We start from the raw sequence: 57,671 nt of genomic DNA on the forward strand, positions 1-57,671 counted from the left end.
TCGGCTCAATGAATACTGACTTCAAAACTGTCCCTTACTTAAAAAGTAAGAAGTAATTTTAAAGCTATTATCGTTCCAACAGAACGATAATGAATTTTGACTGTGTGACAGTAAGCGAGCTTACTACCCTTAGGTCACGTGTTCATTGAAAACCATTTTACTTCCGAAGAAGTTGTTTGTTCCGACTTTGCAGTAGAAGCAAACGTAATGATTATCATCAACAAGTGTCCACACAGATTGATATAGGTTTATATTGTTAAAGAGCATCTCTTCTTGGTGAGCGCTAAGCTTTCCTTTGAAGAGGCGGCTATTCTAGCGAGATAATTGTTAGTGTCAAACACTTTTTTGATTTATTTTTCAATTCTTTCGAAAAAAAATCTTAAACTATCTTTTGGCTAGAAGCCTTACTGATTATTGCCTTGAACCCTTGTGGGCTCTGCCGTGTCAGTGAGGACGCATTATAGAGATCACAAGCTGATTGGCAAGTGTTTTTTATGAAAAGCTTTGATAAAACGAGCGTTTGATAGTTTATTGACCGAAAGCCGCTAAAAGATAACCTTTTAGTGCAAATACCATTCGTTTATAAACGCTCGCTATAGTGAGGTATCTTCAAAATAGTAAGAAATCCGAGCTCTTGGGTTCAAATAATCTCGAATTTTCTCTGGTAACCGATCCGGATGAATAACGGACTCGACCTTAAGGTCTTTACTTTCCAAGGTAATGATCGGCGCTTGTAGTTTAGGAACGCTAGAATCGTACACCAACACATTTGGGTAGAGTAAATTGCCACTGTTAATAGACACCACTAAGCCAATCATCTGATTCGATAACTTTACAATGGTACCCGGAGGGTACACTCCCATATACTTAATTAAGATGCTGAGGTTTTCTTGACTATATTTCTCTTTAGAATGCTTATATAAATAAGAAAGTGCTGTATACGGGATTTTTCTTTCTGTTGATACCTGATGATGGCATAAGTTATCAAAAGCATTAGCGACAGAAACAATTTGTGATATTGCTGATATCTGGTTTCCATGCAGTCCCAATGGGTACCCTGAACCATTGAGTAATTCATGATGCTGCTCTATAACCTCAATGACCTCTTCAGGTAACCCTTGAACACTTCGCGCGATATCGCCGCCATACTTGGTATGTAATTTTAGATAATTCAACTCAGGTTCATTGAGAGGTGACGTTTTACGCAGTATTGCCGAAGGAACTTTTGATTTACCAATGTCATGAAATAACGCGGCTAAAGCCACTACTTTTATGGTCTTAGCATCACACCCCTTTGCTTTCGCTATCAGCATCGACAGTACTGAGACATTAAGGCAATGAAAATAAAGATCTTCAAATTCATTTTTACCCCCCATAAGGTGTAACGTCACGTCATCTTCACCTAGCAGAGAATCAACAATATCTTCAATTAGCAATTCAGATTCTTGGATTGCTAATTCAGGCCGGCTTCTCAGCTTTGCCATAATATTTCTAATTCGAGCAAGTGAACGATCAAATTCTTTTTCGCAACGAGACACTCGGCGTCGATACAAGCTTAGTTTTTCTATCCGCTCTTGCTTTTCTGCCCACAACCTTTCCGCATCAGCATTGTCTTCTTGATTTATCGTGTTTGAAGTCACGGCCGGTGTGGCTTCGATTGGAAGAGGTAATACATCACTGAGTTCAGGTGTGATATAAACATACTTAACGCCAAGTTGTTTAATTACTCGTACCTGTTCGTTGGATTTGATCTTGAACGTATTAAACAGAAAGGGGTGATCGTTCCATTTTACTGGAAGTCGGATATGCAACCCCGGTTGAATCCGACTCACTGATATTTTTGTACTCGCCACAAAGACCACATGCTCAATTTATAACAACGCAAGAGTGTAATAAAGTTGGCCGCGGTCTTCATCTATCCAGTATCAAATACTCAACAATTTGTGCATTTCGTCAAAGATAGTTCATAAAAACAAGCTCTTCTCTTACTAAACACCAAATAATATGGCGATAATTGAATGCGTTAGATTACTGGTTTGTTCTTGAGTAGTGCCTCTATTCTTGGGTCGAGACTTTTCCCATGTGCTTGCTCAAACTCTTCACGCTTGATATCCACCAGATTCTTGACTGAGTGTTGAGCAAGACCTTTTGGTACCTCAGTCACTAACTTACCTTTTTCTTGAAGGCTCATAGCCTCGCGGTAAAACTCTTTAAATCGTTTGATTATCATGGATTGAGGCACTCGTCGAAGCTCATAACCTTTATTTTGAATAATCCAGGTTTCCAATTGATTTTGCGGCGTCTTTGCCACGACTCGGTTCATGGCTTCCATGAGTTCCGATTCAGTGAGCTGACTTTTAAGTAGCGTTAATTCACCCATTATCGGGGGCCACTTTTCACCGGCTTGCAGGCGTTCGCGACAGTGCTGCATGATGCGCATTAGTTCCGCTTCAGTTACGCTATCAGCGAAGTCTAAGAAACGCCCTGTGGGGCGGCGTCCATACGACTTAAGCCAGGTAGACTCATAAATACTCAATAAAGTGCCAAAGATATAGTTACACCAATCACTCGGCACCTTTTCGTGTGTCGTTTCTTCTACTAACGATTTAGGTAACGCACTTCTTTGTTGAGAAATAGCAGGCTTGGGAGGCACCGTATTCGATGCCTGAGAAGGTGCAGGTGCAGGAACCGCAGCCGAAGAAGGCTTCGAGCTAGAGGCTTTCAGGTGATCTAGACTTCCACTGACACCCATTTCTCTGAGTTTTCTTTCCATGGAACCAAAATCCACATTCTTTGGTTTCTTACCATTAGCCATATTCAACACCTACGTTATGATTAAAAAGGGGGGAACAATTTCACTCTAAAAGTCTGGCTTTTTACCCTGCCCTCTTAAAAACTCTCTAAACTCTTCCGATGGACTGACATCGACAGCTTTATTGTTTTGATACGACTGACGTCTTCTTTCTTCAGCTTGTTTACGACGATCTTCCGATTGTTTCTCATTCACAATCCATAGCCGTAGTTTATTCAACATCTGAGTGACTGACGTATACTCATTCGCTCGAGCTTTATAATACACCACAAACTTCTCCCAAAAGAGATTTGGATCTATCTCCAAACGCGAAAATGCGAGCGGTTGTTGCGCCCATTCAGGTACAACAAATTCGTTGAGTTCATGCGTTGAAATATATTGTTGACTATCGCCTTGATTCGGATTTTTTTTAGGGCGACCCGCGGCTTTAGGAAAAGCACTCGCATGTTTAGGTTTTGCTGATTCACCAATAATAGAGCGAAGACTACCTGACTGTTTAGCAAATGCTAGCCAGTTATCTAGCTGCCCTGCCAAACGGTTTATATTCATCGTCGGGGCTGGGTTTGTTTCCTGCATAAAACTTTGCCACACCGCATCTCGACGGTTAGCCGGTGTTTTATACAAATCAAGCTGTTGATGTGACCAACCAGGTGCGCTGGAATTATTCTGCGTGCTAATTTTTGTCGGAGGTGGCGCCGATGCCTCTGCCGTCGACATCGTAACGACAGGAATCGAGATAGCATCTTGCTCTGGCGTAAGCAGTTTAAGGTGATGGATTTGCTTTCGCCCTCTCGTTTCAACATGAGATTTATTGATAAGCCCTTTATTCGCCAACGACGTTAATAGGTCAGCTAAAGAAAACTCACCCATTAAACACTCACTTGCGATATCACTTAAACCAATAAAGACACTGCCATCATGACTGGCCAAATCGGCTAGCTTTAATAATACTAGCTTCTCACTTGCGTCAATGTTGGTTTGTTGCCACGCAATATGGGTAAATTTCGCACTCACAGTCACTCTCCTATTAGTTACCTTGATTTTAGCGCCTTTCGCTTCGAAAGACGAGCAAAGCCCTAGGTCAGCGATTTTAGCATTCTGCTCTAAATGAGAATCATCGAATATTTTCACTGAGTCGCCGGCATTGTTATTTTAATTCTCACCCCCTCAACAATAAGTAATACAAAAGTACAATTAAAAGTTATTGTCGAGACGATAAAAAAACCAAAAAAGCAGTTAATCAAAATACACTCACAACCATAATTCATTGATTAATATAAACTAAAATCAATAGACTCAAATTTCATATAAAACCAATTCTCTGCCCATCAAAATTATAATTATCAGTATTAAATACTCAATCACAATCTTGAATTATTGTAGTACAAATAAAGTCATGAATGATTAATATATTGACCAATACCTATGACAACAAGAAGACATAAAAATGGAACTCAATACCTTTATCGTCGGCGTCTACTTCCTCTTCCTAATTGCTATTGGATGGATGTTTCGCACGTTTACTAGTACAACAAGTGATTACTTTCGTGGTGGTGGTAATATGCTTTGGTGGATGGTCGGTGCAACGGCTTTCATGACTCAATTCAGCGCCTGGACCTTCACTGGCGCAGCTGGCAAAGCATACGCTGATGGTTTTGCTGTCGCCATGATCTTCCTTGCCAATGCATTTGGTTATCTAATGAACTATCTGTATTTTGCGCCTAAATTTCGCCAACTACGAGTTGTAACACCGATTGATGCCATCAGAATGCGCTTTGGTAGCCTGAATGAACAAGTGTTTACCTGGTCTGGTATGCCTAATAGCATTATCTCTGCAGGTATTTGGCTAAACGGTCTCGCTATTATTGCTTCTGGCATATTTGGTTTCGACATGACCACAACCATCGTATTAACTGGACTTGTTGTCCTAATAATGTCGGTCACTGGTGGTTCATGGGCGGTTATCGCCTCTGACTTTATGCAGATGGTTATCATCATGGCGGTAACTGTTACTTGTGCTGTCGTTGCCATCGTCCAGGGAGGAGGTGTAACAGAAATCATCAATAACTTCCCAGTACAAGAAGGCGCATCATTTGTATCAGGCAATAACTTAAACTACGTCAGTATCTTTGGTATCTGGGCGTTCTTTATCTTCTTTAAGCAATTCAGTATCACTAACAATATGCTGAACTCATATCGCTACCTTGCGGCCAAAGATTCTAAAAACGCAAAAAAAGCCGCTTTGTTGGCCTGTATTCTAATGACGCTTGGCCCAGTAATTTGGTTCCTGCCTCCTTGGTTCATTGCAGGGCAAGGCATTGACCTAGCTGCGCAGTACCCTGACGCAGGCTCTAAAGCCGGTGACTTTGCTTACTTATACTTTGTAGAAAAATACATGCCTGCGGGTATGGTAGGCCTGCTCATTGCTGCAATGTTCGCCGCAACAATGTCATCAATGGATTCTGGTCTTAACCGAAATTCAGGCATCTTCGTAATGAATTTCTATCAGCCGATTTTGCGCCCTGAAGCAACAGAGAAAGAGCTGATGGTCGTATCAAAAATAACGTCAACGTTTTTTGGTATCGCCATTATCCTTATCGCTCTATTTATCAACTCATTAAAAGGATTGAGCCTGTTTGATACGATGATGTATGTCGGGGCACTGATTGGCTTCCCAATGACCATTCCAGCATTTTGTGGATTTTTCATTAAGAAGACACCAGACTGGGCAGGTTGGGGAACCCTCATTGTTGGCGCAATCGTCTCATATATTGTGGGGTTCATTATCACCGCCGAGATGCTGCAAAACTGGTTTAACTTACAACCTCTGACGGGTCGTGAATGGTCAGATCTCAAGGTAGCGGTAGGTTTGATTGCACACCTTACCTTCACTGGCGGGTTCTTCGTTTTGTCGACATTGTTCTACAAACCATTAGAAGGAAAACGTCAACAAGATGTAGATCGATTCTTTAGCAACCTCTCCACGCCATTAGTTTCTGACTCGACTGAACAGAAGAAACTTGATAACAAGCAGCGCCATATGCTTGGTTCATTAATTGCGGTATCAGGCGTTGCTGTGATGGCAATGTTTGCATTGCCTAACCCGATGTGGGGAAAAATGACATTTGTTCTTTGTGGTTTCATTGTTCTTCTTGTCGGCTTGTTACTTGTCAAAGCCGTTGATGACAGCGTCGAGAATGAGGGAAATAAAACGAGTACGCCCAAAGAAATCTAAGCTCACGCTTTTTAACCTTCACATCTAAACCTCACCTAGCCTCGATCCTTATCGAGGCTTTTTTACACTTGCATATAAGCAGTAGACATCAATACCGTTTATCGTCACGAAAAAGTCAAATGAGTATCAATCACTCAACCACATCGTGACGGCATACCCGATTCACCGTTTATATATAGCTTGTAATACACTGAAACATTATGTCTTTTTACTGTCACTGAAGTGAATCAATTCTGTCACTCGAAATTCTTATATTCCCCTCCTAACAAATAGACGCCTATATTAAAGGGAATAAAATGTTTAAAACAATGCTGGCTACCGCCGTGACGTTTGCTGTAAGTGCTTCTGCTTTTGCCATGGACACGCGCTATGAAGATCGCACCGGTAACCTAGTTGCAGATTTACCCCAAAACGAAGCGCAATGGAATGACCCATCTACGCTAGTCTTTGCCTATACACCAGTCGAAGACCCTGCCGTTTATGCGAGTGTATGGAGCGAGTTTCTTGAACATATGGAAGAAAAAACCGGCAAGAGTGTTCGTTTTTTCCCCGTTCAAAATAACGCAGCTCAAATTGAAGCAATGCGCTCTGGTCGCCTTCATATTGCGGGATTCAACACTGGTTCAACACCACTTGCCGTGAACTGTTCTGGTTTTGTTCCCTTCACGATTATGGCTGGTGAAGATGGGTCATTTGGTTACGAAATGGAGATCATCACCCACCCAAACTCAGGTATCGAAAAAGTAGAAGACCTGAAAGGGAAGAACCTTGCGTTCACTTCACAAACATCAAACTCTGGATTTAAAGCACCTTCCGCCATTTTGAGTGCAGAGTACGATATGACACCTGATAATGATTTCAAACCAGTATTCTCTGGTGCTCACGACAACTCGATCATGGGTGTAGCACATCGTGATTACGATGCAGCCGCAATCGCAAACTCAGTTCTGACTCGTATGCTTGACCGCGATGTAGTCAAGGAAGCTGATATCAAAAATATCTATACCTCACAAACCTTCCCAACCACGGCTTACGGTGTTGCCCATAACCTGCATCCAGATCTGCAAGAAAAGATCCAAGACGCGTTCTTTAGCTTCGATTGGGATGGAACCAAGCTACAGGAAGAGTTTACTCGTAACGGCGAATCACAATTTATTCCTATTACATACAAAGAACATTGGGCGGTTATCCGCACCATCGATGAAGCGAACGACGTTTCATACACTTGTCGTTAATAGGATAAACCATGTCTACTCTTCAACTTCGTTCGCTGTCGATGCATTACTCCTCCAAGGATAAAGCACTGACCAATGTCTCATTAGATATTGATGCCGGTGAAGTGATTGGACTTATCGGCCCCTCAGGGGCCGGTAAATCAACACTCATTCGCTGTATCAATCGACTGACTGAACCTACAACAGGCGAAGTCCTTTTCAAAGGACAAGACCTAACTAAACTGAATAGTCGTGAATTACGCCGTTCTCGTCGCGAAATAGCGATGATATTCCAAGAATATGCGCTCATCGAACGGCTCACTGTGATGGAAAACGTACTCTCAGGGCGCCTAGGCTATGTACCGTTCTGGCGTAGTTTTCTACGTAAATACCAAGGCGATGATATTCAAACCGCCTACGCGCTTCTTGACCGAGTCGGGTTGCTAGAACACGCAAACAAACGCGCCGATGCGTTATCAGGCGGTCAACGTCAACGGGTCGGTATCGCCCGGGCACTCGCTCAACAACCAGAGCTTCTCCTTATTGATGAACCAACAGCTGCGCTTGATCCAAGAACGGCGAGACAAGTCATGCGTTTGATTTGCGATATCTGTAGAGAGCAGAACCTGCCGGCCATCATCAATATCCATGATGTTAATCTGGCTAAGCAGTTTGTTGGACGGATAATCGGTCTACGCGCCGGTGAGGTAGTGTTTGATGGTCACCCCAATGAACTCAATGAATCCGTGCTTACCCAAATCTACGGTGAAGAGGACTGGAATACTCAAGACGAAGAACAAGAAGAAGCCATTCCAGAGATCACCATGAACATGGTTGGAGTGCCGGTATAATGACGCGTACTTACCCAAGCCAATGGAAAAAACCGCCCTTTATTAATCAGCCGTTATGGCGATGGGGGCTCTGGATCGCTGCGGCCCTGTATTTCTATACGGCCATTGGCTCGATAGAAATTAATTGGATGCGTGTCTACGAAGGCTCAGAACGAGGACTAAAATTCATCCTGGCTTTCCTGCAACCTGATTTCGCAAGCCGTTGGGATAGTATTACTAGCGGGCTCATTGAAAGCTTAACCATGACGCTGACCTCTACGGTCGCGGGCGTACTATTGTCGATTCCATTTGGCTTAGGCGCAGCCAAGAACCTGGCACCTAAACCAGTGTATCTTTTCTGTCGCAGCTTCATTGCAGTCGCTCGTAGCTTTCAAGAAATCATCATTGCGATCTTATGTGTTGCTCTGTTTGGCTTTGGCACATTTGCAGGTTTTGTCACGCTAACATTTGCCACTATCGGCTTTCTCGCCAAGCTATTTGCAGAGGAGATTGAAGCCATCGAACCTGCAACATTAACAGCAATGAAGGCGACGGGCGCAAGTTGGATTCAACAAGTAAACTATGCTGTCCAACCGCAGGTCATGCCACGAATAATCGGGTTATGTTTATACCGATTAGACATCAACTTCCGAGAGTCGGCAGTCATTGGTATTGTCGGTGCTGGCGGGATAGGTGCGACACTCAATACCGCAATGGATCGCTACGAATACAGTTCTGCCGCAGCCATTCTTCTCATCATCATTGGCTTAGTCATGCTGGCTGAGTATTTCTCCGCCATTATTCGCAACCGTATTCAATAAGGTTTTAACATGTCTAACGGTACTACTTCTTCCTATCAAACCGAGTGGCAAAAACACTCTCAAGAGCAAAGCTTACTTCGCTGGTTTGGTTGGTTTACTTTTGTTGCACTATGCGTGTTTTGCTGGCAGGTAATGAATAGTGACACGATGTGGTTTTTTGTTATCGATGCTCCAAATCAGATGTCTGACATTGGAGGACGAATGTGGCCGCCACGTTGGTCCTACATGGAGCAGCTTTGGCAACCACTTTGGGACACCCTTAACATCGCAACACTCGGTACATTATTGGGAGTCATTATTGCCTTCCCTATCGCGTTCTTGGCCGCGAGAAACACAACGCCTTCTCGATTATTTGTACGCCCGATCGCACTTTATATTATTGCTGCTAGCCGCTCTATTAACTCTTTAATCTGGGCACTTTTACTTGTCGCTGTTCTAGGTCCTGGGTTACTCGCCGGTATTATTGCCATCGCTTTACGCTCGGTTGGCTTTGTTGCCAAGTTAATGTACGAAGCCATCGAAGAGGTCAATAAAAACCAAGTCGCTGCGATTACCACAACAGGCGCATCGCCATTGCAAGTACTCGACTATGCCGTGATGCCACAAATTCTGCCTAGCTTCATCGGAACATCGATCTTTCGCTGGGATATTAATATTCGCGAGTCAACGGTACTTGGCTTGGTGGGAGCAGGAGGGATTGGCTTAAAACTCGAAGAGTCAATGTCGATTTTGGCATGGCCACAAGTGACCGTCATCTTTATTTCGATCCTTGCGACGGTTGTTTTTTCAGAGTGGATATCTGCACGCTGTCGTCACGCACTTATCTAGTGTTTTCAGCTCACTTTGGCTAATCTGAAATACAAAAAAGCCTCGACATTCGTCGAGGCTTTTTTGTTTAAATATGGTACCGGTAGGCGGACTTGAACCGCCACGCCCGAAGGCAACGGATTTTGAATCCCTTCAAAAGTCTTTTAACTAGCTGTATTTACTAGGATCTTGTTGGATATCAAAGACCATGGAATGGGATTCTATTGAATCTAGGCTGCATGTTTCGTGCACAGAATGAACTCGAACTTTATAATCTCTCTACTAAATTTTGTATCGATAACCCTAAAGCTCGACCTAACAAAGGAGGAACTGCGTTTCCAACTTGAGTATATTGAGGCACCTCAAACTTACGCATTTGCCCTCCTGTTGTAACCTTAGACCTAAATACAAAACTATCAGGGAAAGACTGAATCCGAGCCATTTCACGAACGGTCAATGTTCTAAGTTCATCATGGTGATAGTGGCAAGCGTCATCAGGGATAGACAGTGCTGCTGGTGCTGGTGAATCAGCATCAAGGGCCTTTTGCGTTTGCTTTCTAGTAGGGTGACGTAACAAGAAATCAATAAATTCTTCTTTTGTATCAAATTGAACGTAAGCACCATCTTCAATCAAATAGTCATATTCAGCAAAGACATCCCATACAACATCTGAAATAGTATCAGTCGTTCCTTTCAATACAGAACGAACCTCTTTAGATACCCGAGTACCTACCTGCTGCATTATTTGGTAAAGCCTAAACCTACGCTTTACAAGATCACCATTAGCACGCTCTTCATGGTTTGATAACAGCTCTCGTTCGATTAAATGACCATCAGCTAATAAATCAGCCGTAGACATAACATGTTCAGACACCTCAACTTGACCACCATTAAACCTTAAATCATCAATCGCTTCAGAAACACTCACATGATTATCAGGAAAAGCGACAACATGAGATAAAAACGAATCAGCTAAAAGTTCAAAACTCTCCAGATTCGTAACATCATGATAATTTAAAGATGTCACATCAGGGTCATTACCTTGATTAACTAAATGATAAAAGTTCAATGCTGTTGTAAATAGCTCTTCTTCAGATTCATTAAACGTTGGAGCAAGTTGTTCATATACATCAAACCTTACACCAATCATAATAAACCTAGGTCGATTCTGAGGTACACCCGAAAATTTAGCATTTACATGCAAACATAGAGGAACATAACCAATTTCACTAAACGCTTTAGCTACCTCAACCCAAGCATGGTATCGCTCACCATCTTGAACAAACGCTCTTAAAATTCCCGTTACATTTTCCAATATAGCGAATCTAGGCTGCACCTTTTCTACAAATTGGGCAAACTCCCAAGGTAGTGAATTTTTATCGCAATCCCGTTGTCTTAAACCTGCCATACTAAAACTTTGACAAGGAGGACCACCAGAAACAAAATCAAGAGCCCCGCCCCCGTAAGAGGTAGATAGTTGCGTTACTATATCCGGGTTAGCATCTAAAAAGCGGTTTAAGTGAATGATATTTCCGACTACAAGCTTTCCTTGCAAATCTCCGTCGACAACATCAGTGTGATGATTCAAATCATCAAAATCTGGGTATGTACGAGGGTCTTCACGAAGTCTTTGCCTCATACCTGTTACTGGATAATTACTAGACAACCACTTTATTCTTTCAGGCACTACAGCATGATCTTCGAGATCTTCGTCAAAGAAATTATATGCAAATGTTTGGGCAGGCATAGGGGATAGTTCATTTGCCATTACCATATTTGAGCCATCTATTGACTCCAAGCCCAGTGACAAACCACCACAACCAGAAAATAACTCTATATAATTCAATTTTTTAACACCAAGACAAAACAACACTGCGTTAATTTTAATGATTCCCGTGAGAAAAATCATGAAAATTGACATAGCAAAAAACACCTTGAATTGTATCAGTGCTAAGTATTGACCACTAGCTATTTATACAGTAACGTAAATCTTAATGGGCCGCTAAATGCCCTCAGTCACAGGTGTGATTGAAAAACCCTATGGGTGGATTGAAACAATCGAGGTAATAAAATGAAAAAGCTATCTACATACAAGAAAGAAGCTAAATCCTTCCAAAAACAACACTCCCTGAAGTTACATCAAGCCCAACTATTCATTGCAGAAGAGTACGGCTTCGAAAAATGGCCTGACCTTGTTCATGCTTGCAACATCGAAAACATTGCAACAACACCAACTCCATCTATCGATGCTGAGTCTGTAAAGGCTATTGCTAAAGAAGACTCCCTTGAACCAGAAAAGCAAGCTGATAATACTGTCGAGCAGGAGCGCTTAGAAGACCTTACGGTTCAAATTAAAGCACAAGTATTCGAGAACAAACGAAAGCTCGTATCACTAGGCCATGATTTTGCAACATTTGAACCAACAGCTACAGGGCTAAAGAAATCAATTCTTGATGCAACTCAACCTGTTAGAACATTATTCAGCGAGACTGGCTTCCACGATTACGAAGGTCAAGGACAAGGGCCAGATTATAAGGTAATGAAAAAAGCTATTTTCATTACAGAAGACTGTATTACAGAAACAACTGTTAGCTTATATCGGCCCAAAACAAAGTCAGGCGATCCTCGCATGTGGTTCCGTGGCCTAGGGAAGTTTGCAAAGGCTGGCTCACAAGTGTCACTTAGCGTGAGCAAAGATAACCTACTGCTAATTGACTTAAGCGCGACAAACTTATCAGACTCACAATCTACGATTTTAAATAAGTTAAGTAGCCTGCTACCAAGTGAAACATCTATTGTTCATGAGTTATTAGAAAAACTCAAAGACTTAGCAAAAGGCAAACCATTAAAAGCGACTGTAAAAGGTTCGACAGCCATTGGTCGAGCAGTGGAAGCTGCTCTCGATATTGAAATGAACAGTAGCAAAGAGCCCGACTATAAAGGTATCGAGTTAAAATCAGGACGAGGTGGTAAAAATCGCTCAAACTTGTTTGCCCAAGTTGCAGATTGGAAAATCAGTCCATTAAAAAAGAGTGCTCAAATCCTCGACCAATTTGGATACTTTAGAGAAGATGACTTTAAGTTATATTGCACGATTTCCTCCAAAAAACCGAATAGTCAGGGGTTAAAGTTTATCTATGATGAAAAAGCAGATCATTTGATAGAAACCCATGACAATTTTGGTGATGTTGCAATTTGGCCCGGAAAACTATTACGCTCAAGATTACTCGAAAAGCATAAAGAGACATTTTGGATCGAAGCAGAAAGCCTCTTTATAGATGGTGTTGAACACTTCAAACTTTTATCTATAACTCATACGAGAAACCCGATCAGCAGTCAGTTGATGCCACTATTACGTGACGGCACCATTACTATGGATCATCTAATCAAGCGCAGATCTAAAGACGGCAAAGTAAGTGAAAAAGGGCCTTTATTTAAAATTAATAAAAAGGACCTACCTTCCTTGTTCCCTGAGCCTGTAACATACGAGCTACAAACATCAAACTAAGAACACACTCACTAGAACGGAGAGGAAAAGCCTCTCCGTCCTCTTAGAAAGTCTTTTCTTAAACAACATATTCAAAACTACTAAAACTCATACACAAGACCTTCTTCCCCCCCTCTCTTAACATCTCAACCCAACCATCAAACTCATCAACAAACCTTATCTTCGGCAAACCATACTTAGTCGAAATCTCATCAATCGACAGATTCTCAACCTCACCTTTGTTCTTAGCCCGACGAGCCTTGTCATTCAGCGAAGTAACAGCCTTACCCAAATCACCACCAGCAACCAGTGCAGGATTAGCAAGCAACAAATGACGCGCAGATGGGTAGAGCTTACCTTGGTAGAACATCGGCTTGGACTGACCTTTCAACTTCTCACGCTCGGTGTGCTCAGTCAACAACGCATCCTTTACAGATATGCCAGACTTTATGCGATTCATCAGCGTACTTTGCGCCATACCAAGCTCTTTAGCAGCCTGACGCATACTTGGGTACTCGGTGCCGTCTATAACAACTTTCTTACGGTAGTCACCTTTAGGGCGAGGTTCCAGTTCAAGGGCTTGCTCTAACGTCCAGCCAAACTTGGTAACGCGCTCATTAACTAGTTTAGGGTTTAAGCCATAGTGACGCGCTGCAGCAGTGCGAGATGGGAATTCTAGGTCTTCAATTTGATAAGCGTTTTTCATGATTTATTTTCCGAATAATAAGATCTAAAAAGCCCCACCAGCCAGACAGGACAAGCCTGTCAGACTAGTAGGGCTAGAAATTTAGAAAGGTAATGATTCACTTTCTTCACGTTTACCTAAAGAGACTTTAGCCTGAATATCATCGTAAAGCGCCACCATAGGTTTCACAATTTCAATGTTTGCCAACGGTTTGCCGCTTGAAGCCTTCCAATCTCGCAGCTTAAATCCCTCGGCCCATATAGTCAGCGTGTTTACTACAGTCGCATCCAGACCGAGTATTTCGACGGTATCAGCGCCTTGCTTAAGAGCGTCATCAGCCAGTTTAAGAGCCGCATATCCAAGCTCTAGTCGCTTTCGTGGAGCCTTAGCGCCGGAAGTCATCGCGACTTCATGTTCTGAACCGTCAGAATTAGATACCATCGGCACATTGCCACCGGAACCAAGACTGCAAGTTAAACTGACGTGTTTAGGTTTAGATGTTGATGGGGTTGGCTCTGAGTCAAGAAAGCCCAATAAGTGAGCAAGATTGTCCTTAGGTCTATTGCCGCTGTACTTATTACGCTTCGGCTTCTTTTTAGCTAAGCGGACTTTACGCGCTCGTTTTAACTCTTTTAGATAGCCTACAGCCTCATCATAGGTTTCAGCACCTTTGTTATCACCACCAGATTGACTAATAGCAATCAGCTTACATTGTTCCCATGTATTGACGATACGTGCTTCTTCATCGTTAATAGCTGCATAGTATTTGCAGTTTGAATTACTAGACATAAGACTATCTCCTTAAATATTAAAAATTTGATAAACCGCCGGAATGACGGCATTGAATATGAATAAAGGTCATTGCGTGTGGGATTGCTGTCTTAATACCCCTACGGTGCTATGACATACAGAGGGAAAAGCCCTTATCTCTCAAGGGCTCATCTATAATTGATATTTACGAACTTAGCTGGCTGCTAAGCGCTGCTCGTAGCGATTCACGAGCTATAGGTTCGAAAAGTTTTTCGATTTCGAAGCTGGGAAACTTAGATTTAATTAGAATTGCTAATTTGATAGTCAGCTCCGTTAACGGTACTGCTGCTTCAATTAGCTTAGATTTACCTGCCGAGCGAACTAACGTCGATTTGGTTGGGTAACCCTGCTCCGTTAGCCATGAGGCAAGTTGATTAGCATTTATGTCAGATTTAGATATACCGCCCTGTTCATGGGCATAGAAGCGCAAGAATAGACGCGCCATTAGACTCTCAGAGCTCTCATCAGATTTAAGTCTTAAAGACTTATTATGAGAAGCTTTCGCCATTGCTAGGCGGTCCTGCCAGTTATACCAGTCCTCTAAAGTCTTTAAACAATGTTGTTTTCGCCAACGGTCAAAACGAAGGCGAGTAAACAGCATATCGTCCAACGAATAATGAGGTTTGGTTTCCAAGGCTATATGCTGTCGGTCTTTGACATCGAGCATTTTTGGATTCAACAACTCTCGCTTATGATCGTATTCCATGTTCAAAAAGATCGAACGCTTTTCAAGCATTAAATCCTTATGTTCTAAAAAGCGCATCCGATTCGGTGTCAGGTAGCTACCATCAACTTTGTCATCAAAAGCACGGTTCAAATACATATCCACCATATGAGCACTTTGATCTGCTACTATTGGATCTACCTTAACACCGCCTTTCGCTAATACAGGTTCAAAGCCTTCACTCTCTATAACGGTATATTGAGCACGGGTTTTAGCGCCTATTAGCTGTTCAGCCTGATGCTTCAGTTCTAGAATTTCACCACCCGATGGATCTATTCGATGATATAAACCTCTAAACCGCTGACAGATGACACCTGATAGGTCTATTTCCTCCAATTCAGCATTAGTCAAAAAACCGTCAGTTGTGATCGAGATCACAACCTTCTCATCGGGTATGCTATGAAGCATCTCACCTAACATAGCTCTAGCAAGACCCGTCGTATAAGCCGCAAAGAAAGGATTCGTCAACGTCGATGGTGGCAATTGCTTGGAGTATCCAGCCTGTATATCAAACGCACTTTTAGGGCGCAGTGATTGAGCCATTTTTCCGTAGCAACTATTTAGCATCTCCTTAGTTAGCCTTTCATCAAAGCTACCTTTAACAAATGACTTGCGCCTCTCTCGACCCCATTTCATGAAATCTTCGAAAATACGTTTATCATTTTTCCATGGAATGACGAATGCCTGCTTAATGGTGATCTCAGCGCCTTGGTTATAAGCGACTTCCAACTCATGACCTGTAACATACGTTTCGCCAGTGATGGGAAACAACAAACCATAATCTGAACGAACCGCCAAGCTTGGGAAGCGAGTATTCTCAGGAAACTTAAACTCAACCCATGCCATAGCACACTTGTCACCAAATAGGTCATGCAAGTCCTCAGTCATATACATTTTCTCATACGCTAATTCACGCAGACCTAACGTAATCGCCGAGTAACATGAAGGAATATCATAATCTCGCCAAGTATCAACTTGAGTGGGACCAGCGATAAAACTTTCATTTCTACCACCGTGATAGCACTGGGTTGCAAATCCCTCTAATGTCATACGTGCAGCAACGGGAACATCTCTTGTTATCGTTAATGGCTTATTTCGATCTGATGGCCAAATTTCTTTAGTCACTTTCTCAAAACCAAATAAACCACGATAACCGCGATTATCTTCCAAGCTATTCACAAAAGCTTTAACGGCAATGCCACCAATAGTGAATGGCACCGACTTTAAACCTAATGTGTGTTGGCAAAAGAGAGAAACGCGCTCAAAGTGGCGAGCACTAATAATCGCATCGGTTAAAGCATATTCAGCGAACTTTTCAGGCTCAGCTTCCAAGAACTCATCCATACGAGAAATAGAATAAGGCTCAGGGATCTCGACCTTAGGGATCTCAAGCAAATCACCCACCGATGAAAGTGACGAACCATTCGGCGACAACAACATAGTGTCAAAGAAAGTGATGTAGAGCGTTTTCTTATTACGCGACTTGGTATTGACCTGAAGCGGTTCCTTATCGATGCGGCGAGACATCACTTTATCAAGCTCTAGTCCATATACATCGTCAAGGCTCGCTACCGTCTTTCGCAATCCGTTTACATGTGTCTTTAACTGATCAAATGCTTTACTGAAGTTAAACAGATCAGCCGATAACCAGTGAGCACAAAGAATTACGTCAGTCGGAAAAGTATCTAATACGCCTTCATCCATCGCTTTTTCAATGGCTTGAACCAAACATCGATCCAATGCCAAACGACCAGACTTTTTAGTCGATTCAGGATACAAGATAAGTGTTGAAAGCAGACCCTTATACAAAACAGCAAGTTGATAACTCAAGATACTGTTGTACTCTCCGCAATCAGATTCGGTGTACTCTGTATCGATAGCTATCACAGGTCGCTCAAAGAAAGGAGTTGCCTTTCGTTTCTTACGCTTAACTTTCACCTTCTTCGGAGGCTTCTTGCCAATATGAGGCTTAGCTTTAGACTTCACCGTTTTAAAAGGCACATCTTTCACATCAACAGATTCTTGAGCCTCCCAACTACCCTCGCTTTCAACATCACACTCTTCCCAACCAGTTTCAGTCAGATTGCCAATAGTGATACTGGTATCCTGCTCAAGCCAATCATATGTTTCACTCATTTCTTTTATCTCCAATACGTAAAAAGACGCCACTTGGCGTCTTTTTAACAGGTTCCGGTTATGTTCAATGCTTATGCTTTGTACTCAGACCAAGAGATTTCAGGCATAGCCTTACCATCGTTATAGTCACACAATGCATCGCATAGAACGTCACACAGACCTTCTAGATCCGAGAACTCATCTGCCGCAAACATAGTTAACAGGTTGTCATCTTTGTTCGCTGTAATAAGCAAAGAGCCGGATTTTTCAGAAATAAATACGTTAGATATCGAGTCAACATGAATCCAACTACCATTTTCAAGGATCAACGTTGCACCCTCACATGGCTTAATGGATTTTTTGATTTGCTCAAACAGAGTTTCCGCCGCCGCACCTTTTTGGTAATGCATAACGTTACAGTTCGAGTCCAACACAACCACGCGCTCATCAGAGCCGATTACACTTTTAGCTAAAGCTAGGTTCTTAACGCCACGGTTTGTTTTTACAAATACAGATGTAGAAGTAGTCATGATATTTATCCTATTAAAATTCCAAATTGTTAAAGAGCATGAGACAGGTGTCTCTTCTAACGAAGAGACACCTGTCTCAACGCTAGGGGTAAAATTAATTCGATTACATTTCTTCTATTTATTGAGTAATGCCACCTCCCACTTAGCTATCTCCGATTTCAAAAAACGAACGCTACGACCTATTCGCAGAACTTTCGGCAATGAATCAGGTTGGCGAGTTACATTGGTTCTTACCGTTGCAGGATTAAGGCTGTATGCCGCTGCAAATTCTTCTACTGTTAATGCATTTTTCATTGGGTTTTCCTTAGTCAAATTGAAAATTAGGTAGCATCGCTTCAACAGTCTTCTGAGAAGCTTGTGCTAAATGAGTATTTTGGTAATAGGCATAGCGCTCTGTGACGCTCACATTAGAATGACCAAGACTCTGTTGAGCTAAACGAATATCATTGGTCGCGATCAGCATTTGGGTCGCATAGGTACGACGTAGATCGTGGATAGTGAAAGGCGCTTCTAGTGAACCTTCCGCTTTCATGGCTTGCTGAATACGTTCCATACAAGCCCGTGGATACGCAATGTGTTCGCCATGGTTCTTCAGTGATGGAAACACCCAATCATTGAAAGAAACCATGAGACACTTTCGGATAAGTCGCTGTGCTGGCTCAGATAAGTAAATACGCTGAGGCTTACCTGATTTAGTCATAGGCAACAAAGCAAACGACAGCTCATCGGCAAGCATTGAACGGGAAAGGCTAATCACATTGCCAATACGCATACCCGTAAGCAGGCTAAGCATCAATGCATAGGCATGAATGAAGTTAGTTTCAGCGCAAGCATTACGACAAAAGCTTTCCATCTCTTTAGCGGATAACACGCGTTCTTTAACGTTGTTCTCAGCCAGCTTTCTAACGCCCTTTACTGGGCTTTTATCAATAATGTCGTGCTCTACTGTCATAGAGAACAGCTTGGATAAAAATGCTTGGTAGCGGTTCACCGTGGCTGGCGATAAGTCTGTTAATGAATGAAGAAATTTCTCCACATCACGACGAGTTACTTCAGCGATACGCTTATCACCCATCGCAGCCATAACACGCTTAGCACGAGACTGAAAAGTTTGACTATCACGATGGTGTCGTTGACTAAAAGGTAAAGCCACTTCATTAAAGAACTGCTTAACCGTAAGGCGAGATCCCTTGCGGTAAGCACCAGACTGAACATCAGTAATAAACTGGTAAGCCAGCTTAATAAACTCAGCAGGTTTCATTTCAGGGTAAGTACCAAACGACTCGTAGTAACGAATTCCCTTCCAGCTAAATCGCACAATAAAGCGTATGTGCTTATGGGTAACTAATACACGTAAGCGAAAGTTGGCATCATTTCGATACTCTATAGCCTGCTCGCCTTTTAAGGGGCGGGGTAAGTTATCCAGTACTGCTTTGGAAAATCTTAGAGAATCCATCTAAATCACTCTGTTGTTGAATCGATGGAATGATTTTCACGTATATCTAAATAAATCGCTCATAGAGGAAAAGTCAGCTCAAGCAAGACAATACATGTCACAATTAATGCAGAAACGAATAAAAACAAATAAAAACAAATACTTAAGTGAAAAAACAGAAATAAAGATAGGTACTTATTTGATTGAATTTAGAGATGGGTACATATTTGATTGAGCAATAGGAGACTGATATCCTACAGCGGATTAACTTAAAGTTTGGAACAAAGAGTGCCTAGAAAACAAGCCACCTATACACATCGCCGCCTAACGTTATACGTTAAGGCTAATACCGATGAAAAAGATATTGATACGCGTGTAAAACACCAACTAATCGCTACGATAATTTTTCATTTTAAAATAAGCCAACGGGAAGCCATTCTGACTTTACGAGAAGCTACTTCGCACTTTCTTACACTCCCAAATCAATCAGCGTTCTCGACCTACTTAAAGAAATATAAAGAAGCTGACGCACTTGAAAAGAAAGATAAATATGAGAACGCCATTAAGTTTCTAGCATTAAAGAAAAGGGTCAATGTATACGACTGCCACCTAACAATTGAAAAGTCTTGTTTGAAAGAAGGAAGACCGGAAGGAGAATCTAGATTCGCAAGTACCTACCTAAAAATCAATGACAGAGATGTACCGCCATGGCACGAAAGAAACATAGGATTTATAAGGTCATTCAGCGCTTTCATCAATAATGACCCTAACCATTATAAAGCCGCTATAGGTAGAATTGTCGAAGCTATAAAAAATGCTTCTTTCAAAAATGAGAAGATTAGCTTTGACGATTCTGTCTCATGGTATAGGAAGAATATATATCGAAAATTAAGCCACCCTATTTCAGAATGGGCTATTCATTCAACACCATTACAAGCTGAAATATTCATACTGGAAAGACCAGAAAAAGAAGAAACAGAAGTGGACCAAAAGCCAATACTTTTTATGGCGTTAAAGTCACATGATTGTACTGGATACACTCCAATCAAGTTGTCACCAAATGCAGCCCATGAACTTGCAGAAGTAATGAAAACACACTCAAATCTCATTTATACAATTAATGTAAAAAAGCAAAGTAACATCATTCTAATCCAGCTAGTAATAAGCACTAAAAATTCGACAACAAATCAAGCTAGTACATCATTGCTAGCACTCTATACAAAGATCAGATACCAAGTCGTAACCTCAAAAGGGGAACGACAAAATTTACACCAACCTTTTAACTTAGATTGCATGGATGGAAACTTCACCATCCAAAAAAACAAGCCACTTAACAATAGTGTTTACCACTTAAGCACGAATACTAATAGCTACAACTATCAGGGCATTATAAAAACCTTGGACTCACTTCATCATATTTTGTCCGAACTCAGCACATCTGAATATCAATCATGTCTTTTCCAAGCTCATAAAGTAAAAGGGAAAGGAAAACAAAATGAGAAACTTGTTGTCTATGCACAAGCGCTTCACTATCTAGAGCTAGATACTAAAAAACATATGCCATCGTACTTCCTAAAAAATAACCCGAACCATATATAATTAATCCCCTACGGACTAAAGGCATACACACCTTCAGACCTTATGTCATAAGCATTAAAGCAAAATTCTAATTACGAAGAAGTGAGAGCCACAGCTCTCACTCACCTTAGTCGTATTAATCCTCTGGACCAACAATAGCCCCAGTAACACCACCGACCACCAAGCCAATTGCAGCACCTTGAGCACCACCAGCTCTAGCACCAAGTGACATACCAATCATTGCGCCCTTTTCAGCGCCACTGGCACTTGGCTTTATAGTTACCTTAGTTGGATACTCACGCTCAATTTCAATCGCTTTCATCGGTAACGATGATTGCCCCAGTGTTAATAAATTCATCATTGTATTACCTCTATTTCTCTGCAATTTTCATTGCTATAGACAAAGAAAAGACCATGCTCAACTAAGAACATGGTCTTTTCGCTTAGACAGCAGCGTTAACTCGCTACCATCAATTCATGAAATGGAAGATACCGTTCATTTCCATCAAATTAGGCTTCACTTTTTTAAGGCACATCCATTCGTTATCACGTTGATTTTCCCACTCAGCTAAAGAGTCGATACCTTCGTCTTTCGTCCAGCCTTCGAAGAACTCGACGGTTTCATTAATAGAGGCAACTATGCTTTGGTGATACTGCTTTTGCTGCGATGGTTGTGATTGGGAAGCGATTTCTAATATCGTGCTGATCTCATCTAGCGAATGCCCCCTATCAAGATACTCATTCAGTAAGCCACCTGAAATGTAGTAACTCGCAAGGTCGGTATCAGCTTCACCGCCGTTTTTAGCTATGCCCAATTCAATCACGCTACACGCTATATAAGGAAATGTATCTTGTTGTAAGTTCGCAGCTTGAGAAGTAAATGAAGCTACCAACAGTGAGGTCGCTACCATGGCTTTTAATAGTGTTTGTTTCATTGATATCACCAGATAAAGGTAAAAGGTTTAGGTTCAGATTGGTTGTATTTTTCATCGAAAGAGTCGGCAGATAACGTCAAGACACGAATGAACTCGACTAAAGCGACCAAGGCAGATAGTCCCGGAATTAAGAAGCAACTACCTAGATAGACAAGACCCCACCCCCAACATCCGGCATAAAACTTGTGCAAGCCAAGACCACCACCGAAAAAGGAAATCAAAGCCATTGCCAATTTAGTTTTGTTTCGACTCGCGTTAACAGGCTTATCATTAAATGCAGGTGGATTAGTTGAAGGTATGGATGTAGCAGTAGACGTGGTATCGGTGTCATTCTGCTCTTGGAGTAATGCTTGAATGATTTCTTGCGCTTTCTTTTCCGGAGCTCCAGTAGTAGCAAAGCTATCTTTAAAACCCGCTTTCACCGTGATAGAAATCGCGCCATCTTCTAGTGTTCGGAAAATAAGACTGCCCCGAAGACCAAACGGGTTAATACCGTATTTCCAAGACGCTTCTAATAAACCGGATTGAGGGTCGGCTTTCTTGACCTTACCGCCAATCGAAATCAGCGTATTTTTACAAAATTCAAATACATTCTGGTAATCATGCGTGGTTGATAACACGGCATGGTCTACACGTTCGAATTGGACTGCCTCTGACATTTAGAGTCTCCTTGAGTTGTTTTTAATTAGATAATTTTTGTGACCGTACGATTATTGCGGATACACCCGACAGGTGGTGTCGCATGAAGTTGGAAGTGTTGACGATAGTTATGGATGCCTTACAACGCATAGCCTAGGCGGACTGATGAAAGCTATAGCAATATCAGTAACCTTATGAATTTTGGTTAGAAATAATCATGCTCGACACGACCTGACGAGCGACCTATTTACAATGCGTAGGATGAAAGAGCATGACACCCTAGCGAAAAGACTTGGCATCATCCTGACCCGTTTAAATACTGGCGAGAAACTGTATCTGGAAGAGTTGAGTCGGGAATTTAGGGTGAGTGAAAGAACGCTTCAACGGGACTTCAACGAACGGTTAAATTACTTACCCATCCAGCGTGACGGTGCTTGTTACTTTCTAGACCCACAAGTGCTGGGTAGACAGACCAATAATGAAGTGTCATTGCTGTTGATGAAAATGGGGTTCGATACGTTGTTTTCCGGTAAGCACTACCTAAGTAATGGCGTACTGAACAACAAGAGTACCCCACCCTTTCTATTCAAGAACCCTCAAATCGAAGACATTAGCGACAATGCTTCGGTGTTCGAGAAACTTATCGAATCGATACAACGCAAAAGTACCATTGGCTTTAGTTGTAATGGAAAATGTTACGATGCGTTTCATCCCTATCGGTTGGTGAATGACCGTGGACACTGGTACTTAGCCGGAACACACAGAAATCACCTAGAATCACTCAGAGTGGCTAAGATTCGTGAGTTAGTGCGATACGAAGATAAATATTCTCCTGACCTAAATGTTGAACACAAGCTCACTGGTCGAGGATATGAGGATGAGTTGTCACATCCCGTTGAGGTGGTTATACAAATTAGCGGAAGAGTCAGCGAAACCTTCTTCAAGGAAAATAATCCCAATGACTTTCGAGAATTAAAAGAACTGGGGTACGGTGATGTATTGACAAGCTATACGACTAGCAACATTCAAACATTACTACGCCTACTCAAAGCGTGGCTTCCTGATGTCGAAGTGTTGTCACCTGATTGGGTGAGATACAAGTTGAAGCAGGAACTTCAAACCTATCTGGACGCAGCCAAGTAGAAACCACACGGATAGCTGAAAGGTGATGTGTTGCAAACTTCTGGTTGAGCCACTCTCACTATCAGCGGTTACCATAATGAAGCCACCCGACAATCACCAACCAAGCCCGTAGCTTAAACTGACCATTATGCACCTAAATTAAACCTGTCGATGCGTAACAAGCACAGCGATGGACTTGATGAAATGACCAACCGATACCAGGCAAAGGAAAGTGCTAAATCCCATATTTTCACTCCACCAAAACTAACACTTTAATAGATTAGAACAGAGCTTTTAGCTAAGTTTAATATATTTATATTATTAACTTAATTATAAGTACTTTCAGCTCAGGTTAGGCAAGGAAGCCATACCAGCTCTAGATTTAATCTACAAAAACGCTCCCATTGCTTCGACATAGCAATGGGAGTCATTAATGTCAAAACACCAGCAAGAAGACAGCAACCCCGTTAAAATTAGAGTTCCTTTCCTTGGTGTTTCCACCGCCCATAATAAGCCAGTCACTTCACCTTCTCTGACACATGAACTCAACGGATTGGCAAAACGTTGTAGAAACTTGCTCCAATGAAAAAGGCTTCCCATCACACCATGACAAGCATGGCACAATAGGAAGCCTTGATTTCACTAGGAAGTGACACTGCAGTTTTATGGTTCATACATGGTGCTTTCAACTTGGTTTGCTACTGATGAACTAATCCACGGTGACTTTTATCTCATCAAAACAGTCCATTCCGATGTAACTTAGAAAGTTGGATTCCCACATCGAATAGAACTCCATTACCTCACTACTTGTTATTGGTAATTCCGGAACATAGGAAAAACTCGCTGTCCCACATCCGAAGTTGAAATCCACCTCTTTAACCAGTTCGGGGTAGGGACCACCGCAATACGCAAAGTCAGTGATGTAATCAAATACCCACTGGTCATAGAGTCGAACAAGCCTGATTTCGACAGGATGAAAACCGCCGTCCTCAGAGCTGTAGCTTTTATCTCGGAAGTTAATCACGACCGATTGGATCATGGGTGTCCATTTGCCTGATTCGCTGATCACTCGGTTTAAAGTATCTTGAAGATCGACACTTACTGGCAGCAGTAAGCGCTCAACGTCAAAAGTTAAGTTCATAATAAATTATCTTCTAGTTTGTTAGGGATGCACTCTTGTTAAATGCTCGGTATGAAAAGCCAGAGTTGGCTTAGTGGGTAAGGATTGATGTGAGTTTCGAGGTTATTCAGCTTTGGGTTCAGAGTCCACGAGAGACAGCAGCTCATCACGACGTTGCTCGTAGTCAGGCGCAAGAACGTGGAGAAACACCGATTTCTCTGACGGCAGGATAAGTAATAACCCACGCAGTGCCGCCGCCATAAATCCAGCATTATTAGCAGACCCACCTTTGAACACAGATTTAAGCACAGTGCTTTTAAACGGCTTGTCGTCTTGCTCATTTAACACAGCGACAATATCTTCAAAGACTACCCACTCTTTACTATGAAGACCGCCACCTTCATTGCCCGAAAGCCTAAGGAATAGAGTATTTAGATCATCATGTACCGAAAGCTCATAGAACACATGATTCTGATTTTTCGGTGATAATTTTTTCGCTTTACCATCGAGCACAATATTAGCGAAATGGTCTACAGGTACATCTTTAACGACCGTAGCAAGTTCATTAACCTCTACCACTTCAGGTTGAACGACGACTTCTTTTTGATTGGTTTTACGTGCCATGGGACACCTCCATACTATTAGTGACTATTAAGATTAAATGCGAGATTAAGCTTCAGCTTGTTCAGCAAGATTGACGACAGGGAACGTTGGACTGTTCATGGGAGCGCAGCAATACACCCCACTACCAGCCGTAGTGACAATAGCTACAGCAAGTAGCCAAGGACAGTCATCATCATTTAGTAATAAAACCCATTCAGGGTAGTTAGTGACAAAGCGTAGAAAGCTTTGATCGCCTTCCGGTTCTTTACTCAAGGTTTCATCGGTATCGTCGGCTTCAATCAAATACAAAGTAGTGCCAACCTCATCCCAGAACGCTTTCGTACTTTCTTCATCACCGAATGGCTCTATCAAATGTTCTAGCAGCTTTTCTTTCACTGCATCAGGCATTGGCAGTGATTTAATGTCTTCAAACTTGTTTACGTTTTTCATAATTAATTTCTCTCTAATAATGAAAAAGCCCCTGTTTAGCTCATCGCTAAACAGGGGCTTTTTCTAATGTAATATCGAACCTAAATACTTAAATTCACCGCAGTCATTCCCATCGAACTTCAGGCCGTTACCATCTCAGATAGCCTAGACCCAATTTCTCGTTGCCTTCCCACCGTTAATTTCGCATAGCGCCTAGAACTAGATAAGTCTTTATGATTTAGCTGTTTGGCTATGTCATGTAAAGGCACGCCTTGAGACGCCAATAGTGACCCGACAGTATGCCTAGCACTGTGTAGAGTTATGTTCGCTTTATCTCCTGGAATGTCAGGCAGCCCCATTTTGAGCTTTATCGACTTCAAAGCGTGTCTAGCAGGGCTAATTGGTTTGCCCTTGTGACGTCCAGCAAAGAGATAAGGATTATTCGACACCTTAGGCAACGACTCCAAAATCTGAATCATGTAATCACTCAGGTAAATAATGTGGCTACTACCATTTTTCGTATGCGGGATAGTCAGTGTTTGATCTTCCCAATTCACCTCATCCCATAAACGAAACCTCAATTCTTTGTCACGAAGCCCAGTCAAGAATAACAAAGCTAAGAACGCGCCCGTTTGTCTATCTGGATAGTCGAGCGCATGACCAATAAATTCCTTGAGCTGTGATTCACTCAGGTATCCGGTTCGCACATTATCCTCTTTCAACAAGCTAACCTTATTGGCAATAAACGGCGCATCAATCAACTTGTAAGCTTGCTTGTTAATCGTCTTGAGCAAAGCCAATACTCGATTGATAGTAGCAACCGCATAAGGGGTTCCCTTATGACTAACCCCATTCTGCAACTCCATCTGTACTTTGATGATATGAGCAGCGGTTAATTCATTAATCGGTACATGATGTATCGACTTAGCTAACCTAAACCGCGCCACTTCATCTTTCCAACTACGCTTTTGCTTAGCCAGTGGTAAATAGACTTCATCAAAGAAGCGCTCTAATGTCATTGTCTTCTCGACAGCTTGATTATCACGTTCAAGTTTAGGGTCAACACCTTCAAGAATCTGCTGACGGTATTCCTTAGCAATTTTACGCAGGGTAATGATGCAGGTTTCAGGGTGCTTACCTAAACCTATCGATGCTTTCTTGCCAGTAACAGGACTTGTATATCGAAGCAGGAACCGTTTACCGCCAGACTTACCGACTAAGCAGCGAACACCAGTAGGAAAGCCGGAGTCTTTCATAGCGGATAGATTGACTTCGTAATCGGTGGATTTTGCAGTTGTGGGATTGGGTTTAAGGTTGTTGAGGAAAGTGGTGGTGAGTCGTTGTGATTTGCTCATTCAAACCTCCATTGACGTTGTATTCAAAACGTTAATATCTGTTTGAAAAGTTGTTTGTTACGATTGATAGCTTAAAGACAGATGCTCCAAGGTAGTAGTACATACACCACTACTACCATAACCAAAACTTAAAGTTGATTTATCAATTGTCGAAGCACTGGCATTTACCCAATCCGTATTATTTTTTACCAATGGCATTGAAGCCACGAATATATTTATCAAGACCGCCAGCCCGATGAATCATCCTTAAAGGGTTTCGGATCATTGCATCTTCTTTGTGAACATCATCAATTGCACACCATGCACATAAATCTTGAAGAGGCTCTTCTATAGGCTCCTTGCAATTATCACAATAGGATGTTGCATCTACAATATTCTTACCATCAAACACGTAACTCTGCCCTGATGAATCTCTTAAATATGGTTGCTTATAACTCTGACCAATAAAGAGCCCATAGTGTTCACAACCAATATCGCATGCCAGCTCAATGCTCGCCTTAAAAGCATCTTCACAAACTCTAGCTCCTGCAATAATAGCTGTAACGCATTCAATAGGGACATACATCAACATGTTTTCATCAAGTTTATCCAGATCATCGGTATTGATAACTAACCGCCTTTCCTCCTCATAACTCCAGCAAACATGCTTACTAAAGTAAGCAATATGGTCTGCCGCCTGATTCAACCACATAGCATGCCTCGGCTTCCCTACATAGTAAGCTCTATCTAATTGACTACGTACCTCAGGAGATGTTTCACCAGTGTAACTGACATCTTTTACGTATGAATCATTTACATAATCCATCAATAACTCCTCATCAAACTCCAAAACAAATCCAGTCAAATTAGAAGCATAATGAGCCCACATAGGAGTAACGATAGGTGACTTAGAAAAGCAGGTAGTAGGTCGCTGCGGGATCTCTTGTACTATATCTCTATAGAACGCTAAAAGTTCCGGTTCAGTTTGTGAGGGATCAATTGACAGAAACAATTCAAACGGATCATTGTAATCTTTTGGCAGAGAGAACTTTATACTAACATCCTCTTCACTATTAAAAGCCAAAGGTAGAACATCAGGGTCCAAGTATTTATATATTTTCCTTCCCATAAAATAGAATTAACTCCAGAGTCAAAGTATACAAATGCAAATTAGAGCATATTAAATACCCGCACACCGTGACGCCTCTCAATAGTACCTGAAATGCCTATCTCCCCCCACACACTGATCTCACCGACTTACCACCAGAAACACCCAGACAATCTCTCAGTGAGCTTACAACAGCAAAGTTAACCCATCGAACGTGAGTAATAACGATACTGAATCATCACGTTAAAATCGCTTCTGGTGGCTGTGGTGGAATTAGTTGGTAGGTTTCTAGAGGGAATATCGGGGATAAAGTTCACTGAAGTAATTGAGTAAACAATGTCATGGTCGTTTCGTGGTGTATTAGTGTGATTGATTACTAATGTCTATCCCCAACGCACTTACGACACACAACCCTACAAGCCCTATGATAAAAGGCTTAACGACAACCTCATCAAAACGATCTTTTTCTCAAAAAAAAAACCACATTAAAAATTCATAGCACCGTAAAGTCACCATGGTCGTACCATGGTTCTTCAAGCTCACAAACCTTGGTGATACTGACTTGCGAAGTTACAGGATTTAACATTTGTTGGATTTACTAGGATTCCCTTGAGCACAGAATCGACATGTGATGAACCATAGATGCACCATGGAGGAGAATTCAAGGCTGATAAAGAGAGTCTATTGAAAGGGTATTAGGGCTGATAACAGGAAAGGAAAACTGAGCTAAGTTTTTGATTGTGCTAGAAACAAAAAAGAGTCTCAGCAGGACTGAGACTCTTCTTATGTAATATGGTACCGGTAGGCGGACTTGAACCGCCACGCCCGAAGGCAACGGATTTTGAATCCGTCGTGTATACCAATTTCACCATACCGGCATCTCTAGGCTATCGCCCTTTGATGTTTGGCATTATACGTAAGCTTGCTTGCCGTGCAAGAACAAAACGCTGATTATTCATTTGTTTGCTGTTTTTTTGGTCACAACGTGATGAATTTCAGCTACCGAGGGTTTCACAAGCCCTTTAGAATCGTTATTCTGTGGGCAGATTTGATGATTAATAAGTAGATAAAATGAAAACACAATCCCTTCCTCCTGCAGGTCTCTTTCGTCGGCTTGGCGCGTTGTTCTATGACAGTTTAGTCGTGTTGGCCTTAGTCATGATGGCAGGCGGTCTTATTGTCGCCATATTAGAAGCACTCGTTGCTGCTGGGCTGCTATCTTATGGCTCTTACACCGATGTAAGCGACCTATTGACTCGTCATCCTGTCTGGAGTCCGATTTATACCGCTTATCTCGCGCTTGTCTGGATCTATTTCTTTGTTTATTTCTGGACGAAAGCAGGGCAAACATTAGGAATGAGAGCGTGGAAGTTGCAGGTTCAAAACTTACAAGGGGGTCGTATTACAGTGACTCAAGCACTCATTAGATTAGGGACCTCAGCATTTGGGCTGGCTAATCTTGCCGTTCCTCTTGATACGAAAAAACGCGGTTTTCAGGATATATGGGCCAAGACCCAAGTCGTCGTGTTACCCAAGGCTCAGTAGATCATAAGTAACCAGTAGCCATATCGAATACGCACAAAAAAGGCTTACCTAACGGTAAGCCTTTTTCTTTAACGAATGCTAATGACTATGCCTTAAAAGCTTTAAACGCATTAATCAGACCGTTCGTTGAGCTATCGTGTGAATGAACATCGCTGTTGTCAGCAAGCTCAGGTAGGATTTGGTTCGCCAGTTGCTTACCTAATTCTACACCCCACTGATCGAAGCTGAAGATGTTCCAGATAACACCTTGAGTAAAGATTTTATGCTCGTACATGGCAATCAGGTTACCCAGAGTGCGCGGAGTAATTTGTTTCACAAGGATAGAGTTAGTTGGGCGGTTACCCTCAAAGACTTTAAATGGAACCAAGTCTTTGACCTCTTCAGCGGTTTTACCCGCCGCAATGAATTCCGCTTCAACGGTTTCCTTAGACTTACCGAACGCCAACGCTTCTGTTTGAGCGAAGAAGTTAGACATCAACTTCTGGTGATGATCGCTTACTTTGTTGTGCGTAATCGCAGGTGCGATGAAATCACAAGGAATAAGCTTAGTCCCTTGGTGAATCAATTGATAGAACGCATGCTGGCCATTGGTACCAGGTTCACCCCAGATAATAGGACCGGTTTGGTAATCGACTGCATCGCCATTACGGTCAGTAAATTTACCGTTCGATTCCATGTTACCTTGTTGGAAGTACGCAGCAAAACGGTGCATATATTGATCGTAAGGAAGAATCGCCTCAGACTCAGCGCCGTGGAAGTTGTTGTACCAAATACCGATAAGTGCCAGCAATACTGGAATGTTGCTTTCTAGCTCAGTTTCAGCAAAGTGATTATCCATCTCGTGAGCGCCTGCTAGAAGCTCAACAAAGTTGTCATATCCAACCGCTAGAATGATGGATAGGCCAATCGCAGACCATAGTGAGTAGCGACCGCCGACCCAATCCCAGAATTCAAACATGTTATCAGTATCGATACCAAACTCTGATACTGATTTTGCGTTGGTAGAAAGTGCAGCAAAGTGTTTTGCAACATGCGCCTCATCAGAAGCCGTTGCCAAGAACCAGTCACGAGCGGAATGCGCGTTAGTCATGGTTTCTTGTGTCGTAAACGTTTTAGACGCCACCAAGAAAAGCGTGGTTTCTGGATCTACTTTCTTCAACGTTTCAGCGATATGCGTACCATCGACGTTAGACACAAAGTGCATGTTGAGATGGTTTGTGTATGGCGATAATGCTTCTGTCACCATGTATGGACCAAGATCTGAACCACCGATACCGATATTCACGATATCCGTGATCGCTTTACCTGTGTAGCCTTTCCAGTCGCCAGAGATAATACGCTCAGAGAAGCCTTTCATCTTCTCAAGTACTGCATTAACTGCAGGCATTACATCTTGACCATTAACGATAATTGGCGTATTGCTGCGATTACGTAGCGCAACATGAAGCACAGAGCGGCCTTCAGTCTGGTTAATGGTATCACCGGCAAACATCGCTTTGATGGCAGTGTTCAATTCAGTGTCTTTAGCTAAAGCAAACAGGTGCTTCATCGTTTCTTCGTTGATTAGGTTCTTAGAGTAATCAACAAGGATATCGGCACCAAAGTTTGTAGAAAACTTATTGAAGCGATCAGCATCATTGTCAAATAATGCTTTTAAATCCATGTCCTGTGCAGATTCAAAATGTGCGGTCAGTGCTTTCCAAGCTTCAGTTTGCGTTGGATTGATATTCTTCAACATAGTCTCGTTCCCAATATGACAGATGGATGTATCCAGTTTCCCCCCAAGGAAAAAGGAATTCCAGTTTAGCGAATAATAAAACGTGTAATTCTAAATACCGCTGAGCAAAACTGCACCGCTCAACGTTAAAAATCTTCTGTGCCGTTTCAAAGCAACGCTTTGATTTAGTAATAAACTTTCAGGCCGTATTATGTACTAGAGCGCTTGCGCGCTCCTTGAGTTAGGTCACGTAACGGTTCACAATATAAACAACTTCAGTATACACCTGACCTATCAATTCTCAATAATACACAGGACAGCCTATGTGGCAACAACAGACCTTACGTCTCAAAGCAAAATCTCGAGGCTTCCATCTCATTACTGATGAAATTAAACAACAGCTACCCCAAATACAGGACTACTCCGTAGGTTTGCTACATCTGTTCATTCAGCATACCTCAGCAAGTTTAAGCTTAAATGAAAATGCTGATCCAACTGTTCGAACCGACATGGAAAGCCATTTCAATCGTTTTGTCCCAGAGAACGCACCGTATTATCAACACACCGATGAAGGTAGCGACGATATGCCAGCACATATCAAAAGTGCATTGCTTGGCAGCAGTATCTCTATCCCAATTAGTGATGGGCGTTTAGCTTTAGGAACATGGCAAGGTATTTACTTAGGCGAGCACCGAAACTGTGGTGGTAATAGGCGAATCATCGCGACCTTACAAGGCCAGATTTAATATTGAATCAGAAATAATCCCTGCAAAGGCAGGGATTAAAAAAACAGATAGCATACTGATTGAACGGTTTTTCAACCAGTTGGCTTACATTACTTAGCGGTGATATAACTCATTTCAACGCGAGATGTGAGCTTAGTAACTAGTTCGTACGCGATAGTACCGATGTGTTTGGCTACTTCTTCGGAAGGTAAGACTTCTCCCCATAGCGTTGCCTCATCACCGACGAGGTCGGAGGCATCAGGCCCTAAATCGACCGTTAACATATCCATGGAGACACGCCCAGCAATAGGAACCTTGCGACCGTTGACCCAAACAGGTGTGCCATTGGGCGCCATTCTAGGATAGCCATCACCGTATCCTATCGCGATCACACCCACCTTGGTGTCTCGCTGACTGGTCCAGTTAGCGCCATAACCGACACTTTCACCTTGCTTAACATCACGAACCGCAATCAAATGCGACTTGAGTGTCATCACAGGCTTAAAGCCAAGCTCTTGGGCTGTTTTATCACCAAACGGGGATACACCATACATAATAATACCCGGCCGAACCCAATCAAGTTGGCTATCTTTCCAGGCCAGTAAACCGGCTGATGCGGCCATCGAGCGTTCGCCGTTGCAACCCTCTGTTAATGAAAGAAAGACATCCATTTGATGTTGAGTAATCGGTTGTTCAAGCTCATCGGCGCAGCCAAAGTGGCTCATATAACGAAGCGGCTTTGCCACGCTATCACACGCATGCAGTCGGGCCACAAAATTACTGTATTGCTCTTCTCGCACACCAAGTCGATGCATACCGCTGTCGACTTTTAGCCAAACCATCACGGGTGTTTCTAGCTCGGCCTGCTCTAAAGCTTCAAGCTGTTCATCACAGTGAACGACGGTTTGAATGTTGTTCGTCACCAGCACTGGCAGATCACTAGGCGAATAAAATCCTTCTAACAATAAGATAGGTTTCACTACCCCACTTGCTCGCAGTTGCAACGCTTCTTCAATTCGGGCGACACCAAAGGCGTCTGCGCCTTTCGCGTGTTTCGCAACTTGCTTCAAGCCATGACCATAACCATTCGCTTTAACGACAGACATCACTTTGCTGCTTGGCGCTTGCTGTTTGATGCGCTCTAAGTTATGTACCAGCGCTGATAAATCAATGTGCGCTGTTGCCGCTTTCATATAACTCATAGTGTCGCTCTACTCTTCATCAAACGCAGGACCTGCGTAGTTATCAAAGCGAGAATATTGCCCTTGGAACGTCAAGCGAATAGAACCAATCGGTCCATTACGCTGTTTACCAAGAATAATTTCTGCAATCCCTTTTAGCGCACTATCTGGGTGGTACACCTCATCACGATAGATGAACATGATCAGATCGGCATCTTGCTCTATCGAGCCTGATTCACGCAAGTCGGAGTTCACCGGGCGTTTATCTGCTCGCTGCTCCAAGGAACGGTTCAGCTGAGAGAGTGCGACAACCGGGACATTCAATTCTTTAGCTAGTGCTTTAAGAGAGCGAGAGATTTCTGCAATCTCTAGGGTACGGTTCTCAGACAATGAAGGCACACGCATTAATTGAAGGTAATCGATCATGATAAGACTTAAGCCGCCATTCTCACGCGCAATGCGTCTCGCTCGCGAGCGAACTTCTGTTGGCGTCAGGCCTGAGCTATCATCGATAAACATGTTTTTCTTTTCCATGAGGATTCCCATGGATGTTGAGATCTTGGCCCAATCTTCATCATCAAGCTGTCCGGTACGGATCTTGGTCTGATCAACGCGAGAGAGCGAGGCCAACATACGCATCATGATTTGTTCGGCGGGCATCTCTAGGGAGAAAATAAGCACGGGCTTATCTTGCGACATCGCCGCATTTTCACACAAGTTCATCGCGAATGTTGTTTTACCCATCGATGGACGTGCAGCAACAATAATGAGATCAGAGCCTTGTAGGCCTGCAGTTTTTTTATTGAGATCGTCGTAACCTGTATTCACCCCAGTGACACCATCTTGCGGGGTTTTGTACAAGATCTCGATACGCTCTAATGTCTTCTCGAGAATGTTATCGACGTTTTGCGGGCCTTCGTTCTCGTTTGTTCTATCTTCAGCAATCGCAAAGACTTTACTTTCTGCTAAGTCGAGTAAGTCTTCTGAGCTACGCCCTTGCGGGTCATAACCTGCATCAGCAATCTCATTTGCCACGCCAATAAGATTTCGAACGAGCGCACGCTCTGCCACGATATCGGCATACGCATTGATGTTCGCTGCACTCGGCGTATTTTTAGCCAAATCAGCAAGGTAAGCAAAACCGCCAACATCTTCAAGTTGCTCACGCACCTCTAAGAATTCAGAAAGCGTAATCAAGTCTAGTGGTTGCGTTTCTTCTAACAGCGCCTTGATACCATCAAAAATCAAGCGGTGAGGTCGGCTATAAAAATCTTTGCTCACCACACGCTCAGACACCGTGTCCCAGCGTTCGTTATCTAATAACAAACCACCCAGCACTGATTGCTCTGCTTCCAATGAATGAGGAGGAAGCTTAAGCGCCTCCACCTGAGCATCTTTACCATTCTGATTTCGGATATCCGCCATGACTTTACTCAACAACACACTAAGACCGGTCATTATACGCGAAATAAGAAATGGCTAAAGTAAAGAAACCGCTACCAAGGGCGAGAATATCGAATCAATATTTGACCTGTCGCTGACGATGCCTGAATATACGACACTTATAATCCCAGCCCATTTTCATAGTCGTGAGGTTTCTGTGTCGAAGAATTTGCTAATTAGCTTAGTATTGCTTGCTTCGCCAGTAATCTATGCTGAAGAATTCGAACCACCGAGCGATACGGAAGAGGCACCTCCTTCACCACTGAAGTCTGAGGTCGAGTTCGGCTATCAATCACACTCTGGCAATACCAATTCGCAATCCTTGAATGCTCGCGTCGCCGCGGAATATACCGAAGGCCGCCATCGTACGAGCGGCGAATGGAAATATTATCAACTCTACAAGGATGGGGATGAAGACAAGAATCAGCAAAACTATATGCTGCAGTCGGATTATAAACTCAATCAACGTACCTACTTGTATGGTAACTACAATGGTTTTACGTCTCTATATAGCTCTTATTATGAAGACCATACGGTGTCAGGCGGTTTGGGTTACCAGTTAACCAATACGGAAAAACTGCTATTAGAAGCGGAAGTAGGTCCCGGTTATCGTTACCAAGAGCCAAACCTTGAAGAGATTGGTGATAAGGATATTGTCTTTCCAAATGTGGTTCGCGAGCCCATTATTCGTGCCAATATGAATCTCTTCTGGAAACCGCTAAAGAACCTTTCGGTGGGCAGTAAGCTTACGATTACAGCGGGTAAAAGTAATACTCGTTTTGATACTGAATTGAATGTCACCAATGATATCACTGAAACCATCGCCTTAAAGGTCGCTTATAACAGCCAATACCATGATCAGGTACCTGGAGACTTAAGTAAGCGAGATTCAATAATGACGATTAACCTCTTATTTAGCTTTTAATCCGTATCTCAATCCGCTTTTTATTTATTTCAGACATAAAAAAACACCAGCCGAGGCTGGTGTTTTTATTGGTATCTTTTACTGAAATTACTCAGCAGCAACAACTTGAAGTTTCAATGTTGCGAAAACTTCAGAGTGAAGTTGTACGCTAACTTCGAATTCACCAGTGTTACGTAGTGCGCCTTCAGGAAGACGAACTTCGCTTTTAGCGATAGCAACGCCAGCAGCTGTAGCAGCGTCAGCGATGTCACGAGTACCGATAGAACCGAATAGTTTGCCTTCGTCACCAGCTTTAGAAGCGATAACAACAGCTTCTAGAGCGTTAACTGTTTCAGCGCGAGCTTCAGCAGCAGTTAGTTGCTCAGCAACTTTAGCTTCTAGTTCAGCACGACGAGCTTCAAACATCTCAACGTTGTTCTTAGTTGCCATTACAGCCTTACCTTGTGGGATAAGGAAGTTACGAGCGTAACCAGATTTAACGTTAACTGTATCGCCAAGACCACCTAGGTTACCGATTTTATCAAGTAGAATAACTTGCATTGTTTAATCCTCTATCTAAATAAACGGTGCCGATTACTGATGCTTATCAGTGTACGGCAGTAGAGCTAGGTAGCGTGAACGCTTGATAGCGCGAGCTAGTTGACGCTGATATTTAGCACTTGTACCAGTGATACGGCTAGGTACAATTTTACCAGCTTCAGTGATGTAGTTTTTAAGAGTTGCTACGTCTTTGTAGTCAATCTCTTGTACGCCTTCTGCAGTAAAACGGCAGAATTTACGACGACGGAAGAAACGAGCCATGGGCTATCTCCTGATCTTAAATTAAGTCTATTGTCGGTAAGTTACATAACGGTCCAACTTTTCAGATGGTGGTAAGAACACGTTCTTACCATTGCTATGTCACTACCTTGTACCAAATGTTGAGTCTCTTTGATGACCAACCTAAGCCTTAAAGACTGAGGTAACGGTCAAGCAATGAATTACTCAGCAGCTGCTTCTGGCTTAGCTTCGCTGCGCTCTTCACGACGAGGAGCACGCTCTGCACGTTCTTCTTTCTGCTTAAGCATGATAGAAGGCTCAGTAACAGCAGCTTTAGTACGCATAACCATGTTACGTAGAACTGCATCGTTAAAACGGAAAGCAGTTTCTAGTTCATCAACAGTTTCTTGAGGCGCTTCAACGTTCATAAGAACATAGTGCGCTTTGTGAAGCTTGTTGATTGGGTAAGCCAGTTGACGACGACCCCAATCTTCTAGACGGTGTACAGTACCGCCAGCTTCAGTGATAGAACCAGTGTAACGCTCGATCATGCCAGCAACTTGCTCGCTTTGATCAGGGTGCACCATGAATACGATTTCGTAATGACGCATAGGTTGCTCCTTACGGATTATTAGCTTCCACGAGTGGCTCGGTCGTCCAGAGGAAGCAAGGAACTAATAAATAAGACCGAGAATTAAGGACCGCGAATGTTATAGAAAGAACGGAAAATAAGCAAGGGATTTTGCACACCATTCACGCATTTGAAGCTTGCCTTTATTCATCAGCATAAATCTTTACGCTTAGCTGGCCAGCAACATCGATTGATGCCCGATACATGCCCGAGCTATTCATCGCAAAATGAATCTCCCCTTTGCTGTCAATTGCAATCAAACCGCCTTCGCCACCCATGGCTTTAAGCTCTCCCTGAATCACCGACTCACACGCGCTATGTACATCCTGCTTTAGGTAGCGCATTCTCGCTGCAACATCACTCGCGACCGTTTTTCGAATGAAATACTCCCCCATCCCTGTCGTGGACACCGCGACATTCCCATTCTCAGCAAACGTGCCCGCGCCAATGATTGCGGTATCGCCTACACGGCCATATTTTTTATTTGTCACGCCGCCAGTACTCGTTGCAGCCGCGAGGTTACCCTGTTTATCAAGCGCCACCGCGCCAACCGTGCCGTATTTCTTATCATCCGGATACTTGGGTTGAGCGTCAGGAAATGACGATTCTGATAACGCAAACAAGCCTTTTTCTTTCATCGATTGAAGCTGTTCATAGCGGCGGTCGGTATAGAAATAGTCTTGTTCGGTGTATTCAAACTGGCGTTCAAAGGCAAAGGTTTCGGCGCCGCTACCAATAAGCATGACGTGCTCACTGTTTTGCATAACCTCGCGGGCAAGCATGATCGGGTTCTTGATATGTTGTATACCTGCCACCGCTCCTGCATCCATCTCACGCCCATGCATCACTGAGGCATCCATCTCGACCATTTCGGTGTGTGTCAGCACCGAACCTTTACCTGCATTAAAATGGGGAGAGTCTTCTAATACCTTCACAGCCTCAACAACCGCGTCAAGTGCATCACCACCTTGCGCTAGAAGACGCTCGCCCGCCTTGACCGACTGCGACAGTGTCTCAAGAATATCTTGTTTTAATTGAGGCGACATTTGCTCTGGCAAGATGGTGCCCGCTCCGCCATGAATCGCGATAGAAAAAGACATCGTCATCCTTTGATTCCTCTAAGCTCTGTCCAAATAAAAACCATAAAAACACAAAGGCCTCCCATTTGGGAGGCCTTTGTGTCATTGATATTAAAAAGTGCACTCACAAGAAGTGATACTTTCTAAAAATTCGATGAATTAGTGAGAGCCACAACCGCCGCCACCGCAGCAGCCTTCTTTCTTCTCAGCTTTCTCACCATGGTCGTGATCGCCACCACCACAACAACCACCTTCATGATCATGGTCGTGATCGTGACCACAGCCACCTTCTTGATGAATATGACCGTGCTCAGCTTCTTCCGCTGTTGCTTCACGCATTGCTACAACTTCAACATCAAACGTGAGTGTCTGACCTGCAAGCATATGGTTTCCGTCAACCACGACTTCGTCGCCATCAACTTCCGTGATTTCAACTGGGATAGGACCCTGGTCTGTGTCCGCTAAAAAGCGCATACCGACTTCAATCACGTCAACACCTTGGAATACATCTGCTGGAACGCGCTGTACTAGTGCATCATTGTACTCGCCGTACGCTTCTTCAGACGCAACAACAGAAGTGAATTTGCTACCGACTTCCTTGCCTTCTAGCTCTTTTTCCAAACCTACGATCAGGTTGTTGTGACCGTGAAGGTAATCAAGCGGGGCTTCAACTGTTGATTGATCAACAACAACACCGTCTTCAGTTTTTACTTGGTATGCGACGCTAACGACTACGTTCTTAGCAATTTTCATGTGAACTCCAAAGGATTGGCACTTGAGGCGATGCCTCACAAAATAATCACCGCTTGTGCGGCTTATGTGCACATTATGGGGACGAAATTTAGAAACTCAATCACTCAGGCTTAAAAATGCCAATTAATGCCTCTTCGCCTCGTTCACTTTTTTCGACCGATTGTGGGGTGCGCTGCTCTAAAAATTCACACTCAACACACTCAACCCACTCAACATTATTTTCTATCCACCAGCGCAGGCTGTCTTGAGTGGAACATTTAGGGCAACTTGCGCCCGCGATAAATCTTTTTTTAATACGCGTCATTTTGCTTCCTAACTGGGGTTAATCCCAAAAATTTCTTGATTGGCGATCATTTTCCATTTCTCTGCCAAAAATTTCTTCTAATTCTTTACGTGCTTCTTTCGAACGCTGCGCCAATTGAGCGTCTTCATTATGTTGAGGCAACAGCTCTTTCAGCATCGCGTTATCTAGCTTTTTAAAATGTGCTTCGGCGCGCTTGGCCTCGTACGGATGAAAACCCAGTTCGATCAAGGTTTGTCGCCCCAGATCTAGCGCACCCAAGAAGGTTTCTCGTGAGTACTTACTCACACCATGATTCATAAGCTGATACGCCTCAACACGGCTTCGAGCACGAGCCAATACCTTGAGTTTTGGGAAGTGCGTATGACAAATATCCACCACGTTCATGATCTCTTCTGGTGAATCCGTACAGACCACAATGGCCTCTGCTTTATCCGCTCCTGCGGCGCGCAATAAATCGAGTTGCGTCGCATCGCCGTAAAACACTTTATAACCATATTTTCGGAGTAAATGTATCTGGCTCGCATCACTCTCAAGCACCGTAATTCTCACCTTATTGGCGTACATCAAACGGCCAACAATTTGCCCAAAACGACCAAATCCAGCGATGATAACTTTGGGCTCTCGATCATGAACATCGCTTTCCAGCGAGGCTTCCTCGGTATTGTTGAGTGACATTTCGAACCATTTTTTCTGCCCCATCAAAAGCAATGGTGTCGTCACCATCGACAAACTGACAACCACTAGCAGAAAAGCCGACTCTTCAATCGATAGCAACCCTTGCGCACTGGCCGCCGTGAAAATGACAAACGCAAACTCCCCGCCTTGACTCAAGATTGCCGCCATTTTACTTCGTGCTTTGGGTCTAATACCAAACAGTCGCGCCAAAACGTACAGCAATAAGCCTTTGATAACGACAAGTGCAGCGACCGCCATCAATACTTTTAGTGGCTCCGAAACCAATAATCCCAGATTGACCGCCATGCCAACGGCGATGAAAAACAGCCCAAGCAGCAGCCCTTTGAATGGCTCAATCGCTACCTCTAACTCATGACGATATTCACTCTCCGCCAACAACACACCAGCCAGAAACGTACCCAACGCCATCGACAACCCAAGCTTTTGCATGAACACGGCAATCCCCACCACCAGCAACAACGCCGTGACAGTAAATAGCTCTCGAACCCCGCTCATAAGGACGTAGCGAAATAACGGACGAATCAAGAAGTGACCGCCAACGAGTAAACCCACGATACCAGCAAACATCCAAGCAATATCGGCCCAATTCCCTGATGTGTTGCCCGCTAACAGCGGTAACAACGCCAGCATTGGAATCACCGCGATATCTTGAAACAACAACACCGCAAAACCAGATTGCCCCGTTTCCCCCCCTTCTAGCCCTTGTTCTTCAATCACCTTCAGAGCAATCGCCGTCGACGATAACGCCAACCCCATACCGATCGCTAAACTGGTTTGCCAACTAAGACCAAATAAAGATGCAATCCCCGATAGCACCATGGTGGTCACCACCACCTGTGCCCCTCCGAGCCCCAAAATAGGAACACGCATTTGCCATAGCTTCTTGGGGTTTAGCTCTAAGCCAATCAAAAACAGCAGCAATACCACGCCAAACTCTGCAAAATGCAGGATTTCATCGACATCGCTGATAAGGCCAAGCCCCCAGGGGCCAATCGCAACACCAGCCAGTAAATAACCGAGTACCGACCCTAAACCGAGTCTTTGAGCAATCGGGACGGCAACAACAGCGGCAGAAAGAAAGATGACACTGTTTTGCAATAGATCACTGGTCATCGCCATTGCCACTCTCCTGCTTCAGGTTGCTGGGAAGGATGCATTCATCATCCAATGGATGCATCAGCCATTGCCGATAATGCTCGGCATGCTGATAGCGTTCAATATCATCAACACGTCGTGACCAATACAAAACAAGGGGCTCCACCCAATGCATCTTGCACAAGGCGGCAGAAAGTTCGAAAGGTTGCAGTATCTGCTCAAGCGGGTATTTGTTGTAGCCAGTTTGGCTGAACGCTTCTTCTTTGCCGCCAGCAGTAATAACGCTGCGCCAATACTTACCTTCTAACGCACAGTCATCGCCAAAAGCAAAGCCTTTGCCTAATACCCGATCGATCCATTCTTTTAGTAACGAAGGACATGAATACATATATAACGGATGCTGAAAGACAATCACATCGTGTTCCAATAGCAATTGATGCTCAGCATTTACATCAATGAAAAAGTCAGGATAAAGCGCATAGATATCACGCAACGTGACATTATCGAGCGACTGAATTTTCTTGAGCATTACCTGATTGGCAACCGAGTTTTGTGGCTCTGGATGGGCATAGATAACCAGAACTTTAGGAGAGGGAACTGAGCTTAATAATGCAGACGTCATGCCTTGAAATCGTTCCTTGTAGTACCTAGCAATAAGATAATTGTTATAACTTTGATCCATCATAACGTAAAACGGATAATGATCGACATTTATCCACTTTGCCCCTACTATTCCAAAGTTCAAACTCACCGTTAGTTATAGCCTTATGATCACCTTTTCCGACATTCAATTGCTTCGAGGTGGAAAGCCTCTACTCGATCAAGCCTCTGCCACTATTCACCCTGGAGACAAAGTTGGTCTCGTGGGAAAAAATGGCTGCGGCAAATCTACATTATTTGCGTTACTTAAAGATGAACTGTCTATTGATGCGGGTACCTTTCATCAACCATCACATTGGGAACTCGCCTGGGTCGCCCAAGAAACCCCTGCGCTTGATCGCAGCGCAATTGAATATGTCATCGATGGTGATCGCGAGTTTCGAGGGTTAGAGCACGATCTTCTCAAGGCCGAGCAAGCAGACAACGGTAACCTTGTAGCAGAGCTGCATGGCAAAATAGAAGTGATTAACGGCTACAGCATTCGAGCCAGAGCGGCTGAATTACTTGACGGTTTAGGGTTTACCCAAGAACAGATGAGCTGGAGTTTGACCCAATTCTCCGGGGGCTGGCGTATGCGTCTTAACCTTGCCCAAGCCCTGTTGTGTCGCTCAGACCTATTATTACTCGATGAACCAACCAACCACTTGGATCTTGATGCTGTCATGTGGTTAGAGCGCTGGTTACAAAACTATCCGGGGACATTGATCCTGATCTCTCACGATCGCGATTTCCTTGATCCGATCGTCAGCCGAATTGTTCATGTCGAGAACCAAGCCCTCAACGAATACACCGGCAACTACTCCTCTTTTGAAGAACAACGCGCGCAGAAATTGATCTTACAGCAAGCGATGTTTGAGAAACAAAAGAAACAGATGTCGCATATGCAAAGCTATATTGACCGCTTCCGCTACAAGGCCTCAAAAGCCCGCCAAGCGCAAAGCCGTATCAAAGCACTGGAGCGTATGGAGAAAGTGCTACCGGCTCAACTTGATAATCCGTTTAGCTTCGAATTCAGAGAGCCTGCCGCTTTGCCTAATCCAATCATGATGATGGATGACGTCTCAGCAGGCTACGACAACAATCTGATCCTAGAAAAAATTCGTCTCAACCTCGTTCCAGGCAGTCGCATTGGTTTACTGGGACGAAACGGTGCCGGTAAATCCACTCTCATCAAGTTACTCTCAGGTGAGCTAGCAGCAAAGGGCGGAGACTTCACTTACTCGCAGGGCGTAAAGATTGGCTACTTTGCACAGCATCAGCTTGAAACGCTCCATCCCGAAGAAACGCCACTGCAGCACATGATGCAGATTGCCCCGAATCAGACTGAGCAACAGATCCGTGATTACTTGGGCAGTTTTGGATTTCAGGGTGAAAAAGCACTGGATAAAGTGGCGCCGTTCTCAGGTGGTGAAAAGGCACGCTTGGTATTGGCGTTAGTGGTATGGCAAAAGCCAAACCTATTGCTACTCGATGAACCAACCAACCACCTTGATTTAGACATGCGTCAGGCCCTCACGTTTGCATTGCAAACCTTTGAAGGGGCGATGGTCATTGTCAGTCACGACCGCTACCTACTGCGTGCAACCACTGACGACCTTTATCTTGTTCATGACCGCCAGGTTGCCCCTTTTGATGGCGATCTAACGGACTACTACAAATGGCTAACAGAACAGCAAAAGCTTGAGCGTAAAGAAGCGCAAGCCAGCGAGCCGAGCAAAACGTCGACAAACAGTGCGGCCGCAAAAAAAGAGCAAAAACGCAAAGAGGCTGAATTCAGAAAGCTGACAGCGCCAATACGCAAAACCATTGATAAACTCGAAAAGCAAATGGATAAGCTAAATACACTCCTCAGTGAAGCAGAAACACAATTATCTGATACCTCACTGTATGAAGCGGAAAACAAAGCTAAACTGACTAAAGTCCTTGCCCAACAATCAACGAGTAAATCGACACTCGAAGACGTAGAGATGGAGTGGATGGGGCTACATGAAGAGCTAGAAAACATGGAACAGGAAATCAATGAATCATGAGTAATGAGCACGCGCCACTGACCCTCGAACACCTATGGCAATTCAGCCTGCAATACTATGGTGTGCGAGAAGTTAAAGAGGCGTGTCTTGCGATTCAGAACCACTATCATGGCAACGTAAACCTGCTGCTCGCGCTCAAATGGTTAGACGAGCAGCACTGTCATTTCTCTGCTGAAGATTGGCATTTAATACAGGGTTGCTTGGGACGCACTGAGCAGCTTCTCCACCATTTTCGCCACCTCAGGCGGCAGCTCAAAAACAACATCAACGACAGCCTGTACCGCGAGGCCTTAGAGTTTGAACTTAGCCTAGAAAAGCAGCAGCAATCTGATCTGGTCGACTGCATCAATGCACGCCACATCACCACCAATACAGGGGCGCTGCTCGTCACTAAATACTGCCAGCAACTTGGTGCGGATCACCTTGGTGGTGTATTTGCCAAACCTTTCGCGACCTTCTTCCCCTCTCGCCAGTAATCGCCCCCTGGATAAGTCATACTCGTTTTAATGCTCGTACATTAGCGACTTATTCCTCACTCGGACAAGCAAGCAAACGACATTACCAAATAAACAAGACACACGACGCTGTGAGCATAGCCATGCTCGAATTAAAGCGCTTCCAAGCTATCGGTGTCGATAAGTAGCGGCGAATTATCGTGCCAAAGCCGATCCAAACAGAAGACGTTTGGACTTGAATCAATAAGAAGATCAAACAGATCGCCCCAAGTGAGAACCAATAACTCTCACCGGAAAGCGCAAATGAACTCACTGCAGTGATCGACATCAACCATGCTTTAGGATTTAAATACTGAAATAAGACCGCTTGAAAGCATGTCATCGGTTTTGCTTGATCATCTTGCGACGAAGTGCTGATCCCAGCCGATAGTATCCGCCACGCTAAGTACAGTAAATAACCGCTACCCAGCCATTTGAGTAACGTCTGAACCACAGGGTAATTGGTAAAGATCACCCCTAACCCTGCGCCATTAATCAGAATCAAACTGATCAAGCCAAGCCCGATACCCAGACAATGTGGCAACGTTTTAACATAGCCAAAATTGGCACCCGACGCCGTTAACATCACATTGTTAGGCCCTGGCGTACCTGTCATGACAATCGCAAACAAAGCGACTGACATTATAAACGACCATTCCATGCTGCTTCCTTAATCCAATAGCTTAAATTGTATCGATACAATTTGCCATTTTATGGTTGCATAAATGATAAATTGCCGACAAAATAACCATAACAATGGATTAAACTTGACGCAAAAGGTTTATTGTCACCATGACAATCTCAAGCATTCGTGTAACTAAACAAGATCCGATGCCGATCTATAAACAGATTGCCGATCAGATCAGCGATCAAATCAACAATGGCACACTCTCGAGCAATGAAAAGCTGCCCACCCATCGCTGGCTAGCCGATCAGCTCTCCGTCACCGTGGGTACCATTACTCGCGCTTACGCAGAGGTTGAGCGTCGGGGGCTTGTCGAAGCACGAGTTGGAGCGGGAACGTATGTCACCGACAATGAGAAGCCGAGCTGGTTATTTGAAGAGCTCCCAGAACACTCAAACGAGTGCAACTTTAGCTACAACATTCCACCGCGGCTCGATCGCAGCGACATGCTCAAGCAGGCCATGCAGCGTATAGGACAATCTTCGCAACACCTCAATCAACTGATGCTTTACCAACCGCCAACTGGTTTGGATGCTCATCGCTCTATCGTGGCAAACTGGTTGAAAGAGCAAGGCATCCTTCTCGATGTCAACAAGCTGCTGTTTAGCTCGGGGGCTCAACACGCCATTCAGATGGTCCTTGATACCTTTACTCGTCCGGGTGATACGGTGTTGGTGGAGCAGTACACCTACCCCGGTGTCATCTCACTTGCAAGGCAAAATCAGCTCACATTAAAAGGGGTTGAAATGGACGATGAAGGGATCACACCGGAGTCGCTCGAGGTATGCTGCAAGCGCTATTCTCCGCGCTTTTTATACCTCACACCCACACTGCAAAATCCAACCACTGCTATCATGTCACCCGCAAGGCGCCAGGCTATCATCGCACTATGCCAAGCCAACAATGTCTATATCATTGAGGATGACATTAACGGCTTGTTGCTCAACTCGCCCCCAGCACCACTCGTAAACTCGGCACCAGAAACCGTCATTTATATTGGCGCCTTTTCAAAATGCTTAGCACCTGGGTTACGTGTCGGCTATCTCAGTGCGCCAGAAAAATTGTACCCACAACTTGTTCTGTCTCTACAAAACCACAGCTGGATGATCAGCCCTTTGCTGATTGCACTCACCTGTGAAATGTTGCTATCTGGCGATGCAGAGCGCAATATCACCGCCATTCATAATGAAATGAGTCAGCGACTGGCCATCACCAAGCGCGTTCTCGGTGCTTTTAACATGCGCTACCAAAGCGGTGGTTTTCATGTGTGGTTAACCCTACCTGAGCAGTGGCGACTCAGTGAATTTGTTCAAAAATCGGCAGAGTTAGGTGTCATTGTTAAGTCTGGAGAGTTGTTTGCCCCTCCGGGCGGAACGGTCATTCCTGCGGTTCGGCTTTCATTAAGCTCCCCCCAAACGATCGAACAGCTAGAGAGCGGCGTAGAAAAGCTCAATACACTATTATTATCAAACCCAATCAGTGAATTCACATTATGAACACACCGACACTACAACCTTTTATCGCCGCCAAGGGACTCGGTAACCCGCATATTCAAACCTTGATACCTCGATTCATCCGTCGTCGTTCCTTGTTTGACCCCGTGTGGGAAACGCTTGAGACCCCCGATGATGACTTTGTTGAACTGGCATGGAGTGAAGATCCCCACAGTGATAAGGCAAAGCATAAGCCGGTCTTTGTCCTCTTTCATGGACTAGAAGGCTGCTTTAATAGCCCGTATGCCAATGGGTTGATGCACGCCTTCGCAAAACAAGGCTGGCTCGCGGTTATGATGCACTTTAGAGGATGTGGTCCCAATCTAAACCGTCTGGCTCGGGCCTATCATTCTGGTGAAATCGGGGATGCAAGACACTTCATTGAGCTTTTGGATCATCGCTACCCAAATGCCAAAAAGGTAGCCGTAGGCATATCCCTTGGGGGCAATATGTTGACTAACTATCTCGCCCATTATAAGACAGATACCAAGCTCGATAGTGCGACGATTGTTTCTGCCCCCTTAGACCTCGCAGCGTGCTCTAGCCGTATTGAACAAGGTTTTTCCAAACTATATCGACGCTACCTACTCTCTTCGATGAAGAAAAATGCATTATTAAAAACTCACCTACTCAGCGAGGCATTAGGGTTAACCGCCGCTCGAATAAAAGAAATGAAAAGGCTTTATGAATTTGATGATTTAATTACCGCGCCACTTCACGGCTTTAAGGACGCTGATGACTATTACCAACGATGTTCTGCACTACCACGCTTGAACGATATCGTCATCCCTACGCAGTTTATCCACGCTAAAGACGACCCATTTATGAATCATGAGGTGATTCCTGATTATGAGCTGACCCCTCATCTAAGCTATCGTTTACTCGAACAAGGTGGGCACGTCGGCTTTTTATCTGGAAGCTGGCGCAAACCCGTTTTCTGGCTTGAAGAAGTATTGCCAAGTTATTATCGACACCTTGCTGAATAACTCCTGTCGGGCTCATCTCTGATATACTCTCACCATCATAGAAGAGAGAGGTATTTATGATTATCCCATGGCAGCAGATCGCATCGGAAACACTCGATAATTTGATTCAAGAATTTGTATTGCGTGAAGGCACCGATTACGGTGAAAGCGAATACACTCTAGCCGATAAACTTGCACATGTACGAAGCCAACTAGAATCGGGAGAAGCCGTCATTGTCTTTTCTGAATTACACGAAACGGTCGACATCAAGATGCGTAACTCGTTGTAAATATCTCGCCTTTGGCTATGAGGTGCTATAGTAAGCCTCTGCTTATCAGTAAATAGTTGATGGTAGCTATACGTTTACCGTTAACTACATATTTACCGTTAACGATACGTTTGCCGTCAATTATAGATTGAATCGCTCATGATAAGCTCGTGCCCAGATTAAGATAAACCATACATAAACAACATTTCCCAGCTTATCGGGATATGAATACTAAAAATACACAGGAAGTGTTATGTCAGCGAAACACCCTATCATCGCGGTGACAGGCTCCTCAGGAGCTGGAACAACGACAACATCAGAAGCATTTCGCAAGATGTTCAACATGATGAACATCAGACCTGCGTTTATCGAAGGCGATAGCTTCCATCGCTTTACTCGCCCAGAGATGGATGTCGAGATCCGCAAAGCAAAAGAACAGGGTAAGCACATCAGTTACTTTGGCCCTCAAGCCAATGACTTTCCTGCACTTGAAACCTTTTTTAAAAACTACGGACAAAATGGCGTCGGCCAATTTCGTCGCTATCTACATACATTCGACGAAGCGGTCCCATACAATCAAATGCCGGGCACCTTCACGCCTTGGCAAGACTTACCCCAAAACTCTGACGTATTATTTTATGAAGGGTTACATGGTGGTGTTGTTGATGGTGCCATTAATGCCGCTCAGCACGTTGACCTCTTGATTGGCATGGTTCCAATCGTCAACCTGGAGTGGATCCAAAAATTTGTTCGCGATACACGTGACCGTGGACACTCTCGAGAAGCAGTGACCGATTCCATAGTACGGTCAATGGACGACTATCTCAGCTACATCACACCACAATTTTCGCGTACTCATATCAACTTCCAACGCGTCCCCACCGTTGATACGTCGAACCCACTTAATGCGAAGGGAATCCCAAGTCTCGATGAGAGTTTCGTCGTCATTCGCTTAAGGGGCATTAAGAATGTCGATTACCCATATCTACTCTCAATGATTGACGGTTCCTTTATGTCACGTCATAACACCATCGTCGTACCGGGCGGGAAAATGAGTTTTGCGATGGAATTAATTGTCCGTCCTATACTACAGCAGCTAATAGAAACAGGGAAAATAGGTTAGTTTTTTGCGCCTAAACTTAGATGATTTTTTATACCGTGATCATGTGCACAGTTTTGTATAGGAAAATGGTCTGATGACACGATTAAAATCAAGAAAGTCCGCGCAAAAAAGGATACTATTTCTTTGAAACAGAAGATCGCTTGCGCCATCTTCAAAGTGCTTTTATGCTAGTGAGTCTCAACACAATGGACTTGCTATAATATATGGAAAGCAGCAAGCATACCCTGCAGAGGAAGTAAGAAATATGGTTCTAGGTAAACCTCAAACCGACCCAACGCTAGAGTGGTTCCTTTCACATTGTCATATTCACAAGTACCCTTCAAAAAGCACGCTAATCCATGCGGGCGAGAAGGCTGAAACACTTTACTACATCGTAAAAGGTTCAGTAGCAGTACTTATCAAAGATGAAGAAGGCAAAGAGATGATCTTGTCTTACCTTAACCAAGGTGACTTCATCGGTGAACTAGGCCTATTTGAAGAAGACCAAGAACGTACAGCGTGGGTTCGAGCTAAATCACCTTGTGAAGTGGCTGAGATTTCTTTCAAGAAATTCCGTCAACTTATCCAAGTTAACCCAGATATTCTCATGCGCTTATCTTCTCAGATGGCAAGTCGCCTACAAGTGACAAGCCAGAAAGTTGGTGACCTTGCGTTCCTTGACGTAACTGGTCGTATTGCTCAGACGCTACTTAACCTAGCAAAACAACCTGACGCAATGACGCACCCTGACGGCATGCAAATCAAAATTACTCGTCAAGAAATCGGCCAGATCGTTGGTTGTTCTCGTGAAACAGTAGGACGTATTCTTAAAATGCTGGAAGAGCAGAACCTTATCTCTGCTCATGGTAAGACTATTGTGGTCTACGGCACGCGTTAATATCTAACGTTACTAATAATTAAAAAGCCACCGCAAGGTGGCTTTTTTTATGGCGAAAGGGTGAGTCTATTTATTGATGGGTACTCTCAAAAATTTTATCCGCAGACGCTGCCACAAACCCTTGATAGTAGCAGTTATTATTCATTTTATAGCGCTTAGCAAACTCATAAAAACCTCCAGGTACACGCTTCTCTTCGCCTAAAAACGACACCAATACTTTGTCAGCCATGGTCGATGATTGCTCCAGTAACACCTCAGGTGATCCCTTGACCTCACCACCTGATTCATTGATCTCAAAACCAGCCTGGCGCAAATAATGATTCACAGCCACGACGTCTTCAAATCGCTGCAACTGATTCACACTCACGGTAAAGTGATTTGCACCATAACCATGAGCGGCAAGCCAAGAGGCATACTCACTTTCTTGCGCCAGTGTTTGATAATCTTCGCAGCTCAACGTCCACAGACGCCCACCAAACAGAAAATCTGCCGACGATACGGCCTCACTATCAACTTGATCCACCAGCTTGGTCACAATGGCCTGTAGCTCGGGTGAGCACTGCTCCACACACAGTTCGCTAATAAAAACCTTAGGTAACGTGTTGTCTGCATGCTCTAAATGAATGGCTGACAGCTTTTTAGCTTTGAATTCATACTCGCCTCCTTGCTGGTAACCAAGCTCAAGAAAAGGCTTGGCCAATGTCTCAATACCAACAGGGTCAAGATTAAAGGTGCGCAAGGCAATGTGATCATTAATCAGTGCTTCTTGCTCCTTCAGCAACCCCTGAATTTTCGCGGCGGATGGACACAGGCGCGTCGTATAATCTTGCCACAGTTGCTCAAATAACCATTCAACTTTCATATGTTGCTCCTTAGAGATCGAGTCCTGGGCTTAACGTCGCTGGAAGAATCGTTTCGTCTCCCTCCATCGATGCCATCGGATAGGCACAATAGTCTGCGGCATAGAAAGCACTCGGCCTCAGGTTACCGGATGCACCAGGGCCACCAAATGGTGCATCACCGCTCGCGCCCGTCAACTGACGGTTACGATTCACAATACCAGCACGGATATGGTCAACAAAATACAACCACTCGTCGTCATTGGTTGAGATAAGTCCTGCGGATAAACCAAAACGGGTATCATTGGCAAGTTCAACCGCTTGATCTAGCGTTTCATAGCGTACAAGCTGCAACAACGGGCCAAAATATTCTTCATCAGGTAATACATCAATTGTGGTCGCATCAATCAACCCTGGCGTCACAAATGCCGCCTGTCGCTGCTGTGACTCAACCAAACTCTTGCCGCCTAAGGCTTGCAGTGCGGACTGAGCCTGTATGATGTGTTGTGCTGCCTGTATGGATATTTGTGGTCCCATGAAGGGTGCCGGATCGGCAAACGGCTCATCGATACGTATTTTTGCTATCGCGGCGACCAGGGCTTCAACAAGTTGGTCACCTTTATCGCCAAAGGGAACATACAATCGGCGGGCGCACGTACAACGTTGCCCTGCACTGATATAAGCAGACTGAATGATGGTGTAGATCGTTGCATCAAGATCGCCATACGCCTCACTGACAACTAATGGGTTGTTGCCCCCCATCTCTAGCGCCAGCATTTTATCAGGCTGACCGGCAAATTGACGATGTAGGACATGGCCAGTATTCGCACTGCCAGTAAACAACACGCCATCAATACCTTTGGCATCAGCTAAAGCAATGCCGGTTTCTTTACCGCCTTGCACTAGGTTAATAACCCCTTCTGGCAACCCTGCTTCCTGCCAAATCCGCATGGCAAGCTCACCCACTAGTGGCGTTTGTTCAGAAGGCTTAAAGACAACCGTGTTCCCTGCCAGCAACGCTGGAACAATATGGCCATTGGGCAGGTGCCCTGGGAAGTTATAAGGCCCAAATACTGCCATAACACCAAGAGGGCGATGACGAAGGACTATTTGGTTCCCCGCCGCTTCTCGCTGTGAGCGACCAGTACGCTCGTGATAGGCTCGAATGGAAATCGCAATCTTACCGGCCATCGCGCCCGCTTCCGTTCGAGTTTCCCACAACGGTTTCCCCGTTTCTTTAGCAATCGCTATAGCAATCTCTTCACTGCGCGCTTTTAGCTTTTCGGCAAAGGCTAATACAATGGCTTCACGCGCTTCAAACGAGGTTTTTTTCCAAGAGATAAACGCCTGTCTTGCGGCACTAACCGCGGACTCAACCTGCGCCGGTGTGGCTGATTGTCCCTGCCAAACCACCTCATTATTGTAAGGTGACAATGAATGAAATTGTTCACCAAGTCCTGCTACCCACTGTCCTGCGATCCATTGAGTCATCGAGAATTCCTTAACATATAAAAATGGTTGGAGCATTGTCTTCAACGCCACGAAAAATAACCAAACGTGGCGGGATAAACATCAAGAGCCTGTTACTGAGCGAGCATACGTACCATATCACCTTCAGAAAGGTTCAAGGCCTCGGCCACGCTTGGAGCTAACAAGACACGCTGGCTTTCTGCGTCATAAGCGGCTTTCGCGGCTGTTGCTCTAAAGTGTTCAAATGACGTATTTGCAATAAGATAATCTTGTGAACTGGCGTGCTCTGAGATCGATACCTTGGCTCGGAATGAATTCCTAATCGCTTGGATATTTTGTAGATCGCACTCCACGGTCGGGCCAGCATCAAAAATATCCACATAGTTTCGACAGGTGAAGCCTTCTCTCTCGAGCAACTTCAACGCGGGTTTGGTATTGTCATGCACCTGACCGATCACCGCTTGCGCTTCTTTACTCAACAAATTGACGTAAATCGGCAACTTAGGCATAAGATCGGCAATGAAACCCTTCTTACCAATGCCCGTCAGGTAATCTGCCATGGTGAATTCAATCGAGAAGAAATGCTCTTGTAACCACTTCCAAAATGGTGAATTACCTTCAGCATCTGATACGCCTCGCATCTCTGCAAAAATCGTTTTAGAGAAGCGCTGCGGGTGCTCTGCCAGCATCAGAAATCGTGACTTAGACATTAAGCGACCATTAAGGCCAACACGATAATCAGGCCTTAGGAACAAGGTGCAAATTTCACTGCATCCGGTGTAGTTATTGCCAAAGGTGAGCAGCTTAACGGTGTTGTTAACGCCCAGTTTGGGAGAGGAGTGAACCACAGTACTAATGTGGTAAGAGTAAAACGGCACATCCCAACCAATCGCACCTTCTATACCGGTGGTACCAGCAACCTCACCGGTTTCACTGTCGACACCAACCATCAGATAACCTTCATCGGTTGGCGAGGTAACATCGGTCTTACTGAAGCTGTATTCAGAGTGAGTAATTCGATTGGAAAGCAGCTCTTCATTTACTGGAAGAGACGTGAAGCCGTGACCAGATTCTACCGCGCACGTGTGCAAGGCGTCATAATCAGACATCGTAATAGGACGAACAACAAGCATCAATAATCCCTCCGACGCAAACTCTCCTGGTACATCCACAGCCAAGAGAGGGTTTCAAACGAGTAGCACACCAACGTACTTTTACATTAAAGTACTGATCGCTTTATCTAGTTTCGCTAGACCCGATTCCACTTCTTCTTTGGTAATCACAAGTGATGGCGTAAAACGAACCACGTTGACACCAGCAACCAAAACCATTAAGCCTTGAGCGCCAGCGGCGACAAGAACATCACGAGCGCGCCCTTGCCACTGTTCGTTAAGCGCAGCGCCAAGCAACAAGCCTTTGCCGCGAATCTCAGAAAAAATATCGTATTTATCATTGATAGCATTAAGCCCATCGCGGAACCAAGCCTCGCGCTCAGCAACGCCGGCAAGGACTTCCGGAGAAGAAACCACATCAACCACGGCTTCCGCGACGGCACAAGCCAATGGGTTACCCCCGTAGGTTGAACCATGCGTGCCCACTTTCATATGCGCCGCCAATTCCTTTGTGGTCAGCATGGCACCAATTGGGAAGCCACCGCCAAGAGATTTTGCCGTACTGAGGATATCTGGGGTTATACCCAAACCTTGATATGCATAGAACTGACCCGTACGGCCGTTTCCGGTTTGGACTTCATCAAAAATTAGTAGCGCGTTGTACTTGTCACAAAGCTCTCGAACCGCTTGTACAAACTCAGGCTCTGGCGAAATAATGCCACCTTCACCTTGCAAAGGCTCCATCATAATCGCACAAGTTTTATCCGACATCGCCGCTTCAAGTGCTGCTATGTCGTTATAAGGGATATGGCTAATGTCACCCGGCTTAGGACCAAACCCATCCGAATAAGCCGCTTGACCACCCACTGTCACCGTAAAGAAAGTACGGCCATGAAACCCTTGATTAAATGCAATGATTTCAGACTTTTCTGGCCCATGAACCTCGCTAGCCCAACGACGAGCAAGCTTGAGTGCGGCTTCATTAGCTTCAGCGCCAGAGTTCGCAAAAAAGACTCGTTCCGCAAAGCTGACTTCCGTCAGTTTTTTCGCCAAACGCAAAGCAGGCTCATTCGTCATCACATTACTGAGATGCCATATTTTGTTCGCCTGTTCTGTTATCGCATTCACCATGGCAGGATGACAATGCCCTAAACAGCTCACGGCGATACCACCAGCAAAATCAATATACTCATTACCTTGCTGATCCCAAACGCGTGCGCCCTCGCCCTTAACTGGGATCATTTCCATTGGGTTGTAACAAGGTACCATCACCTCATCAAACCATTTGCGGGATACTGTTTTTTCCATTGTCATAACACGTTCCTTTTAATTACTGCACACGAGGAAAGGGGGATATTCGCACAAAGATGACATCAAGCATCAGCATCGCACCGCGAGTGGTTGCCATACCGTTAGTGGTGCCTTATCGCTATACGCTTTAGATGAATTTACATTGCATAGAATGAATCTTCATAGACTTAAGATAAGCCTTTATAAGTTTAGGACGAACCTTCACACTTTCTACTGATGAAAAAATTTCTCACCATCCCTCATTGATGCAGCATTGTATTTACAATTATTTAACCATTACAATAGCAGAAAATGCTTTTCGATCATCAGTCTGCTCTGCACAGGTATAACACCTTGAGTATTTATGCATTAAATTTGAATTTAAATGAAGTGTTTTTTAACAAGTTCGGAAAGAAATGAACAACACGGGCTTTGTGGTGCTCGCTCATCAGTATTAACGAATAGTTTTGCATTTTCATAAGTAAAACTTATGAAGGATAAGAAAAGATGAAAGGGTGATCTCGATCAAGCACTAGCCTTGTAAGAAATTACTCAACAGCTCGTGACCTTGTTCGGTTTTGATGGATTCAGGATGAAATTGTACGGCATGAATGTTTAACGTGCGGTGTTGATAGCCCATAATTTCATCAAACTCACCGTTAGGACACTCCGTCCACGCGGTCACTTCAAAGCAATCGGGTAATGTCTCCCGCTTAACGATAAGCGAGTGGTAACGTGTAACAGTCAATGGGTTATTGAGCCCAGCAAAGACACTTTGACTGGTGTGCGTAATCGGCGATGTTTTACCGTGCATCACCTGCCGCGCTCGCACAACATCGCCGCCAAAAACCTGTGCGATGGCTTGATGCCCAAGACAAACCCCAAGCAGAGGCAATTTACCCGCAAAGTAACGGATAGCCTCAAGCGAAATACCCGCTTCATTTGGCGTGCATGGACCCGGTGAGATCACGAGGTGTGATGGGTTCATTGCCTCAATACCTGCAATATCAATCTCATCGTTACGAACCACATGCACTTCTACCCCGAGCTCAGCAAAATACTGATACAGGTTATAAGTAAAAGAGTCGTAGTTATCGATGATAAGTAACATGGCACTCGCTGCGGTCTGGTGTTTGTAAAAATAAGGCGGTATTTTGCAACAAGATGGCAGAAAGGCAAGAAAAAAAGCAGAAGAGGTTAGGCAGCAAAGCTAAGGTAAGCTTTGCTGCACGAGGGTTATCAGTGGCGTTGTTGTCTACGCCAACCAATGATAAGCATGGCCGCCAACCCTAAAGCACCGATAGAACCACCATTGATATTGAGATCAATCACCGCAGGATCATGATCAGACGAGCGGTAATGATCCAAATACTTAGGCAGGTCGCCCTTGTACTCGTCGTTGTAGTCAAACAACGTCGATTCACCAGCATTGATGTGCCATTCCGTTGCGTCGACCACTTTTCCAGATAAACTTGGGCTGATCAGGATATGATCCAACGCCCCAACCTCGTCGTTGTAAGAATAGCTCCAGCCTTGTGAATGCATCTCTCCTAATACATTAATGTACCCATAACTGTGAGTAATCACCGCCCCATCATCACCAAATTGTTGTTGATCTCCGATGAACGTATTACGAGCCGCCCGGATCACCTTGTCATAGTTGCTGGTACTGTAATCCGTCAGTATCAATAAAGGATCCTCTTTACCGTAAGCATTCAGATCGCCCAGTACCATTTTATGGCCATCAATCGCCTCAAGTGCGTCACCAAGTGCTACGGCAGCGGCAACCCGAAACTGCTCACACGAGCCCTGCTGATCCACATCTTGTCCACCTTGACCGCCAGCTGATTCAGGAGCCGCATCTTCCCAACATTTTGAGCCTTTCGACTTAAAGTGATTCACCGCAATCGTCAGTACCTCTTTGCCACCTTTGACTTTAAAGGTTGGAGCGAGGGTGTCTCTTTGATAGTTTTTACCATCTTCAATCACCTTACCCTTGTCATCTACCACTTCAGGCGCCACCTGTCTTGGCATTTCAAAGACGTTAACGTTTTTGAGTTTTACTGACTTAGGTCGATAAATTACACCGGTGGTAATCGCATCGGTCCCGACACTATCAAGCTTATCAATCACACCATCATCATTTGAATCGGTACTGACATACGCATATTGTTTCTTTTTCGAATCTAACCGTTCATTCAGCTCGCGCACCAGTTGTGCAATCGCGCCATCATCGCCAAATCCGTTATTTTCAATTTCCATCAAGCCAATAATATCAGCGTCCAAGCGCACCAAAGCTTGTAAGATTTTCTCTTGTTGTGCCGCAAACTCATCGGCCGTGTTCGCACCTCGGTTGCTGCCAAATCGATTCTCGTCACCACCAAATGGCGAGTTGAAGTAATTCAGAACATTAAATGTCGCCACTCGAAGATCGGCCTTATTCCACGGTTGGTCGATTAAATTAGGCTCGGCTGTGCGCGGGGTATGGCGAATAAAGTTGTTTGAAGTGATCGTATTGGTCGCGATAAGGCGATACTCACCATAGCTATAACCAATCACACCCTCGATACCAAACAAGCCATCGTTAATTCGAATGTAGTCCTCGGTACTGCCATCTTGGTCAATATCCGTTTTAGCAAAATCAGGGTAATAAGGGACGACACCATTAGGCGCTGGTTGATCAGATTCCACAAACAGACGCCTTAGCGTATTCTCTTCGCTTTGTGATATCGCCTCATCAGACCCAGCGGGGAAAGCTTGATTTGGATGTGGGTTTACCCGTTCATGTGATAGCACCATGTTGTTTCGGCGTGATGCGTAATCATAACCAAACGTCCTCGTCACCCGCATATCAAGGTTTTTGGGCAGTGCCACTAACATCCCTTCGTATCGCTCCAAGGTTTGCTCAAAGTTTTCATCAGACTCTATTGCGACAACAGGCACCGCCGACGGTGGTGTTTGCTCATCTTGTTTTAGCCAATCTTGTTGCGAAGGCTTAAGCTGTGTTTGTCCATAATATTCCTGAACCTGACCTTTCACACAAACCACATCGCCAGGTTTCAAGTTGTGGTTCGATTCGGTGTAAACAAACAACCCATTCGATGTCAGCTCGTTATGGTCATCCTGCAAGGCATTCAA

At 44.1% G+C, this 57,671-nt stretch carries 54 protein-coding genes and 1 tRNA gene (1 of these 55 running past the window's edge); 18 read left to right on the forward strand and 37 right to left on the reverse strand.

Features of this window, described 5'->3' with window-relative positions; all coding sequences use genetic code 11:
• Positions 1-593: 593 nt before the first annotated feature.
• From ACE1OE_RS16070 to ACE1OE_RS16080, 3 genes are all read right to left on the reverse strand, one after another.
• The gene (locus ACE1OE_RS16070) at positions 594-1,853 is read right to left on the reverse strand and encodes an HD-GYP domain-containing protein (RefSeq protein ID WP_449211629.1); all 1,260 of its coding nucleotides are present in this window, start codon (positions 1,851-1,853) and stop codon (positions 594-596) included.
• A 170-nt stretch (positions 1,854-2,023) separates the two neighbouring features.
• Positions 2,024-2,815, reverse strand: a complete 792-nt coding sequence (locus ACE1OE_RS16075) for a hypothetical protein (RefSeq protein ID WP_102469756.1) — start codon at positions 2,813-2,815, stop codon at positions 2,024-2,026.
• A gap of 45 nt (positions 2,816-2,860) precedes the next feature.
• The gene (locus ACE1OE_RS16080) at positions 2,861-3,826 is read right to left on the reverse strand and encodes a hypothetical protein (protein ID WP_372059370.1); all 966 of its coding nucleotides are present in this window, start codon (positions 3,824-3,826) and stop codon (positions 2,861-2,863) included.
• Between the two features lie 433 nt (positions 3,827-4,259).
• On the opposite strand from ACE1OE_RS16080, the gene ACE1OE_RS16085 reads away from it, so the two are divergent.
• The 5 genes from ACE1OE_RS16085 (at position 4,260) to phnE (ACE1OE_RS16105) (ending at position 9,740) form a co-directional block, all read left to right on the forward strand.
• Positions 4,260-6,047, forward strand: coding sequence for a sodium:solute symporter family protein (locus tag ACE1OE_RS16085; protein WP_449211630.1), 1,788 nt, complete (start codon positions 4,260-4,262; stop codon positions 6,045-6,047).
• 296 nt (positions 6,048-6,343) lie between these two features.
• On the forward strand, positions 6,344-7,282 hold the full coding sequence (gene phnD, locus ACE1OE_RS16090) for a phosphate/phosphite/phosphonate ABC transporter substrate-binding protein (protein ID WP_449211631.1): 939 nt from the start codon (positions 6,344-6,346) through the stop codon (positions 7,280-7,282).
• An 11-nt stretch (positions 7,283-7,293) separates the two neighbouring features.
• On the forward strand, positions 7,294-8,112 hold the full coding sequence (gene phnC / locus ACE1OE_RS16095; protein ID WP_102469752.1) for a phosphonate ABC transporter ATP-binding protein: 819 nt from the start codon (positions 7,294-7,296) through the stop codon (positions 8,110-8,112).
• Entirely contained in the window at positions 8,112-8,912 is an 801-nt protein-coding gene (phnE, locus tag ACE1OE_RS16100) for a phosphonate ABC transporter, permease protein PhnE (protein ID WP_102469751.1), read from the forward strand. The genes phnC and phnE (ACE1OE_RS16100) overlap by 1 nt, the downstream gene beginning before the upstream one ends.
• 9 nt (positions 8,913-8,921) lie before the next feature.
• Positions 8,922-9,740 (forward strand): phosphonate ABC transporter, permease protein PhnE, encoded by an 819-nt coding sequence (gene phnE / locus ACE1OE_RS16105; RefSeq protein WP_102469750.1) that lies wholly within the window; start codon positions 8,922-8,924, stop codon positions 9,738-9,740.
• A 247-nt stretch (positions 9,741-9,987) separates the two neighbouring features.
• Here the strand turns inward: phnE (ACE1OE_RS16105) and ACE1OE_RS16110 are convergent, their stop codons facing one another.
• Positions 9,988-11,640 carry a DNA cytosine methyltransferase gene (locus ACE1OE_RS16110; RefSeq protein WP_449211632.1) on the reverse strand — a complete coding sequence of 551 codons (1,653 nt, stop codon included), beginning with the start codon at positions 11,638-11,640 and terminating at the stop codon, positions 9,988-9,990.
• A 150-nt stretch (positions 11,641-11,790) separates the two neighbouring features.
• On the opposite strand from ACE1OE_RS16110, the gene ACE1OE_RS16115 reads away from it, so the two are divergent.
• Positions 11,791-13,227 carry an MvaI/BcnI family restriction endonuclease gene (locus ACE1OE_RS16115; RefSeq protein WP_449211633.1) on the forward strand — a complete coding sequence of 479 codons (1,437 nt, stop codon included), beginning with the start codon at positions 11,791-11,793 and terminating at the stop codon, positions 13,225-13,227.
• Between the two features lie 58 nt (positions 13,228-13,285).
• Here ACE1OE_RS16115 and ACE1OE_RS16120 read toward each other — a convergent pair whose 3' ends face one another.
• From ACE1OE_RS16120 to ACE1OE_RS16145, 6 genes are all read right to left on the reverse strand, one after another.
• Positions 13,286-13,912: a hypothetical protein gene (locus ACE1OE_RS16120; RefSeq protein WP_449211634.1), complete on the reverse strand. Its 627-nt coding sequence runs from the start codon at positions 13,910-13,912 to the stop codon at positions 13,286-13,288.
• An 81-nt stretch (positions 13,913-13,993) separates the two neighbouring features.
• Positions 13,994-14,680: a hypothetical protein gene (locus ACE1OE_RS16125; protein WP_449211635.1), complete on the reverse strand. Its 687-nt coding sequence runs from the start codon at positions 14,678-14,680 to the stop codon at positions 13,994-13,996.
• Positions 14,681-14,846: 166 nt separating this feature from the next.
• Entirely contained in the window at positions 14,847-17,561 is a 2,715-nt protein-coding gene (locus tag ACE1OE_RS16130; protein ID WP_449211636.1) for a DNA polymerase, read from the reverse strand.
• 71 nt (positions 17,562-17,632) lie between these two features.
• Positions 17,633-18,070 carry a hypothetical protein gene (locus ACE1OE_RS16135; protein WP_065100078.1) on the reverse strand — a complete coding sequence of 146 codons (438 nt, stop codon included), beginning with the start codon at positions 18,068-18,070 and terminating at the stop codon, positions 17,633-17,635.
• Between the two features lie 114 nt (positions 18,071-18,184).
• Positions 18,185-18,364 carry a hypothetical protein gene (locus ACE1OE_RS16140; protein ID WP_016797470.1) on the reverse strand — a complete coding sequence of 60 codons (180 nt, stop codon included), beginning with the start codon at positions 18,362-18,364 and terminating at the stop codon, positions 18,185-18,187.
• Positions 18,365-18,374: 10 nt separating this feature from the next.
• The gene (locus tag ACE1OE_RS16145; protein WP_449211637.1) at positions 18,375-19,526 is read right to left on the reverse strand and encodes a tyrosine-type recombinase/integrase; all 1,152 of its coding nucleotides are present in this window, start codon (positions 19,524-19,526) and stop codon (positions 18,375-18,377) included.
• A 267-nt stretch (positions 19,527-19,793) separates the two neighbouring features.
• Between ACE1OE_RS16145 and ACE1OE_RS16150 the strand changes: the two genes are divergently transcribed.
• Positions 19,794-21,104: a hypothetical protein gene (locus ACE1OE_RS16150; protein WP_449211638.1), complete on the forward strand. Its 1,311-nt coding sequence runs from the start codon at positions 19,794-19,796 to the stop codon at positions 21,102-21,104.
• A gap of 115 nt (positions 21,105-21,219) precedes the next feature.
• Here ACE1OE_RS16150 and ACE1OE_RS16155 read toward each other — a convergent pair whose 3' ends face one another.
• The 3 genes from ACE1OE_RS16155 to ACE1OE_RS16165 form a co-directional block, all read right to left on the reverse strand.
• A complete protein-coding gene (locus tag ACE1OE_RS16155) occupies positions 21,220-21,444 on the reverse strand; it encodes a hypothetical protein (RefSeq protein WP_372279084.1) in 225 nt (74 codons plus the stop codon).
• Positions 21,445-21,553: 109 nt separating this feature from the next.
• A complete protein-coding gene (locus ACE1OE_RS16160; protein WP_449211639.1) occupies positions 21,554-22,018 on the reverse strand; it encodes a hypothetical protein in 465 nt (154 codons plus the stop codon).
• Between the two features lie 5 nt (positions 22,019-22,023).
• Positions 22,024-22,677 carry a TM2 domain-containing protein gene (locus ACE1OE_RS16165; RefSeq protein WP_449211640.1) on the reverse strand — a complete coding sequence of 218 codons (654 nt, stop codon included), beginning with the start codon at positions 22,675-22,677 and terminating at the stop codon, positions 22,024-22,026.
• A 241-nt stretch (positions 22,678-22,918) separates the two neighbouring features.
• On the opposite strand from ACE1OE_RS16165, the gene ACE1OE_RS16170 reads away from it, so the two are divergent.
• On the forward strand, positions 22,919-23,800 hold the full coding sequence (locus tag ACE1OE_RS16170) for a helix-turn-helix transcriptional regulator (RefSeq protein WP_449211641.1): 882 nt from the start codon (positions 22,919-22,921) through the stop codon (positions 23,798-23,800).
• Between the two features lie 688 nt (positions 23,801-24,488).
• On the opposite strand, the gene ACE1OE_RS16175 is transcribed toward ACE1OE_RS16170, so the two are convergent.
• From ACE1OE_RS16175 to ACE1OE_RS16200, 6 genes are all read right to left on the reverse strand, one after another.
• Positions 24,489-24,920: a DUF2787 family protein gene (locus ACE1OE_RS16175; RefSeq protein WP_449211642.1), complete on the reverse strand. Its 432-nt coding sequence runs from the start codon at positions 24,918-24,920 to the stop codon at positions 24,489-24,491.
• A gap of 102 nt (positions 24,921-25,022) precedes the next feature.
• Entirely contained in the window at positions 25,023-25,523 is a 501-nt protein-coding gene (locus ACE1OE_RS16180) for a hypothetical protein (RefSeq protein WP_449211643.1), read from the reverse strand.
• A gap of 45 nt (positions 25,524-25,568) precedes the next feature.
• Positions 25,569-25,952, reverse strand: a complete 384-nt coding sequence (locus ACE1OE_RS16185) for a hypothetical protein (RefSeq protein WP_282110775.1) — start codon at positions 25,950-25,952, stop codon at positions 25,569-25,571.
• Between the two features lie 119 nt (positions 25,953-26,071).
• Entirely contained in the window at positions 26,072-27,286 is a 1,215-nt protein-coding gene (locus tag ACE1OE_RS16190; protein ID WP_449211644.1) for a tyrosine-type recombinase/integrase, read from the reverse strand.
• Positions 27,287-27,464: 178 nt separating this feature from the next.
• Positions 27,465-28,370, reverse strand: a complete 906-nt coding sequence (locus ACE1OE_RS16195; RefSeq protein ID WP_449211645.1) for a DUF2971 domain-containing protein — start codon at positions 28,368-28,370, stop codon at positions 27,465-27,467.
• 796 nt (positions 28,371-29,166) lie between these two features.
• Positions 29,167-29,251: transfer RNA gene (locus tag ACE1OE_RS16200), tRNA-Leu, on the reverse strand.
• Positions 29,252-29,444: 193 nt separating this feature from the next.
• Here ACE1OE_RS16200 and ACE1OE_RS16205 point away from each other — a divergent pair.
• Positions 29,445-29,918: an RDD family protein gene (locus tag ACE1OE_RS16205; RefSeq protein WP_449211646.1), complete on the forward strand. Its 474-nt coding sequence runs from the start codon at positions 29,445-29,447 to the stop codon at positions 29,916-29,918.
• Between the two features lie 85 nt (positions 29,919-30,003).
• Here the strand turns inward: ACE1OE_RS16205 and pgi are convergent, their stop codons facing one another.
• Complete coding sequence (pgi, locus tag ACE1OE_RS16210; RefSeq protein WP_372059788.1) at positions 30,004-31,656, reverse strand: glucose-6-phosphate isomerase; 1,653 nt, start codon at positions 31,654-31,656, stop codon at positions 30,004-30,006.
• Between the two features lie 302 nt (positions 31,657-31,958).
• Here pgi and ACE1OE_RS16215 point away from each other — a divergent pair, with 302 nt between their 5' ends.
• A complete protein-coding gene (locus tag ACE1OE_RS16215) occupies positions 31,959-32,381 on the forward strand; it encodes a secondary thiamine-phosphate synthase enzyme YjbQ (protein WP_102469747.1) in 423 nt (140 codons plus the stop codon).
• Between the two features lie 89 nt (positions 32,382-32,470).
• Here the strand turns inward: ACE1OE_RS16215 and alr are convergent, their stop codons facing one another.
• A complete protein-coding gene (gene alr / locus ACE1OE_RS16220) occupies positions 32,471-33,553 on the reverse strand; it encodes an alanine racemase (RefSeq protein ID WP_449211726.1) in 1,083 nt (360 codons plus the stop codon).
• Positions 33,554-33,571: 18 nt separating this feature from the next.
• Entirely contained in the window at positions 33,572-34,966 is a 1,395-nt protein-coding gene (locus ACE1OE_RS16225; protein ID WP_102469745.1) for a replicative DNA helicase, read from the reverse strand.
• A 175-nt stretch (positions 34,967-35,141) separates the two neighbouring features.
• Here ACE1OE_RS16225 and ACE1OE_RS16230 point away from each other — a divergent pair, with 175 nt between their 5' ends.
• A complete protein-coding gene (locus ACE1OE_RS16230; protein WP_449211647.1) occupies positions 35,142-35,909 on the forward strand; it encodes a DUF481 domain-containing protein in 768 nt (255 codons plus the stop codon).
• A gap of 87 nt (positions 35,910-35,996) precedes the next feature.
• Here the strand turns inward: ACE1OE_RS16230 and rplI are convergent, their stop codons facing one another.
• The 8 genes from rplI to kefG all read right to left on the reverse strand — a co-directional run bounded on the left by rplI (position 35,997) and on the right by kefG (position 41,848).
• Positions 35,997-36,449 carry a 50S ribosomal protein L9 gene (gene rplI / locus ACE1OE_RS16235; RefSeq protein ID WP_102469743.1) on the reverse strand — a complete coding sequence of 151 codons (453 nt, stop codon included), beginning with the start codon at positions 36,447-36,449 and terminating at the stop codon, positions 35,997-35,999.
• A 33-nt stretch (positions 36,450-36,482) separates the two neighbouring features.
• Positions 36,483-36,710 carry a 30S ribosomal protein S18 gene (rpsR, locus tag ACE1OE_RS16240; protein ID WP_000090472.1) on the reverse strand — a complete coding sequence of 76 codons (228 nt, stop codon included), beginning with the start codon at positions 36,708-36,710 and terminating at the stop codon, positions 36,483-36,485.
• Positions 36,711-36,889: 179 nt separating this feature from the next.
• Complete coding sequence (gene rpsF, locus ACE1OE_RS16245) at positions 36,890-37,279, reverse strand: 30S ribosomal protein S6 (protein ID WP_102469742.1); 390 nt, start codon at positions 37,277-37,279, stop codon at positions 36,890-36,892.
• A 163-nt stretch (positions 37,280-37,442) separates the two neighbouring features.
• Complete coding sequence (locus tag ACE1OE_RS16250) at positions 37,443-38,405, reverse strand: isoaspartyl peptidase/L-asparaginase family protein (RefSeq protein WP_102469741.1); 963 nt, start codon at positions 38,403-38,405, stop codon at positions 37,443-37,445.
• 132 nt (positions 38,406-38,537) lie between these two features.
• Positions 38,538-39,131 carry a peptidylprolyl isomerase gene (gene slyD / locus ACE1OE_RS16255; protein WP_102469740.1) on the reverse strand — a complete coding sequence of 198 codons (594 nt, stop codon included), beginning with the start codon at positions 39,129-39,131 and terminating at the stop codon, positions 38,538-38,540.
• A gap of 100 nt (positions 39,132-39,231) precedes the next feature.
• Positions 39,232-39,435: a YheV family putative zinc ribbon protein gene (locus tag ACE1OE_RS16260; protein WP_102469739.1), complete on the reverse strand. Its 204-nt coding sequence runs from the start codon at positions 39,433-39,435 to the stop codon at positions 39,232-39,234.
• 18 nt (positions 39,436-39,453) lie between these two features.
• A complete protein-coding gene (gene kefB / locus ACE1OE_RS16265) occupies positions 39,454-41,250 on the reverse strand; it encodes a glutathione-regulated potassium-efflux system protein KefB (RefSeq protein WP_102469738.1) in 1,797 nt (598 codons plus the stop codon).
• Complete coding sequence (kefG, locus tag ACE1OE_RS16270) at positions 41,234-41,848, reverse strand: glutathione-regulated potassium-efflux system ancillary protein KefG (protein WP_449211648.1); 615 nt, start codon at positions 41,846-41,848, stop codon at positions 41,234-41,236. Before kefG ends, kefB begins: the two co-directional genes overlap by 17 nt.
• 145 nt (positions 41,849-41,993) lie before the next feature.
• Here kefG and ACE1OE_RS16275 point away from each other — a divergent pair, with 145 nt between their 5' ends.
• Together ACE1OE_RS16275 and ACE1OE_RS16280 are read left to right on the forward strand one after the other, a co-directional pair.
• Complete coding sequence (locus tag ACE1OE_RS16275) at positions 41,994-43,916, forward strand: ABC transporter ATP-binding protein (RefSeq protein ID WP_449211649.1); 1,923 nt, start codon at positions 41,994-41,996, stop codon at positions 43,914-43,916.
• Positions 43,913-44,392: a TIGR02444 family protein gene (locus ACE1OE_RS16280; RefSeq protein ID WP_449211650.1), complete on the forward strand. Its 480-nt coding sequence runs from the start codon at positions 43,913-43,915 to the stop codon at positions 44,390-44,392. Before ACE1OE_RS16275 ends, ACE1OE_RS16280 begins: the two co-directional genes overlap by 4 nt.
• An 82-nt stretch (positions 44,393-44,474) precedes the next feature.
• Here ACE1OE_RS16280 and ACE1OE_RS16285 read toward each other — a convergent pair whose 3' ends face one another.
• Positions 44,475-45,071, reverse strand: coding sequence for a LysE family translocator (locus ACE1OE_RS16285; RefSeq protein ID WP_372059782.1), 597 nt, complete (start codon positions 45,069-45,071; stop codon positions 44,475-44,477).
• Positions 45,072-45,202: 131 nt separating this feature from the next.
• Here ACE1OE_RS16285 and ACE1OE_RS16290 point away from each other — a divergent pair, with 131 nt between their 5' ends.
• The 5 genes from ACE1OE_RS16290 (at position 45,203) to crp (ending at position 49,822) form a co-directional block, all read left to right on the forward strand.
• A complete protein-coding gene (locus tag ACE1OE_RS16290) occupies positions 45,203-46,591 on the forward strand; it encodes an aminotransferase-like domain-containing protein (RefSeq protein WP_449211651.1) in 1,389 nt (462 codons plus the stop codon).
• Positions 46,588-47,574, forward strand: a complete 987-nt coding sequence (locus ACE1OE_RS16295) for a hydrolase (protein ID WP_372059779.1) — start codon at positions 46,588-46,590, stop codon at positions 47,572-47,574. The genes ACE1OE_RS16290 and ACE1OE_RS16295 overlap by 4 nt, the downstream gene beginning before the upstream one ends.
• 56 nt (positions 47,575-47,630) lie before the next feature.
• Positions 47,631-47,843, forward strand: coding sequence for a YheU family protein (locus ACE1OE_RS16300; protein ID WP_102469731.1), 213 nt, complete (start codon positions 47,631-47,633; stop codon positions 47,841-47,843).
• A gap of 232 nt (positions 47,844-48,075) precedes the next feature.
• On the forward strand, positions 48,076-48,945 hold the full coding sequence (locus ACE1OE_RS16305) for a phosphoribulokinase (RefSeq protein ID WP_102469730.1): 870 nt from the start codon (positions 48,076-48,078) through the stop codon (positions 48,943-48,945).
• Between the two features lie 244 nt (positions 48,946-49,189).
• Entirely contained in the window at positions 49,190-49,822 is a 633-nt protein-coding gene (gene crp, locus ACE1OE_RS16310; RefSeq protein WP_009602948.1) for a cAMP-activated global transcriptional regulator CRP, read from the forward strand.
• A 70-nt stretch (positions 49,823-49,892) separates the two neighbouring features.
• Here the strand turns inward: crp and ACE1OE_RS16315 are convergent, their stop codons facing one another.
• The 6 genes from ACE1OE_RS16315 to ACE1OE_RS16340 all read right to left on the reverse strand — a co-directional run.
• Positions 49,893-50,684: a 2-oxoadipate dioxygenase/decarboxylase family protein gene (locus tag ACE1OE_RS16315; protein ID WP_449211652.1), complete on the reverse strand. Its 792-nt coding sequence runs from the start codon at positions 50,682-50,684 to the stop codon at positions 49,893-49,895.
• Positions 50,685-50,694: 10 nt separating this feature from the next.
• On the reverse strand, positions 50,695-52,152 hold the full coding sequence (gene astD / locus ACE1OE_RS16320; protein ID WP_449211653.1) for a succinylglutamate-semialdehyde dehydrogenase: 1,458 nt from the start codon (positions 52,150-52,152) through the stop codon (positions 50,695-50,697).
• Between the two features lie 92 nt (positions 52,153-52,244).
• Complete coding sequence (gene astA, locus ACE1OE_RS16325) at positions 52,245-53,264, reverse strand: arginine N-succinyltransferase (RefSeq protein ID WP_102469727.1); 1,020 nt, start codon at positions 53,262-53,264, stop codon at positions 52,245-52,247.
• A gap of 81 nt (positions 53,265-53,345) precedes the next feature.
• Positions 53,346-54,557, reverse strand: a complete 1,212-nt coding sequence (locus tag ACE1OE_RS16330) for an aspartate aminotransferase family protein (protein WP_102469726.1) — start codon at positions 54,555-54,557, stop codon at positions 53,346-53,348.
• A gap of 508 nt (positions 54,558-55,065) precedes the next feature.
• Complete coding sequence (locus ACE1OE_RS16335) at positions 55,066-55,644, reverse strand: aminodeoxychorismate/anthranilate synthase component II (RefSeq protein WP_449211654.1); 579 nt, start codon at positions 55,642-55,644, stop codon at positions 55,066-55,068.
• A 128-nt stretch (positions 55,645-55,772) separates the two neighbouring features.
• On the reverse strand, positions 55,773-57,671 hold the 3' portion of the coding sequence (locus ACE1OE_RS16340; protein WP_449211655.1) for an ExeM/NucH family extracellular endonuclease. The gene runs 714 nt beyond the window's last position; only the last 1,899 of its 2,613 coding nucleotides appear in the window; the start codon falls outside the window, past its right edge — the gene reads right to left on this strand; its stop codon occupies positions 55,773-55,775.

This window comes from Vibrio sp. E150_011, assembly GCF_053544015.1.

What these genes read in the sequence shown, in the direction of transcription:
- ACE1OE_RS16075 (WP_102469756.1), bottom strand. Translation starts at nt 2,815, where the DNA reads ATGGCTAATGGTAAGAAACCAAAGAATGTGGATTTTGGTTCCATGGAA.
- ACE1OE_RS16085 (WP_449211630.1), top strand. Translation starts at nt 4,260, where the DNA reads ATGGAACTCAATACCTTTATCGTCGGCGTCTACTTCCTCTTCCTAATT.
- phnD (WP_449211631.1), top strand. Translation starts at nt 6,344, where the DNA reads ATGTTTAAAACAATGCTGGCTACCGCCGTGACGTTTGCTGTAAGTGCT.
- phnC (WP_102469752.1), top strand. Translation starts at nt 7,294, where the DNA reads ATGTCTACTCTTCAACTTCGTTCGCTGTCGATGCATTACTCCTCCAAG.
- phnE (WP_102469751.1), top strand. Translation starts at nt 8,112, where the DNA reads ATGACGCGTACTTACCCAAGCCAATGGAAAAAACCGCCCTTTATTAAT.
- phnE (WP_102469750.1), top strand. Translation starts at nt 8,922, where the DNA reads ATGTCTAACGGTACTACTTCTTCCTATCAAACCGAGTGGCAAAAACAC.
- ACE1OE_RS16110 (WP_449211632.1), bottom strand. Translation starts at nt 11,640, where the DNA reads ATGTCAATTTTCATGATTTTTCTCACGGGAATCATTAAAATTAACGCA.
- ACE1OE_RS16115 (WP_449211633.1), top strand. Translation starts at nt 11,791, where the DNA reads ATGAAAAAGCTATCTACATACAAGAAAGAAGCTAAATCCTTCCAAAAA.
- ACE1OE_RS16120 (WP_449211634.1), bottom strand. Translation starts at nt 13,912, where the DNA reads ATGAAAAACGCTTATCAAATTGAAGACCTAGAATTCCCATCTCGCACT.
- ACE1OE_RS16125 (WP_449211635.1), bottom strand. Translation starts at nt 14,680, where the DNA reads ATGTCTAGTAATTCAAACTGCAAATACTATGCAGCTATTAACGATGAA.
- ACE1OE_RS16130 (WP_449211636.1), bottom strand. Translation starts at nt 17,561, where the DNA reads ATGAGTGAAACATATGATTGGCTTGAGCAGGATACCAGTATCACTATT.
- ACE1OE_RS16135 (WP_065100078.1), bottom strand. Translation starts at nt 18,070, where the DNA reads ATGACTACTTCTACATCTGTATTTGTAAAAACAAACCGTGGCGTTAAG.
- ACE1OE_RS16140 (WP_016797470.1), bottom strand. Translation starts at nt 18,364, where the DNA reads ATGAAAAATGCATTAACAGTAGAAGAATTTGCAGCGGCATACAGCCTT.
- ACE1OE_RS16145 (WP_449211637.1), bottom strand. Translation starts at nt 19,526, where the DNA reads ATGGATTCTCTAAGATTTTCCAAAGCAGTACTGGATAACTTACCCCGC.
- ACE1OE_RS16155 (WP_372279084.1), bottom strand. Translation starts at nt 21,444, where the DNA reads ATGATGAATTTATTAACACTGGGGCAATCATCGTTACCGATGAAAGCG.
- ACE1OE_RS16160 (WP_449211639.1), bottom strand. Translation starts at nt 22,018, where the DNA reads ATGAAACAAACACTATTAAAAGCCATGGTAGCGACCTCACTGTTGGTA.
- ACE1OE_RS16165 (WP_449211640.1), bottom strand. Translation starts at nt 22,677, where the DNA reads ATGTCAGAGGCAGTCCAATTCGAACGTGTAGACCATGCCGTGTTATCA.
- ACE1OE_RS16170 (WP_449211641.1), top strand. Translation starts at nt 22,919, where the DNA reads ATGAAAGAGCATGACACCCTAGCGAAAAGACTTGGCATCATCCTGACC.
- ACE1OE_RS16175 (WP_449211642.1), bottom strand. Translation starts at nt 24,920, where the DNA reads ATGAACTTAACTTTTGACGTTGAGCGCTTACTGCTGCCAGTAAGTGTC.
- ACE1OE_RS16180 (WP_449211643.1), bottom strand. Translation starts at nt 25,523, where the DNA reads ATGGCACGTAAAACCAATCAAAAAGAAGTCGTCGTTCAACCTGAAGTG.
- ACE1OE_RS16185 (WP_282110775.1), bottom strand. Translation starts at nt 25,952, where the DNA reads ATGAAAAACGTAAACAAGTTTGAAGACATTAAATCACTGCCAATGCCT.
- ACE1OE_RS16190 (WP_449211644.1), bottom strand. Translation starts at nt 27,286, where the DNA reads ATGAGCAAATCACAACGACTCACCACCACTTTCCTCAACAACCTTAAA.
- ACE1OE_RS16205 (WP_449211646.1), top strand. Translation starts at nt 29,445, where the DNA reads ATGAAAACACAATCCCTTCCTCCTGCAGGTCTCTTTCGTCGGCTTGGC.
- pgi (WP_372059788.1), bottom strand. Translation starts at nt 31,656, where the DNA reads ATGTTGAAGAATATCAATCCAACGCAAACTGAAGCTTGGAAAGCACTG.
- ACE1OE_RS16215 (WP_102469747.1), top strand. Translation starts at nt 31,959, where the DNA reads ATGTGGCAACAACAGACCTTACGTCTCAAAGCAAAATCTCGAGGCTTC.
- alr (WP_449211726.1), bottom strand. Translation starts at nt 33,553, where the DNA reads ATGAAAGCGGCAACAGCGCACATTGATTTATCAGCGCTGGTACATAAC.
- ACE1OE_RS16225 (WP_102469745.1), bottom strand. Translation starts at nt 34,966, where the DNA reads ATGGCGGATATCCGAAATCAGAATGGTAAAGATGCTCAGGTGGAGGCG.
- rplI (WP_102469743.1), bottom strand. Translation starts at nt 36,449, where the DNA reads ATGCAAGTTATTCTACTTGATAAAATCGGTAACCTAGGTGGTCTTGGC.
- rpsR (WP_000090472.1), bottom strand. Translation starts at nt 36,710, where the DNA reads ATGGCTCGTTTCTTCCGTCGTCGTAAATTCTGCCGTTTTACTGCAGAA.
- rpsF (WP_102469742.1), bottom strand. Translation starts at nt 37,279, where the DNA reads ATGCGTCATTACGAAATCGTATTCATGGTGCACCCTGATCAAAGCGAG.
- ACE1OE_RS16250 (WP_102469741.1), bottom strand. Translation starts at nt 38,405, where the DNA reads ATGACGATGTCTTTTTCTATCGCGATTCATGGCGGAGCGGGCACCATC.
- slyD (WP_102469740.1), bottom strand. Translation starts at nt 39,131, where the DNA reads ATGAAAATTGCTAAGAACGTAGTCGTTAGCGTCGCATACCAAGTAAAA.
- ACE1OE_RS16260 (WP_102469739.1), bottom strand. Translation starts at nt 39,435, where the DNA reads ATGACGCGTATTAAAAAAAGATTTATCGCGGGCGCAAGTTGCCCTAAA.
- kefB (WP_102469738.1), bottom strand. Translation starts at nt 41,250, where the DNA reads ATGGCGATGACCAGTGATCTATTGCAAAACAGTGTCATCTTTCTTTCT.
- kefG (WP_449211648.1), bottom strand. Translation starts at nt 41,848, where the DNA reads ATGACGTCTGCATTATTAAGCTCAGTTCCCTCTCCTAAAGTTCTGGTT.
- ACE1OE_RS16275 (WP_449211649.1), top strand. Translation starts at nt 41,994, where the DNA reads ATGATCACCTTTTCCGACATTCAATTGCTTCGAGGTGGAAAGCCTCTA.
- ACE1OE_RS16280 (WP_449211650.1), top strand. Translation starts at nt 43,913, where the DNA reads ATGAGTAATGAGCACGCGCCACTGACCCTCGAACACCTATGGCAATTC.
- ACE1OE_RS16285 (WP_372059782.1), bottom strand. Translation starts at nt 45,071, where the DNA reads ATGGAATGGTCGTTTATAATGTCAGTCGCTTTGTTTGCGATTGTCATG.
- ACE1OE_RS16290 (WP_449211651.1), top strand. Translation starts at nt 45,203, where the DNA reads ATGACAATCTCAAGCATTCGTGTAACTAAACAAGATCCGATGCCGATC.
- ACE1OE_RS16295 (WP_372059779.1), top strand. Translation starts at nt 46,588, where the DNA reads ATGAACACACCGACACTACAACCTTTTATCGCCGCCAAGGGACTCGGT.
- ACE1OE_RS16300 (WP_102469731.1), top strand. Translation starts at nt 47,631, where the DNA reads ATGATTATCCCATGGCAGCAGATCGCATCGGAAACACTCGATAATTTG.
- ACE1OE_RS16305 (WP_102469730.1), top strand. Translation starts at nt 48,076, where the DNA reads ATGTCAGCGAAACACCCTATCATCGCGGTGACAGGCTCCTCAGGAGCT.
- crp (WP_009602948.1), top strand. Translation starts at nt 49,190, where the DNA reads ATGGTTCTAGGTAAACCTCAAACCGACCCAACGCTAGAGTGGTTCCTT.
- ACE1OE_RS16315 (WP_449211652.1), bottom strand. Translation starts at nt 50,684, where the DNA reads ATGAAAGTTGAATGGTTATTTGAGCAACTGTGGCAAGATTATACGACG.
- astD (WP_449211653.1), bottom strand. Translation starts at nt 52,152, where the DNA reads ATGACTCAATGGATCGCAGGACAGTGGGTAGCAGGACTTGGTGAACAA.
- astA (WP_102469727.1), bottom strand. Translation starts at nt 53,264, where the DNA reads ATGCTTGTTGTTCGTCCTATTACGATGTCTGATTATGACGCCTTGCAC.
- ACE1OE_RS16330 (WP_102469726.1), bottom strand. Translation starts at nt 54,557, where the DNA reads ATGACAATGGAAAAAACAGTATCCCGCAAATGGTTTGATGAGGTGATG.
- ACE1OE_RS16335 (WP_449211654.1), bottom strand. Translation starts at nt 55,644, where the DNA reads ATGTTACTTATCATCGATAACTACGACTCTTTTACTTATAACCTGTAT.